The sequence below is a fragment of the Pseudomonas tumuqii genome, from assembly GCF_013184545.1.
Lineage (GTDB): Bacteria > Pseudomonadota > Gammaproteobacteria > Pseudomonadales > Pseudomonadaceae > Aquipseudomonas > Aquipseudomonas tumuqii.
In genome coordinates this window covers 513,259-565,544 of record NZ_JAAOJA010000002.1, presented here as the reverse complement: position 1 = coordinate 565,544, position 52,286 = coordinate 513,259, and the positions used below count along the sequence as shown (strand labels likewise).

At 64.1% G+C, this 52,286-nt stretch carries 47 protein-coding genes and 2 pseudogenes (1 of these 49 running past the window's edge); 14 read left to right on the top strand and 35 right to left on the bottom strand.

Annotation, left to right across the window (positions count from 1 at the left end; all coding sequences use genetic code 11):
* Positions 1-727: 727 nt before the first annotated feature.
* The 3 genes from G9C89_RS06475 to G9C89_RS06465 all read right to left on the bottom strand — a co-directional run bounded on the left by G9C89_RS06475 (position 728) and on the right by G9C89_RS06465 (position 2,762).
* Positions 728-1,684: a L,D-transpeptidase family protein gene (locus G9C89_RS06475; RefSeq protein ID WP_172146367.1), complete on the bottom strand. Its 957-nt coding sequence runs from the start codon at positions 1,682-1,684 to the stop codon at positions 728-730.
* A gap of 129 nt (positions 1,685-1,813) precedes the next feature.
* Positions 1,814-2,098, bottom strand: a complete 285-nt coding sequence (locus G9C89_RS06470; RefSeq protein WP_172146364.1) for a hypothetical protein — start codon at positions 2,096-2,098, stop codon at positions 1,814-1,816.
* A 58-nt stretch (positions 2,099-2,156) separates the two neighbouring features.
* Positions 2,157-2,762: an arylesterase gene (locus G9C89_RS06465; protein ID WP_172146361.1), complete on the bottom strand. Its 606-nt coding sequence runs from the start codon at positions 2,760-2,762 to the stop codon at positions 2,157-2,159.
* A 10-nt stretch (positions 2,763-2,772) separates the two neighbouring features.
* Here G9C89_RS06465 and G9C89_RS06460 point away from each other — a divergent pair, with 10 nt between their 5' ends.
* From G9C89_RS06460 to greB, 3 genes are read left to right on the top strand one after another with little or no spacing between them, the layout of a single operon-like run.
* Complete coding sequence (locus G9C89_RS06460) at positions 2,773-3,456, top strand: ABC transporter ATP-binding protein (protein ID WP_172146358.1); 684 nt, start codon at positions 2,773-2,775, stop codon at positions 3,454-3,456.
* Complete coding sequence (locus tag G9C89_RS06455; protein ID WP_172146355.1) at positions 3,456-5,960, top strand: ABC transporter permease; 2,505 nt, start codon at positions 3,456-3,458, stop codon at positions 5,958-5,960. The genes G9C89_RS06460 and G9C89_RS06455 overlap by 1 nt, the downstream gene beginning before the upstream one ends.
* Before the next feature lie 34 nt (positions 5,961-5,994).
* Positions 5,995-6,492: a transcription elongation factor GreB gene (greB, locus tag G9C89_RS06450; RefSeq protein ID WP_172146352.1), complete on the top strand. Its 498-nt coding sequence runs from the start codon at positions 5,995-5,997 to the stop codon at positions 6,490-6,492.
* A 25-nt stretch (positions 6,493-6,517) separates the two neighbouring features.
* Here greB and G9C89_RS06445 read toward each other — a convergent pair whose 3' ends face one another.
* The gene (locus G9C89_RS06445) at positions 6,518-6,826 is read right to left on the bottom strand and encodes a class I SAM-dependent methyltransferase (protein ID WP_172146349.1); all 309 of its coding nucleotides are present in this window, start codon (positions 6,824-6,826) and stop codon (positions 6,518-6,520) included.
* Between the two features lie 224 nt (positions 6,827-7,050).
* Between G9C89_RS06445 and thpR the strand changes: the two genes are divergently transcribed.
* Positions 7,051-7,596 carry an RNA 2',3'-cyclic phosphodiesterase gene (gene thpR, locus G9C89_RS06440; protein WP_172146346.1) on the top strand — a complete coding sequence of 182 codons (546 nt, stop codon included), beginning with the start codon at positions 7,051-7,053 and terminating at the stop codon, positions 7,594-7,596.
* A gap of 177 nt (positions 7,597-7,773) precedes the next feature.
* On the opposite strand, the gene G9C89_RS06435 is transcribed toward thpR, so the two are convergent.
* On the bottom strand, positions 7,774-8,208 hold the full coding sequence (locus tag G9C89_RS06435; RefSeq protein ID WP_172146343.1) for a DoxX family protein: 435 nt from the start codon (positions 8,206-8,208) through the stop codon (positions 7,774-7,776).
* A gap of 101 nt (positions 8,209-8,309) precedes the next feature.
* Complete coding sequence (locus G9C89_RS06430) at positions 8,310-9,725, bottom strand: MltF family protein (protein ID WP_172146340.1); 1,416 nt, start codon at positions 9,723-9,725, stop codon at positions 8,310-8,312.
* A gap of 233 nt (positions 9,726-9,958) precedes the next feature.
* On the opposite strand from G9C89_RS06430, the gene G9C89_RS06425 reads away from it, so the two are divergent.
* On the top strand, positions 9,959-10,792 hold the full coding sequence (locus G9C89_RS06425) for a TatD family hydrolase (RefSeq protein ID WP_172146337.1): 834 nt from the start codon (positions 9,959-9,961) through the stop codon (positions 10,790-10,792).
* A gap of 246 nt (positions 10,793-11,038) precedes the next feature.
* The gene (locus G9C89_RS06420; protein WP_172146334.1) at positions 11,039-12,520 is read left to right on the top strand and encodes a methyl-accepting chemotaxis protein; all 1,482 of its coding nucleotides are present in this window, start codon (positions 11,039-11,041) and stop codon (positions 12,518-12,520) included.
* A 124-nt stretch (positions 12,521-12,644) separates the two neighbouring features.
* Here the strand turns inward: G9C89_RS06420 and G9C89_RS06415 are convergent, their stop codons facing one another.
* From G9C89_RS06415 to selD, 11 genes and pseudogenes are all read right to left on the bottom strand, one after another.
* Positions 12,645-13,442 carry an acyl-CoA thioesterase gene (locus G9C89_RS06415; protein ID WP_172146331.1) on the bottom strand — a complete coding sequence of 266 codons (798 nt, stop codon included), beginning with the start codon at positions 13,440-13,442 and terminating at the stop codon, positions 12,645-12,647.
* A 122-nt stretch (positions 13,443-13,564) separates the two neighbouring features.
* Positions 13,565-14,359 carry a CHAD domain-containing protein gene (locus G9C89_RS06410; protein ID WP_172146328.1) on the bottom strand — a complete coding sequence of 265 codons (795 nt, stop codon included), beginning with the start codon at positions 14,357-14,359 and terminating at the stop codon, positions 13,565-13,567.
* Between the two features lie 126 nt (positions 14,360-14,485).
* Positions 14,486-16,462: a transglutaminase TgpA family protein gene (locus G9C89_RS06405; protein WP_172146325.1), complete on the bottom strand. Its 1,977-nt coding sequence runs from the start codon at positions 16,460-16,462 to the stop codon at positions 14,486-14,488.
* Positions 16,459-17,415 (bottom strand): DUF58 domain-containing protein, encoded by a 957-nt coding sequence (locus tag G9C89_RS06400; protein ID WP_172146322.1) that lies wholly within the window; start codon positions 17,413-17,415, stop codon positions 16,459-16,461. Before G9C89_RS06400 ends, G9C89_RS06405 begins: the two co-directional genes overlap by 4 nt.
* Positions 17,412-18,329 (bottom strand): AAA family ATPase, encoded by a 918-nt coding sequence (locus G9C89_RS06395; RefSeq protein ID WP_172146319.1) that lies wholly within the window; start codon positions 18,327-18,329, stop codon positions 17,412-17,414. Before G9C89_RS06395 ends, G9C89_RS06400 begins: the two co-directional genes overlap by 4 nt.
* A gap of 299 nt (positions 18,330-18,628) precedes the next feature.
* Positions 18,629-19,135: pseudogene (locus tag G9C89_RS25485) on the bottom strand (methyl-accepting chemotaxis protein); the annotation flags it as partial.
* A 348-nt stretch (positions 19,136-19,483) separates the two neighbouring features.
* Positions 19,484-19,654, bottom strand: a pseudogene (locus G9C89_RS25480) (HAMP domain-containing protein); the annotation flags it as partial.
* 1,092 nt (positions 19,655-20,746) lie between these two features.
* Positions 20,747-21,352, bottom strand: a complete 606-nt coding sequence (locus G9C89_RS06385; protein ID WP_172146313.1) for a flavin reductase family protein — start codon at positions 21,350-21,352, stop codon at positions 20,747-20,749.
* Positions 21,352-21,630 carry a hypothetical protein gene (locus G9C89_RS06380; RefSeq protein WP_172146310.1) on the bottom strand — a complete coding sequence of 93 codons (279 nt, stop codon included), beginning with the start codon at positions 21,628-21,630 and terminating at the stop codon, positions 21,352-21,354. Before G9C89_RS06380 ends, G9C89_RS06385 begins: the two co-directional genes overlap by 1 nt.
* 84 nt (positions 21,631-21,714) lie before the next feature.
* A complete protein-coding gene (mnmH, locus tag G9C89_RS06375; protein ID WP_172146307.1) occupies positions 21,715-22,815 on the bottom strand; it encodes a tRNA 2-selenouridine(34) synthase MnmH in 1,101 nt (366 codons plus the stop codon).
* The gene (gene selD, locus G9C89_RS06370) at positions 22,815-23,849 is read right to left on the bottom strand and encodes a selenide, water dikinase SelD (protein WP_172146304.1); all 1,035 of its coding nucleotides are present in this window, start codon (positions 23,847-23,849) and stop codon (positions 22,815-22,817) included. The genes mnmH and selD overlap by 1 nt, the downstream gene beginning before the upstream one ends.
* A gap of 109 nt (positions 23,850-23,958) precedes the next feature.
* Between selD and G9C89_RS06365 the strand changes: the two genes are divergently transcribed.
* Positions 23,959-24,990, top strand: a complete 1,032-nt coding sequence (locus G9C89_RS06365) for a patatin-like phospholipase family protein (protein ID WP_172146301.1) — start codon at positions 23,959-23,961, stop codon at positions 24,988-24,990.
* On the opposite strand, the gene G9C89_RS06360 is transcribed toward G9C89_RS06365, so the two are convergent.
* From G9C89_RS06360 to G9C89_RS06315, 10 genes are all read right to left on the bottom strand, one after another.
* On the bottom strand, positions 24,987-26,060 hold the full coding sequence (locus tag G9C89_RS06360; protein ID WP_172146298.1) for an AI-2E family transporter: 1,074 nt from the start codon (positions 26,058-26,060) through the stop codon (positions 24,987-24,989). The genes G9C89_RS06365 and G9C89_RS06360 overlap by 4 nt on opposite strands.
* Positions 26,061-26,216: 156 nt before the next feature.
* Complete coding sequence (locus G9C89_RS06355) at positions 26,217-27,020, bottom strand: DUF4892 domain-containing protein (protein ID WP_172146295.1); 804 nt, start codon at positions 27,018-27,020, stop codon at positions 26,217-26,219.
* Between the two features lie 8 nt (positions 27,021-27,028).
* Positions 27,029-27,691 carry a glutathione S-transferase family protein gene (locus tag G9C89_RS06350; RefSeq protein ID WP_172146292.1) on the bottom strand — a complete coding sequence of 221 codons (663 nt, stop codon included), beginning with the start codon at positions 27,689-27,691 and terminating at the stop codon, positions 27,029-27,031.
* A 50-nt stretch (positions 27,692-27,741) separates the two neighbouring features.
* On the bottom strand, positions 27,742-28,605 hold the full coding sequence (locus tag G9C89_RS06345) for an alpha/beta fold hydrolase (protein WP_172146290.1): 864 nt from the start codon (positions 28,603-28,605) through the stop codon (positions 27,742-27,744).
* Complete coding sequence (locus G9C89_RS06340; RefSeq protein ID WP_172146287.1) at positions 28,602-29,411, bottom strand: alpha/beta fold hydrolase; 810 nt, start codon at positions 29,409-29,411, stop codon at positions 28,602-28,604. The genes G9C89_RS06345 and G9C89_RS06340 overlap by 4 nt, the downstream gene beginning before the upstream one ends.
* 147 nt (positions 29,412-29,558) lie before the next feature.
* Positions 29,559-30,005, bottom strand: coding sequence for a hotdog fold thioesterase (locus tag G9C89_RS06335; RefSeq protein ID WP_172146284.1), 447 nt, complete (start codon positions 30,003-30,005; stop codon positions 29,559-29,561).
* 65 nt (positions 30,006-30,070) lie between these two features.
* Entirely contained in the window at positions 30,071-31,738 is a 1,668-nt protein-coding gene (locus tag G9C89_RS06330; RefSeq protein WP_172146281.1) for an AMP-binding protein, read from the bottom strand.
* A 115-nt stretch (positions 31,739-31,853) separates the two neighbouring features.
* A complete protein-coding gene (sixA, locus tag G9C89_RS06325; RefSeq protein WP_172146278.1) occupies positions 31,854-32,318 on the bottom strand; it encodes a phosphohistidine phosphatase SixA in 465 nt (154 codons plus the stop codon).
* Positions 32,319-32,328: 10 nt separating this feature from the next.
* Complete coding sequence (locus G9C89_RS06320) at positions 32,329-32,676, bottom strand: DUF4389 domain-containing protein (RefSeq protein ID WP_172146275.1); 348 nt, start codon at positions 32,674-32,676, stop codon at positions 32,329-32,331.
* 25 nt (positions 32,677-32,701) lie between these two features.
* Positions 32,702-33,724 carry an NAD(P)H-dependent glycerol-3-phosphate dehydrogenase gene (locus G9C89_RS06315; RefSeq protein ID WP_172146272.1) on the bottom strand — a complete coding sequence of 341 codons (1,023 nt, stop codon included), beginning with the start codon at positions 33,722-33,724 and terminating at the stop codon, positions 32,702-32,704.
* A gap of 164 nt (positions 33,725-33,888) precedes the next feature.
* Here G9C89_RS06315 and G9C89_RS06310 point away from each other — a divergent pair, with 164 nt between their 5' ends.
* The 5 genes from G9C89_RS06310 to fabB all read left to right on the top strand — a co-directional run bounded on the left by G9C89_RS06310 (position 33,889) and on the right by fabB (position 40,843).
* Positions 33,889-36,033: a TonB-dependent receptor plug domain-containing protein gene (locus G9C89_RS06310; RefSeq protein ID WP_172146269.1), complete on the top strand. Its 2,145-nt coding sequence runs from the start codon at positions 33,889-33,891 to the stop codon at positions 36,031-36,033.
* A gap of 1 nt (position 36,034) precedes the next feature.
* On the top strand, positions 36,035-36,961 hold the full coding sequence (locus G9C89_RS06305; protein WP_390623774.1) for an ABC transporter substrate-binding protein: 927 nt from the start codon (positions 36,035-36,037) through the stop codon (positions 36,959-36,961).
* On the top strand, positions 36,958-38,886 hold the full coding sequence (locus tag G9C89_RS06300) for a response regulator (protein WP_172146263.1): 1,929 nt from the start codon (positions 36,958-36,960) through the stop codon (positions 38,884-38,886). Before G9C89_RS06305 ends, G9C89_RS06300 begins: the two co-directional genes overlap by 4 nt.
* Positions 38,887-39,094: 208 nt before the next feature.
* On the top strand, positions 39,095-39,610 hold the full coding sequence (fabA, locus tag G9C89_RS06295) for a 3-hydroxyacyl-[acyl-carrier-protein] dehydratase FabA (RefSeq protein WP_172146260.1): 516 nt from the start codon (positions 39,095-39,097) through the stop codon (positions 39,608-39,610).
* A 12-nt stretch (positions 39,611-39,622) separates the two neighbouring features.
* Positions 39,623-40,843, top strand: a complete 1,221-nt coding sequence (gene fabB, locus G9C89_RS06290) for a beta-ketoacyl-ACP synthase I (protein WP_172146257.1) — start codon at positions 39,623-39,625, stop codon at positions 40,841-40,843.
* Between the two features lie 114 nt (positions 40,844-40,957).
* On the opposite strand, the gene mddA is transcribed toward fabB, so the two are convergent.
* The 3 genes from mddA to G9C89_RS06275 all read right to left on the bottom strand — a co-directional run bounded on the left by mddA (position 40,958) and on the right by G9C89_RS06275 (position 45,632).
* Positions 40,958-41,719, bottom strand: a complete 762-nt coding sequence (mddA, locus tag G9C89_RS06285; RefSeq protein ID WP_172146254.1) for a methanethiol S-methyltransferase — start codon at positions 41,717-41,719, stop codon at positions 40,958-40,960.
* Between the two features lie 242 nt (positions 41,720-41,961).
* Positions 41,962-44,766, bottom strand: a complete 2,805-nt coding sequence (locus G9C89_RS06280; protein ID WP_172146251.1) for a PAS domain S-box protein — start codon at positions 44,764-44,766, stop codon at positions 41,962-41,964.
* A 149-nt stretch (positions 44,767-44,915) separates the two neighbouring features.
* Entirely contained in the window at positions 44,916-45,632 is a 717-nt protein-coding gene (locus G9C89_RS06275; RefSeq protein WP_172146248.1) for a response regulator, read from the bottom strand.
* A gap of 172 nt (positions 45,633-45,804) precedes the next feature.
* Between G9C89_RS06275 and G9C89_RS06270 the strand changes: the two genes are divergently transcribed.
* On the top strand, positions 45,805-46,239 hold the full coding sequence (locus G9C89_RS06270; protein ID WP_172146245.1) for an OsmC family protein: 435 nt from the start codon (positions 45,805-45,807) through the stop codon (positions 46,237-46,239).
* A gap of 15 nt (positions 46,240-46,254) precedes the next feature.
* Here the strand turns inward: G9C89_RS06270 and G9C89_RS06265 are convergent, their stop codons facing one another.
* On the bottom strand, positions 46,255-46,719 hold the full coding sequence (locus G9C89_RS06265) for a DUF3859 domain-containing protein (protein ID WP_172146242.1): 465 nt from the start codon (positions 46,717-46,719) through the stop codon (positions 46,255-46,257).
* A gap of 62 nt (positions 46,720-46,781) precedes the next feature.
* Entirely contained in the window at positions 46,782-47,804 is a 1,023-nt protein-coding gene (locus tag G9C89_RS06260; RefSeq protein WP_172146239.1) for an amidohydrolase family protein, read from the bottom strand.
* Positions 47,805-48,027: 223 nt separating this feature from the next.
* Between G9C89_RS06260 and G9C89_RS06255 the strand changes: the two genes are divergently transcribed.
* Positions 48,028-48,906, top strand: coding sequence for a pirin family protein (locus tag G9C89_RS06255; RefSeq protein WP_172146236.1), 879 nt, complete (start codon positions 48,028-48,030; stop codon positions 48,904-48,906).
* 25 nt (positions 48,907-48,931) lie between these two features.
* On the opposite strand, the gene G9C89_RS06250 is transcribed toward G9C89_RS06255, so the two are convergent.
* The 3 genes from G9C89_RS06250 to G9C89_RS06240 form a co-directional block, all read right to left on the bottom strand.
* Positions 48,932-49,717: a dienelactone hydrolase family protein gene (locus G9C89_RS06250; RefSeq protein ID WP_172146233.1), complete on the bottom strand. Its 786-nt coding sequence runs from the start codon at positions 49,715-49,717 to the stop codon at positions 48,932-48,934.
* A gap of 120 nt (positions 49,718-49,837) precedes the next feature.
* Positions 49,838-51,757 carry a molecular chaperone HtpG gene (htpG, locus tag G9C89_RS06245; RefSeq protein WP_172146230.1) on the bottom strand — a complete coding sequence of 640 codons (1,920 nt, stop codon included), beginning with the start codon at positions 51,755-51,757 and terminating at the stop codon, positions 49,838-49,840.
* 96 nt (positions 51,758-51,853) lie between these two features.
* On the bottom strand, positions 51,854-52,286 hold the end of the coding sequence (locus tag G9C89_RS06240; protein ID WP_172146227.1) for an MFS transporter. Its footprint extends 824 nt past the window's final position; 433 of the gene's 1,257 nt are visible here — the last part of the coding sequence; its start codon lies beyond the right edge, outside the window; the stop codon is at positions 51,854-51,856.

Below are 52,286 nucleotides of genomic sequence, written 5' to 3'. Positions count from 1 at the left end.
GCTGCTTTGCAACCCCTCTTTTTAAGCTAACTTCTTGTTTTACAAGAGGTTTTCCGAGAGGCCTGCGCCGGAAGAGGTGCGCATTATAGGCCCAGCAGAATCCGCGTCAAGGCTTTATTCAGCCTTTAGCGTTATACGCGCAAAAGCCTTCCAAATTCCGGTTAAACAGCCTGGCCAACCGTCCGCCGCCCTATTCACTCTAAACCAGCACTGCAGTTACTGGATAAGACCCGAACTGCCACTCGATACTAGCAATGGAACTCACCACCCAGCGGCTGACAGAATCTAGATCTCTGCGTATTCAAGCATGAGCGGCGGACTGCTCTCATGCACCACGCTATCCGACAAGATCGACCATCGTGTCAAACGCAACAGCTCACCAACCAGACTATTGCGCAACGATGCCTTCCTCCAGTCGCATCTATTCAATAGTCCATTAAAAGCCAGTGATCCAGCAGCCTTGCAGCATTTTGCTCGAAACCTCGGGCGTCGCACCCAAGCACTCTCGCCAGCGCTCGCTTGCACATGCATACGCGCCTATTGAAAGGGCTGGACAATCGCATCTAAGTAATCAAACGCATGATCTACGGGTAACGCGTGGTCTATGGGTTCAGAACTCCGGCTATTTGTTCCTGAAAATCAAGTTCTGCCTTCCCCAGACAATTGCGATAAGTCCAAGCCCCCCGCTGGCGTTACTACTCAGCGGATCCTAGTCGACGTAATGCAATCAGATCTCAGTGATGGCTCTACTGGCAACCGCCGCATCTGGCTGAGCAATGGGTACCGGCAACCCGTCTTCGGCCGCTACCACTTCGCGCACCATATCCCAGTCCAGCCGCAAGCTGCCCAGTTCTTCACGTTTGAGCAATGCGTTGATCACGGCAGCATGTCGGTCGACAATCGAGGACTCACCCGTGTCATCAAGCGGTGCATGCGCCTCCAGATACACCTTGCCGTTGCTCAAGCCAAACTTGTATGGCTCGTTGATGATGCGCACCGGAGTGCCAACCGGCACCATATCGGCCAGTTGCAATACGTTATGGTTAAGCATGCGGAAACAGCCGTGACTGACGCGCATACCGATACCAAACTTCTTGTTCGTGCCATGGATCAGGTAGCCGGGTACCGACAAGCTCATCTTGAAAGGCCCCAGTGGGTTATTCGGCCCTGGCGGCACGTAAGCCGGCAGCGGATCGTCATTGGCAGCATGCTCCTCAAGAATCGACTTCGGAGGGGTCCAGCCCGGATTCGGCGTCTTCGCAGTGATCCGCGCATCGGCCACCGGCGAACTCCAACCCTCACGACCGATCCCCAGCGGATAGGTGTGCACCACGTTCAGCCCTTTCGGGAAGTAATACATGCGGTACTCGGCGAGGTTGATCACAATCCCCTCACGCGGCCCCGAAGGCAGAATAAAGCGCGTGGGCAGGATTATTTCCGTGCCTTCACCAGGCAGCCAGGCATCGACTCCCGGGTTGGCCGCAATCATTTCCAGATAACCCAGATCGTTGGCCACGCCAAGATCGGCAAAGGTGTCTTCGTATTTGGCTTTGACCACCTGCACCTGGCCGACAATATCTTCACCGGGCGGCGGCAAAGGCAGTTCCATGGCAACAGCTGTATTGGCGCCGAACAACGCGCAGACTGACAAGCAACGGGCGACGGCAGGAACGCGCGACAACATCCGGAAATCCTTGACGAAATGGCTGACAATTTAACTCGGCAATTGTACAACGACGCCCATAGGTTGGGAAAATATCCCACGCTGCGGCGCGCGCCCCTCAGAGCGCTCTCTATAACAACGGGAGTTTTTTCATACCTGTTCAGGCCAGAGCGGCCGCTGACCGCGGCGTTGCGCGTCGAGGGTCGTCCGGCACACCGAACACAGGCGCGTGTCGCGCAGCATGGGCTTGTCGAGCTCGCGCCAGAGCGGCTGCGCCGGCAACAATCCGCCACACAAGGTACGATCGGCATAGCCGCCCAGCTCGAACTGACGCGCGACCAGATGCACGCGCACCTCTCGGCAGGCGAACAGGTCAAGCTGCTCGTCCGGCTCGATCAGTTGATAAGCGAACAAGGACCAGGCAGTACGCGGCATCGATGGCTCCTAGGCGGGAGCGCCACATTAGCTGAAAGACCGCTCGCGGAAAAGCCTGTCAAAGCAGCGGCAGCAGGGTCGGCCAGAGGTTTTCCAAGAGTACTGGCTGAGCCGCTACGGCTGGATGAATACCATCGCGCTGCATCATTTCGGGCACACCTCCCACCCCATCAAGAAAGAAGGGGACAAAGGCCACCTGTTTCTCCTCCGCCAAGGTGGCAAACACCTGCGCAAAGGCTGTCGTGTAACGGATACCGTAATTGGGCGGCAGGCGCATCCCTAAAAGCAGTACCTTGGCCCCCGCGTCCTGCGACTGCTCAATCATCGACGCAAGATTCTGTTGCAATTGAGCCGGAGTCTGGCCGCGCAAACCATCGTTGCCGCCCAGCTCCAAAATCACCAGGTTTGGCTGATGCTCGACAAGCAGCCCAGGGAGCCGCGCGGCGCCGCCTGCGCTGGTGTCACCGCTGATCGAGGCATTCACCACCTTGTGTTCAAAACCCTGCTCGGCCAAGCGTTTTTCCAGCAAAGCGACCCAACCCTGACGGGTATCCAGGCCGAAAGCCGCGCTGATACTATCGCCAACGACCAGCACGGTGTCCGCCAGCGCGACCTGTCCCCAGCACAACAGGGTAAAAATCGCACTCATTAACCCTGCACGCATTGGATTCCCCATGAGCTCAAGCATTCTTACCGCCCGCAACCTTAGCAAAGTGGTTGCCAGCGCGGAAGGCGAGTTGACCATACTCCATGACCTGTCCCTAGGGCTGAACAAAGGCGATAGCCTGGCCATTGTCGGCAGCTCGGGCTCGGGCAAGTCGACCCTGCTCGGCCTGCTCGCCGGTCTCGATCTGCCGAGTGGCGGCACTGTCGCCTTGGCCGGGCACAACCTGGGCGCGCTGGACGAAGATCAGCGTGCGCGGGTGCGCGCCGAGCATGTCGGTTTCGTCTTCCAGTCCTTTCAGTTGCTCGACAGCCTCAATGCCCTGGAAAACGTCATGTTGCCGCTGGAGCTGGAAGGCCATGCCGACGCCCGCCAGCGTGCCCGCGCCCTGCTCGAGCGGGTCGGCCTGGGCCAGCGCCTGACCCACTACCCGCGTCAGCTCTCCGGCGGCGAGCAGCAGCGCGTGGCCATTGCCCGCGCCTTTGTGGCCGAGCCCGACGTGCTGTTCGCCGACGAACCCACCGGCAACCTCGACAGCCACACGGGCGAACGCATCAGCGACCTGCTCTTCGAGCTCAACCGGGAGCGCGGCGCGACTCTGGTGCTGGTCACCCACGACGAGCGCCTGGCCCATCGTTGCCAGCGCCTGATCCGCCTCGAAGGCGGCCACTTGGTCGACCACGCGGAACCCTGATGACTCATATGCCGTTTGCTCGACTGCTCTCACTGGCGACCCGCCAACTGCTGCGCGACGCCCGTGCCGGCGAATTGCGCGTGCTGTTTTTCGCCCTGCTGGTGGCAGTCGCCGCCAGTACAGCGATCGGCTACTTCAGCGCGCGGTTGAACGACAGCATGCTGATGCGGGCGACCGAGTTCCTCGGTGCCGACCTGCTGCTCAGCGGTAGTTCGCCCGCCGCGCCGGAACAGATCAACCGTGGCAAACAGCTGGGCCTGGACCATTCCCAAGTGGTCGAGTTCTCCAGCGTGATCGCCAGCGATGCTGGCATCCAACTGGCCAGCGTCAAAGCGGCCGACAGTGCTTACCCCCTGCGCGGCCAGCTGAAAAGCGCCGCTGCACCCTACGCAGCCGAGCAAGCCGGCCCCGGTCCGCAACCCGGTGAGGCCTGGGCCGAGGCACGCTTGTTCGCCGCACTCGAACTGAGCGTCGGCGACACCATCGAGGTCGGCTCGAAAAACCTGATCCTGAGCCGGGTCCTGACCTACGAACCGGATCGTGCCGGCGACTTCTACAGCCTGACCCCGCGCGTGCTGATGCACCTGGATGACCTGGCAGCCACCGGCGTGGTACAGCCCGGTAGCCGGGTGCGTTACCGCGAGTTGTGGCGTGGCACGCCGGAGGCCCTGAGCGCTTACCGCCAGGCAGTCAGCACCAATCTGGCGGCCAACCAGCGCCTCGAAGATGCCCGCGACGGCAATCGGCAAATCGGCAGCGCCCTGGGCCGCGCCGAACGCTACTTGAATCTCGCCAGCCTGGCGGCCGTGCTGCTCGCCGGGGTGGCGGTGGCCCTTTCGGCCGCGCGCTTCGCCGCCAGGCGCTTCGATGCCAGTGCCTTGCTGCGTTGCTTGGGGCTGTCGCGCAACCAGGCGCTGGGCCTGTTCAGCCTGCAACTGGCCCTGCTCGGGCTTGGCGCCAGCCTGATCGGCGCCCTGCTCGGCTGGCTGGCCCAGCATGGCCTGTTCTACCTGCTGCAAGACCTGCTCCCGGCGCAGATCCCGGCGGGCGGTTTATGGCCCGCCCTCGCCGGCATCGCCACCGGCCTGGTCGCCCTCGCTGGCTTCGCCCTGCCCCCCTTGGCGGCCCTCGGCCGAGTGCCGCCGCTACGCGTGCTGCGCCGCGACCTGCTACCCGTGCCCGCCAGCTCCTGGCTGGTGTATGGCGCCGCCCTGTTCGCCCTTGGTCTGATCATGTGGCGCCTGAGTCTGGACCTGCAACTGACCTTCGCCCTGCTCGGCGGTGGCCTGGTCGCCGCCCTGCTGCTCGGCGGCCTGCTCCTGCTCGGTCTGCAAAGCCTGCGCCGTCTGCTGGCCCGTTCTTCACTGCACTGGCGTCTAGGGCTCGGCCAGTTGCTCCGTCACCCCTTGGCCGCCGCCGGACAAGCCCTGGCATTCGGCCTGATCCTGCTGGCCATGGCTTTGATCGCCCTGCTGCGCGGCGAATTGCTCGATACCTGGCAGGATCAATTGCCCGAGCAGGCGCCCAATCATTTCGCCCTGAATGTATTACCGGCCGACAAGGATGCATTCGCCGCGCGCCTGGCCGAACTCTCGCCCCATCCGGCACCGCTCTACCCGGTGGTGCCCGGACGCCTGACCATGATCAATGGCGAGCCAGTACGGCAAATCGTCAGCAAGGAGTCCCAGGGCGAGCGCGCCGTGCGCCGTGACCTCAGCCTGACCTGGGCGGCCGACCTGCCCGAGGGCAATCAGCTGCTCGCCGGCACTTGGTGGGGCGCGTCCACCGCCGACGACTTGCCGGGTGTCTCGGTGGAGTCGGAGCTGGCCGAGAGCCTGCAGCTCAAGCTGGGCGACCGCTTGCGTTTCAATGTCGGAGGCCTCGACCGTGACGCCCGGGTCAACAACCTGCGCGAGGTCGACTGGAACAGCTTCCAGCCCAACTTCTACATGATCTTCGAGCCCGGCACCCTGCAGGATCTGCCGGTCACCTACCTGACCAGCTTCTACCTGCCCGCCCAGCAGGAACGACAGTTGGTCGAACTGTCACGCGCCTTCCCCGCGGTCACCCTGCTGCAAGTCGAGGCCCTGCTCGCGCAACTGCGCAGCATCCTGGCCCAGGTCACCCTGGCCATCGAATTTGTCTTGCTGTTCGTTCTCGCCGCCGGCCTGGCCGTGCTGTTCGCCGGATTGCAGGCCACCCTGGACGAGCGCATTCGCCAGGGCGCCTTGCTCCGCGCGCTGGGTGCCGAGCGCAAATTGCTGGTCAAGGCACGACAGACCGAGTTCGCCCTGCTTGGGGCAATCAGCGGCCTGCTGGCGGCCATCGGCTGCGAACTGATCAGCTTCCTGCTCTATCGCTTCGCCTTCGATCTGGCCTGGCACGCCCACCCCTGGCTATTGCTCCTGCCCGCGATCGGCGCACTGCTGGTAGGTGGCGCAGGCGTGCTCGGTACCCGCCGTGCATTGAATGTCAGCCCGCTGACGGTGCTGCGCGAGGGCTGATAGACTCGCGTTTCATTCGCCACCCAGCAGCCCTATGAGTCGCTATCGCCCACCCCGCTCCGCCGGTACGCCACTGATCACCCCCGAAGGCGAGGCACGCCTGCGCGCCGAATTGCACGAGCTCTGGCACGTACGCCGGCCCCAGGTCACCCAATCGGTCAGTGAAGCGGCGGCGCAAGGTGATCGTTCGGAGAACGCCGAATACACCTATGGCAAGAAAATGCTGCGCGAGATCGACAGTCGCGTGCGCTTTCTCACTAAACGCCTGGAAAGTCTGAAAGTGGTCAGCAGTCGCCCGAGCGATGCCGACAAGGTCTATTTCGGCGCCTGGGTCACCCTCGAAGACGAGGACGGCAACGGGTCACGCTATCGGATCGTCGGCCCGGATGAGCTGGAACTGAAACTCAACCTGATCAGCATCGACTCGCCCCTGGCCCGCGCCCTGATCGGCAAAGCCCTGGATGCCGAGGTCCGGGTGCCAACCCCGACTGGCGAGAAGACCTGGTATGTGATCGCCATCGATTATCCGTAATTGCAGGCGCCGCTCGGGAGGAGATTCAGCGCCGGGTGATCAAGCCCTGCCGGGCGACCCGCGTCAGCTCACGCACGGTGGCATGCAGATGCTCGGCACTGGGTGCTTGCAGCACGGCCATATCGAAGCTATCGCTGGCGAAACGCGCCAGCGCCTGATGGCCATCGACGAAGTGGATCAGAAAGGCACGCGACCCGCCCCAACGCTTGGGCCAGCCGTCGAGATAGCGCAGCAGGGTCGGCTGGTGACTGCCGCCGAGGAGAATTTTCGGGTTGCGCTGGCTCAGCCCGGACGTGATCGGGGCCAAACGAATCAGCGGTTGGGGACAACTCATGCTCATGTCTCCGCCTCATGAATCCCGCCGGGCAGGTGAGAGGCGACACCGAACCAGCGCTTTAGCGGTATTTCGAAGCCTCCGCAGAGTACTTCTCAGAGCCTTGCAATCTGCAAGTGACTCGGCGCCCCGCAAGTAGCTGTTTAAATCGGCGCATGGGCCAGCATCCTAGAGAAGCCTGCGCAATACTGTCAAGACAGCGCCCCGCATGGGAACCGAACAGCATGAAAAACGATGCTCTGCGCCTGTTCTTTGCCCTGGGTTGCCCGCTTGAACTGGCCGAGGCCATCAGCACCTGGCGCAGCAGCCTGCACTTGCACGGCCGCCCGGTCGCCGCGGCCAATCTGCACCTGACCCTGGCCTTTCTCGGCCAGCAGCCGCGTGCCCGCGTTGCGGAGTTGCAAGGCTTGGCGGGCGGATTGCGCGCCAAGGCCTTCGAGCTGCATCTGGATCGCCTCGGACGACATCGCAATGGCCTGTTGTACCTGGCCCCGAGCCACACGCCGGAGGCATTGCTGGAGCTGGTTGAGCGGCTGTGCAGCAACCTGAGCAGCGCCGCAATCCAGCTGGACAACCGACCTTTTCGCGCCCACCTCAGTCTGCTGCGACACTGCCCCATGCAAGCAATCGACGCTGATCCATGCTTCGACTGGCCGGTGACCCGGTTTTCCCTGTTCGCCTCCGAGCAGAGCACCCGGGGCACCCATTATCGGCAGTTGCACACCTGGCCACTGTTGCGCAACGACCTAGGCGCAAGTGGCACCACCTGATAAGCCGCCACCCGCGAGACTTGCACTGCCCTGCGCCCACCCAAATACAGCACAGGAGACCCACTGGTGCCCTGTTGTTCACTTAAGAGAAATGCCGCTTTCCCTTGGCAGGAAAGCGGCATTGTTCTGGATTTGAACCGCAACACGGACGGCGCCCGCGCTGCTTAGCGGTGGTGCTTAACTGGCAATCTGCTTGTCCAGCGACAACTTGCCCGCGCCCTCGACCAGCACCGCCAGGCTTATCGCCATCAAGGCCAAGGCGAATTCATAGCCGTTATTGCTCATGAAGAAGCCGTTGCCCAAATGCACCGTGACAATTGCCACCAGCATGGTCACCGCCAACACTGCCGCCGCCGGGCGCGCCAGCAGGCCGATGACCAGCGCCAGGCCGCCGAAGAACTCGGCACTGCCAGCCAGCGATGCCATCAGATAGCCCGGCGCCAGGCCGATGCTCTCCATCCACTGGCCGGCACCTACCAGGCCAGGGCCACCGAACCAGCCGAACAACTTCTGCGAACCATGCGCAGCGAAGGTCAGGCCAGCGATGATGCGCACTATGGCCAGGCCGTAACCTGCTTGAGTAGCGACGACAGATTTGATCAGAGTGTTCATGGGCAGCAATCCTTGTGTGGAGGGGTTGATGGAGCCAAGACTAAACCAATTATCAGATATTAAAAGCCGATTAATTCGCTAATTAATATCGTATAAACAGATCACTCCCGCGCACTAACCATTGCTTCCTGCGACTCCAGCAAATAACGCTCGCGGTCATAAGCAAGGTAGTACTTGTTCACACTATTTACATAACTGACCACGCCCATCCCGACCTGCTCCATGGCGATCCGCTCGACCTGGAAAAACCACTGATTGGGATTCAGGCCACGCCGGCGAGCCTCGGCGCGCATGCTCTGCACCCGCTGCGGCCCCATGTTGTAGCCTGCCAGGACGAAGGCCATGCGCTCGCGCTCATTGAGCTGCGGGCTGTTGAAGAAGTTGCGTCGAATCATCGCCAGGTACTTGGCACTGGCCTGCACATTGTTATCCAGCACGCCGATATTGCCGACACCGACACTGCGCGCGGCAGCCGGGGTTATCTGCATCAACCCGGTGGCACCACCAACACCTCGCGCAGCCGGATTGAGGGTGGATTCCTTGAATGCCAGCGCGGCCAGGGTCAGCCAATCGAAGCCCTGCTGCGCGGCATGCCGTTGCAGTACCGGGCGCACCTTCTCCAGACGTTGACGCTCGGTTCGCCCAAGCGGGTAATGCACCTTGTAGAGGCGCCGATAGATCCGCTGAAATGCGCCATCCAGATCGGCCGGAGCGCGATAGGCCGCCAGGAAACGGTCGACACTGGCGCCGAGCATCGACGCTTCACGACGCAGGTACCAGCGCATGTCACCGTCCTTGGCCAGCACCAGGTGCGACTCCAGGCGCAACTTGGGCATGACCTTGGCCCAGCGCTCGGCAATCGGCTGCTCCACCGCGGTGACACTGAAGATCCCGGCCTGCACCATTTCCAGTACATCCTCGACGGCCAGGCTGGGGTCGACCCACTCGATGATGATCGGCGGCCGCTTGGCCTGCAGCAGCTTCCGGTTGAGCGCCTGCACGGCAAGGCCCGCTGCGCTACCCGCCGCCAAGGCCAGGCTACGCCCGGACATCTGCTCGAGACTCTGATAGCGTCGATCGCCCTGCCGCGCCACTATGATCAAGGGGACATTGCTGCGGATCGCCGCACTGGCGCTGACACTGCTGCCACCGCGCACGTTGAGCAACTCTCCCGGCGCGACAAGATCGCCTTCGCCGCGTTGCAAGGCCGCGAGCAGTTGGTCCTTGGCCTTGGGAATGATCTTCAGCTTGAGCGCGCGGCCATCGCGGGCATTACGATTGAGATACTGCTCGAATGCACGCAGGCGGTGGTATTCCACCCCGATGCTCTGGCCTTTGATTTCACCGGAGCTATTACGGCTCTGGTTGACCAGCACACGCAGTTCACCGCTGCTACGAATACTCGCCAGATCACGCGCCTGGCTCGGCTGCCGCACTTCCGGCGGCCCAGCCACACGTGCAGCGGCCGACAACGGCAGCAACAGCAAAAGGCAGAATATAAGCAGCGGGCGCGACATCGAGTCTCCACGGCAAGGGCGGCCACCAGGCGTCATTGGCCGAGTGAGAGTACCGCAGCGCTCGCCAAGTTCCAGGAATGCGTGGGGCGCGGAGATTCGCACAGCTCGCTTCCGGATACCAGCCAGATGATCTATTCAACATTACAAAGCCACTATAAGAGGCTGTAATTTATGGATTTATTTAAAACAAAAAAGCTCTGTTATGCTGCCAACCCCAGCCCATAGGTCGCACCATGCAACTCATCGACATAGGCGTCAACCTGACTCATCCAAGCCTCGCCGAACAGCGTGAAGCCCTGCTCGCCCGTGCCTACGCCGCCGGTGTCTGCCAGATGCTGCTGACCGGTAGCAGCCTCGAACAAAGCGAACAGGCCCTGGAACTGTGCCGTCAGCTGGATGAAAACGGCCAGCGCCTGTTCAGCACCGCCGGCATCCATCCGCACGACGCCAGCAGCTGGAACAGCGACAGCGCCAGCCAGCTGCAGGCCTTGCTGCGTGAGCCGCAGGTGCGCGCCGTGGGTGAGTGCGGGCTCGACTTCAATCGTGATTTTTCGCCGCGCCCACAACAGGAAAAAGTACTCGAAGAACACCTGGCCCTGGCCGTCGACCTGCGAATGCCGGTTTTCCTCCATGAACGTGACGCCGACCAGCGCCTGCTGGAGATCCTTCGCGACTACCGTGACCGCTTGCCGGCGGCGGTGGTGCACTGCTTCACCGGAGAAAAGCGTGCCCTGTTCAACTACCTCGACCTCGACCTGCACATCGGCATCACTGGCTGGATTTGCGACGAGCGCCGCGGCACCCACCTGCACCCGCTGGTGCGGGAAATTCCGGTCGGCCGGCTGATGCTGGAAACCGATTCACCGTTTCTGCTGCCGCGCAGCCTGCGCCCGAAACCGAAAAACGGCCGCAACGAACCGGCCTTCCTGGTCGAAGTGCTCCGAGAGGTGGCGCTGCACCGCAACGAAAGCCTGGAGACCCTGGCGGCGCACAGCAGCGCCTGCGCCCGGCAGTTCTTCAGCCTGCCTGTGGTTGCCGAGACAGCCGTCGAGAGCGACTACGACTGAAGGACTCTCGGGCTTGCCAGGTGCAGCGCTGCGCCGTCAACGTCAAGCAACCTCCTGCGAGCAACGGCTGGAGTCCGCGCAACATTTAGCTAGCCGCAACAGTGCTTTTTCTAAAGTCCGCACCAGAGCGGTCGTTAACATGGACGAAGCGTCCTGTTGATGAAGATCAACAGGCACATTGCAGTTTCGCGAGACAGTAGTGGCACTTTGCCAATTGCGTTCACCGTTATCGGAAGAAGACATCCTATGGGCTCTTGGGTTCGCGACCTTTCACTCAAATACAAGTTCTGGGCCGTCAACGCCGTGGCCTTCGTCACCACCTTGCTGCTGGTGCTGTACGCCCTGCAACTGGAACAGCAGGTCCGCGTCGACGCGGCCAAAAGCGCTGCGCAAGCGCAGGCCAAACTCCTCAGTGCCTGGCCGGCAGGTCAGCCGCTGCCTGGCGGCGCGCAGCTGCTGGCGTTTGCCGATGGCCAGACACCGCCGCTGGCCAACAACCAGGGCGCCAGCCTGAGCCGCGCGCGCGGCTGGGTAGCCCTGGAGCATGACCCGCTGTCGACCCAGGATGGCTTGATCGGCGCCGAGGTCATCGACCTCGGCCAGGGCCAGCGCCTCGCCGTACTGGCCCACGCGCCCAGCCTGATGCAGGTGATCGCCGAGCGCGCACTGAGCTATGCGCTGGTTGTCGCCCTGTTGATGCTGGTCCTGCTGGCGGCCTCGCAACTGCTGATCCACTTCCTGCTGAGCCACCTCAACACCCTCAAGGATGTGATGCTGCAGGTAGAAAAAAGCGGCGACCTGGCGGCACGCGTGCCGCTCGACTGCCGTGATGAAGTTGGCCAGATGGCCACGGCCTTCAATGCCATGCAAGCCGGCTACCAACGCGTGGTCGGCATCGTTGCGCAGACCGCCGCCCGTCTGGACGAAGGCGCCGAGCGCATGGCCCTGAGCATGCGAGACGTGCGCCAGGGCATGCTCGACCAGCAAAGCGAGACCGAACAGGCCGCCACCGCGATCAACGAGATGTCCACCACGGTCCACCATATCGCCCAGCACACGGCAGATACCCGCGACCAGTCAAAAAACGCCGAGCAACTGGCCGGTTCCGGTCAGAAAGTGGTCGACCGTGTCGGCCAGTCGATCGCAGGATTGTCCAGCGGCGTGCAACAGACCGCGCAAATGATCCAGCAACTGGCCGTCGACAGTCAGAAAATCAGCACCGTCGTCAGTGAGATTCACGGCATTGCCGAACAGACCAACCTGCTCGCCCTCAACGCCGCCATCGAAGCCGCCCGCGCCGGCGAAATGGGCCGCGGCTTTGCGGTAGTGGCCGACGAGGTGCGCAATCTGGCCAAACGCGTGCAGGTCTCAACCGATGAAATCACCCTGATGATTTCCTCCCTGCAAAGCGGCACCCGTGATGCCGTCGAGTTCATGCAGGAAAGCTCACTCAAGGCCGATGACTGCGTGCAACAGGCCCACGAAGCAGGCCAGGCACTGGTCGCCATCACCGGCTCGGTGGCACAGATGCGCGAGAGCAACACCCAGATTGCAGTGGCCGCCGAGCAGCAGAGCCAGGTGGCCGAAGAAATGAACCGCTCCATCGTGAGCATTCGCGACGTCACCGAACAGACGGTGCAGCAAACCACAGGCTCCGCCACCACCAGCTCCGAGCTGGCGGCCTTGGCCGGCGAGCTGAACAGGGCCATCCGCCAGCTCAAGCTGTAACAGCAGGAACAGGGTGGAAACGCGACAAGACTGCGTAGCCGGATAAACCGCGCCACGCGCTGCAATCCGGGAATCGGCTCTAGATTGCGCTGGCGCTCGGGCAGGCTAGGGTGCTTGTTGCTGGTTAACCGAACACCGTGACCGTCTGCCGGCTGATCGCCAGCAACTCCCCGCGCGGACTCCACAAGGCGGCGGCGATATGCCCGTAGCCGTCACGGGCATGCTCGATCTGCGCGCGGTAGAGGCACCAGTCGAGGGTATTCAGCTCGGTAACCGGCTGGACAAACTCGATGGTCCAGGTCAACGAGCTGCCCGGAGCCGGGGCTCGCAGGTGCGGCAGTACCGCCGGCGGCCAGGCATCGACCAGGGCCAGCAGGTGCGCCTCGCTAACCTGCTGCACCTCGCCCCCCTCGCGCAAGCGCACCCAGCCGCCCATTTCCCGCGAGGGGTTGTTGCTGAAGGGCATGCCGCCGATGCCCCAGCGCATGGCCAGGAAGCGAGTGAACTCCGGGGTCACATTGCGTACATAGGCAAGTTCCTCGCAGTCCTCGACTGGCTTGATCTGCGGTGCTGGCTCAGCCACAACCGTGATCGCCGACTCGCGCGCCGCGCCGAAACTGCCCTGCACCAGGGTCACCACCTGGCCGTCCTGCACCGCGCGGCCCAGCACCTGGCTGACCGCCTTGCCTTCACGCAGCACCTCGACCTGGAAACTCACCGGCACATCAGGCGCGGCCGGGCCGACGAAGGTGATCGCCAGCGAACGCGGCGGCCGCCCCGCAGGAACGTGGGCGCGCATGGCTTCATACACCAGCGCCGCCATCAGACCACCGAAACTGGCCCGTCCCTGCGCCCAGGCAGACGGGATCACCACGGCCTGCGGATTGGCGCGAACGGCCTGGAGCAACTCGGAAAAATCCATAACCACCTCAAGACATCAATAGCAGGTGATCTTAGGGGAAATCCACGGCGGGGCGAAACGGCGTTTCGGCCAATTGACGCGGGCAAACGGCGTGTCGAGTGCAGAGCGCCGCCCTTCCCTCGCTACGGACGGCCAAGTCCGACCGCCTGCTGGGTCGAGACAAAGTCCTCCTGCAGCGCCAGCAAGGCCTGGTCGGCCCTCTCCTCGGCTGTCTGCAATGCCGTGCGCCAGGTGTCGACGCAAGCGGCAAGATCCGCTTCCTGCTCGGCCCGCTGCAGCCACTGCAACAGATCATGCCAATCGCCCAGCGCCGACTGCGCCGCCTTCAGGCGCGCCAGGGGCTGGGCCGATAATCCGCTCAGCTGCGGGTAGGCCTCGGCGCCGTAGCGCACGCGCTTGATCAACAAGCGCAGGCGATGGCGATCATGCGCCGGGTCGGCCAGGGCTTCGCCCAGGCGTCGTTGCTGCTTGGCCAGGCGACGCTTGACCTGCTTGCGCAAGCCGCGCAGCTCAGCGTCGGTCGCAGCGTGGCGCCACAATTGCGGCCACTGGTCCAGCGCCGCAAACAGCGCCGGCAGCGCGTCGTCAGCCAACAGTGCCGCATACCCTTCCAGCAAACGCGACTGACGCAGATCGACCGCATCGCGCATGCCCAGCCCCTGCAAATGGGCGAGCAGCACTTCGAGATCACGCAGCGGTCCGCTGATACGCCCAAGCTCGGCCGCCTGTTGCTGCAGCGCGTCACACGCGGGCACGCCACGCAACGGCCGCAGCAGGCTGCGCAGCTTGCGCAGGGCAATGCGCAGATCGTGCAGGGCTTCTGGATCGGTCGCCGCCAGCAAACGCTCGCGACAGGCATACAGGGTGATCTGCAGGCGCAGAACCTGCTGCAACTCACCCTCGATAAAACGCCCCATGGGATCTTCCTTCCCGCCTGCTAGAACTGCCAGCTTAGCAGCGCAGGATGGCCCGAGCGGTTTTCCGTTCGCAGCGTAGGCTTCGGTCGGCTATCCGTTCGCAGCGCAACGACAGCTCGCAGATCGTCAACGCCAGGGCAATGCCCGGCGCAATTCCCTCAGATGTGCGCGCAGCAATGCCGGAGCGGGCTCGTCTCCGGCATAGCGCTGCGCCTCGAAGGCTGCCGCGAAGGTAACAATGGCCTGCGCCTGGGCTGGCAGGGCCAGCGCCGCGCGCTCGGCATAGGCGCGCGCACCTTCGCCCGGCTGGCGCGGCCCGGCATACCGCGCCAGCAAGCGCTCGAAACGCTGGAACAGGCGCGGCAGGGGGTCACGCGCGCGCTGCCAGGGCTTGAATAGCCAGAGCGCCAGCAGCCCCAGCAGCAGGCCACCACCGCCCACCAGGCCGAATGCCAGGACTCGGGCATCGATACGCCCGAACCAGCGTTGCAGCAACTCCAGCTGCTGCGCGCCCTGATAGCCGAGCACCAGGCGCTGCCAGCCATGGTTGAGGTTGTCCCAGCCCAGGCGCAGCTGGTTCAGCCAAGTCAGCTGGCGGTAACGCAACGGCGAGAAGGGCGAGCCTTCGAGAAAGCTCTGCTCGTCGACCAGCGCCTCCTCCAGGCCCAGCTCGATACGTTCCGGGGCCACCTGGAAGGTCGGATCGACACTCACCCAGCCCTGGCCTGCCTGCCAGTATTCGACCCAGGCGTGGGCATCGAACTGACGCACCTGGACGTAGTCGCCGCCGGGGTTGTACTCGCCACCCTGGTAGCCGGCCACCACCCGCGCCGGGATACCGGCCGCGCGCAGGACGAAGGTCATGGCGCCGGCGTAATGGGCGCAGAAACCGTTGCGGCTGTCGAAGAGGAACTCATCGATGCTGTTCACCCCCAACCGTGGCGGGCGCAAGGTATAGCCGAAGGGCTCGCGGTTGAAATGGCCGAGCAGGGCCTGCACCAACTGCTCGGGCTGCGGATATTGCCGCTTGAGTTCGGCGCCCCAGGCGCGGCTGCGTGGATCGCCGTCCTCCGGCAGTTGCAGGGCGCGGCGCAGGCTGTCGCTGGAAGCCGCCGGCTCACGCACTGCCGCCGGCCAGGAGGTCACCTGGTAGAGCAAGGTGCGTTCGACCGGCCGCCCGCGCTGCAGGCGGTAATCGCTCATCTGCCGGGTGTTTTCGAGGCTGGTTTCGGCGACGTCCAGGGCGAACAGCCAGGACTGCGAACTGGGTTGCATGACGATGCTGTAGCGCAGCGGCTCACCCCGTTTCTCCCAGGCCGGTGCCAGCGGCAACTGGGCGAAGGCGGACTGCGACCAGCGCCGGCCGTCGAAGTGCTCGAAGGTCAACGCCCGCCAGTAGAGTTGCTCGCGAGGCGGCACCGCGCCGGTGAAACTGGCGCGAAAGGCCAACCCGCCCGAGCGGCTCAACTCGGCGATATCCGCCGGCGCCATGCTCTCGGCCAAGCCGCTGACCGCGCGCTCACTCGGCAGCGGCAGTGACCACAGCGGCCCCAGGCGCGGGAAGAAAACGAACAGCAACAGCATCAGGGGCACGGCCTGCAGCAGCAAGCCGGCAGCCAGCCGTGCGGTGGCCCAGGGCTGCGCGGCGACGCCGCCCTGCTGCAGGCCGATCAGGGCCGCCAGCAGGGCGGTGACCGGCAACAGGCTGAACAGCGCGGCGAGCAGGCTGTCGTCGAACAGATAGGCGCTGACCACCACGAAGAAACCGAGAAAGATCACCACCAGGGCATCGCGGCGCGTGCGCATTTCCAGCAGCTTGAGGATGAAGGCGGCGACCAGCAACACGACCCCGGCATCCAGGCCGATCAGGCTGCCGCGGGAAAGCAACACGCCGGCGGCCGTGCCGAGCAGCAAGCCGGCCTTGACCCAGGCATTCGGATAACCGGCGCGCATGCGCAGGATCTGGATGCGCCAGGCCGCGCAACCCAGCCACAAGCCGACAATCCACAGCGGCAGATGGCTCAGGTGCGGCACGATCACCAGCGCCTGGGCGACCAGCAACCAGGTCAGGCTGATCCGCGGAATCTCCGCCCGCCTGCTCACGCCGGCGTTCCGAACAGTGCCAGGGCGCGCAGGCAGGCATCGCGATGCTGCTCGCCGCTGGCGGGCGCCAGCACCTGGCCCGGCAAGCGCAAGGCAAAGGGCTGCTGGCGCTCGGACAGTTGCAGCACCCAATAACAGAGCAGCGACAGGCGCAGCTCGACATCGCCCGCCAGCGCCGCGAAATCCAGCCACGGCTCGCGTCCGCTGAGCGCGGCGAAGTCCTTGACCAACAGGCCCTGGCCGCGGGAATAGGCCTTCCAGTGCAGACGTCGTTTGGAGTCGCCGGGCTGGTAACGCTTCAGCCCCTGGAAATCCTCGCTGCCCGGACCGTAGGCGCGCGTGCCCGGCTCGTCCAGCTCGTCGTCAGCGCCTGCGGCCAGCGGCAACTCGCCCGCAAGCGGCTGCGGATAGACCAGCAGCGTCTGATCGAGGTCGACCCAGCTCCAGGCCACCAGGATTCCCAGCGGGAAACGACTCTCGACCCGCAAGCGCCCCGGCCGCAGCCAGCCGCGGCGCAATGCCTGCAGGCTCAGCTCGCACTCGCTGACGCCCTGCGCCGGCACATCCAGAGTCTGGTACGCCGTGTTCGGCCAGCCTAGGGCGATCGCCTGGTGCGCCCGCGCGCTGCTTTCCAGACGCAGGCGAAACTGCCCCTGTTCGCCGACGAACACCGACCTTGCCCCAGCGGCCTTGAGCACCAGACCCGCCAGGTTACGGTAGGTGTGCAGGATGGCGACGATAAACAGCGACGCCAGCAGAAACGTCAGGGCATAGGCCAGGCTGTTCTGGTAATTGATCGCGGTCAGCAGCATCAGCAGCAGCGCCAGGGCAAATGCCACCCCGACCCGGGTTGGCACGATGAAGATCCGCCGCTGGGTCAGGCGCACGCTGGCGGCGGGGGGAATCCGCCGGGCCAGCCAGCGTTGCCAGCGCTGTTTGAGCAGTTGCCTCAAAGCGCCGGCACCTCGCGCAGCAACCACTGCACCAGCGCGCCGCCGCCATGCCCGGTCGGATCGCTGCGCTCGCGCAGGCGATGACCGACCACCGCCGGCAACACCGCCTGCACATCCTCGGGAATCACGTAATCGCGGCCGGCGAGAAAGGCCCAGGCGCGGGCGGCGGCGAGCAAGGCCAGGCTCGCCCGCGGCGACAGGCCCCAGGCGAACTGCGGCTGGCTGCGGGTGGCATCGACCAGGCGCAGCACATAGTCGATCAGCGCATCGCTGGCACGCACCCTGGGCACTTCGGCCTGGATCAGCGCCAGCTCGGCATGGTCGAGAATGGCCTCCAGGCGCGGCAGCAACGAGCGCCGCGAATCGCCGAGGAGCAGGGCCTTTTCAGCGGCCTTGGCCGGGTAACCGAGCGACAGGCGCATGAGGAAGCGATCGAGCTGCGACTCGGGCAAGGCGAAGGTGCCGCCCTGGCTCACCGGGTTCTGCGTGGCGATGACGAAGAACGGATCCGGCAGCGGCCGGGTCGCGCCCTCGATGGTCACCTGGCCCTCCTCCATGGCTTCGAGCAGCGCACTCTGGCTTTTCGGCGTGGCCCGATTGATCTCGTCGGCCAGCACCAGCTCGGCGAAGATCGGCCCGGGGTGGAAGAGGAACTGCCCGCTTTCCCGCTCGAACACCGAGGTGCCGAGGATATCGCCGGGCAGCAGGTCGGAGGTGAACTGGATGCGCTGAAAGCTCAGGCCCAGGACCCTAGCCAGCGCGTGGCTGAGGGTGGTCTTGCCCATGCCCGGCAAGTCTTCGATCAGCAGATGGCCGCGGGCCAACAGGCAGGCCAGGGCCAGGCGCACCTGCGGCTCCTTGCCCAGCAGCACCTGATTCACCGCGTCCAGGCAGGCATTCAGTCTTGTGCGCATCGTTCGCTCCGAGGTTGTGAACATATCGAGCGCCGTCGCGAGGCCGCCTCCAGGCGTTCGCGGCAAGGCGCGCCACGTGAAAAGTGGGGGAGTTTAGTGAGCTAAATGACCTCACTTTTCACGTGGCGCAACGCCGCAGCGGGCGTTTGGAGGCGGCCGCAGTAGGCGAGAGTTTTTTCACAGCCTCTGCGGCACCTTATCCAAGTGCGTCGATGCTACTGGCCGGCATCCGGTGGGCAAAGTGCCCTGTAACCTTTGCTGACGAAACTGCGGGCGCGGTTCGCACTTTGCGGCGAACGCTACAAGCGGAAATGCCCGGCCATGCCCTGCAGTTCGCGGCCCAGCTGGGCCAGGCGAATGCTCGAATCCGCCGTTTCGTCCATGGCCAGCGAGGACTGATCGGCGATATCGCGAATCGAGGTCACGCTGCGACTGATCTCTTCGGCCACCGCCGTCTGCTGTTCGGCCGCCGCGGCAATCTGCTGGTTCATCTCGAAGATCAGGGTCACCGCCTCGGCGATCCCGGCCAGGGCACCTTCGGTCTGGTTGGCATCCTCAACCACATGGGCGACCAGGGCACCGCTCTGCTGCATGTCGGCCACCGAGCGACGTGCGCCCTCACGCAACGTGGCGATCAGGCCTTCGATTTCCGCGGTGGACTGCTGGGTGCGCTTGGCCAAAGCGCGCACCTCATCGGCCACCACGGCAAAGCCGCGGCCCTGGTCGCCGGCACGGGCGGCCTCGATGGCGGCGTTGAGGGCCAGCAGGTTGGTCTGTTCGGCCACGCTCTTGATCACATCCAGCACCGAATCGATGCGCTGGGTGTCCTGACTGAGGCGCTCGATGCTCTGGGTGGTGGTGGCCATCGCCGCCGCCAGCTGGTCGATCCGTACCAGGGTCTGGCGCACCACCTCGGCGCCGCGACTGACCCGGTTGTCGGCGTCCTCGGTGGACGCGGCGGCGGCCTCGGCGTTACGCGCCACCTCATGCACGGTGGCGGTCATCTCGCTCATGGCGGTCGCCACCTGATCGGTTTCCACCCGCTGGCCATTGACGCCCAGGCGGGTCTGCTCGGTGATCGCCGACAACGACTGCGCCGAAGCGGAAATCTGGCTCACCCCACCCTGCAACTGGCCGACCATCTCGCGCAGGTTGTTCGACATGCCCTGCATGGCGGCCTGCAACTGCCCCACTTCGTCGCTGCGCTGCACTTCTATGCGCACACTGAGGTCGCCCTCGGCGATCTGCCGGGCCTGCTCGATCACCTGCTTGAGCGGACGCACGATCAGCAGGGTGATCGCCAGGGTCGCCAGCAGACCGATCATCAGGGCCAGCGCCGCGGCCAGCAGAATCAGCCAGCCACTGGCTTGCAGTTGCGCCTGCATGGCGCTCTTCTGGCGGGAGTAGGCCTGTTCCACCAACTCGACGATGCGTTCGGCCTGCGCCACCAACAGGGCATATTCCTGCTTCTGCTGGCGCAAGTGGCCGTTGTATTCCTTGAGCCGTTCATTGAACGAGTCGACGTTGCCGATGACTTCCGCCAGCACCGAGGCATAGCCCGGGCTATTCACGGCATCGCGCAGCTCGCCGGCCAGGGCCTGCGCATCGAGGGCCTGCTGGATTTCGCCCTGGGCGACTTCAGCCGTAGTGCGGCTCTGCTGCAGGCGCACGCGGGCCTGGTCGAGCGCCTGCAGCAGCAACTGATGCACCTTGCCGATCTGTCCGGCCTGCAGCACCGACTCGGCGCCTTGGGTACCCTGGCTGCTCGCAAGCAGATCGACGCCATCCTCGGCCAGGCCATCCTCGAGCAGTTCAAGGCTGTTGGCGGCGCTCACCACCAGCCAATTGGCCGCCTCCAGGGACAGGCTCATGTTATCGGTCAGCTCGACAAAACGATCGAAGGCCGCGCGGTACTGGTCGATGGCAGCGTCGACCTCACCCAACAGCTTTCCCTCGGCAGCCGGCAGTTCGGCCTGCAGGGCTGCGCTGCTCGCCAGCAACGTCTGTGCCTGCTCATGCAGGCGCGCGACATGCGTGGTGTCGCTAGTCAGGGCGAAATCCTGCTCGCTGCGGCGGATCTGCAGGACCTGGCTGTTGATCGCGCTCATGCGCTCGAGCAATGCCGAGCGCACACCGACCTCGCGCAGCGCCGAATAGCCAGTAGCGGCAACCACCGCGGTCAACGCCAGCACCACGCCAAAACCCAGGGCCAGTTTCTTCGCCGTACTCAAGCTGGCGACGTGCCGCTGCAGATCAGTCCACATATATCCCACTCCACCCCGGCCACTGACGAACCCGGCTCGCCAGCTGAACAGGCAAGATAGAAGCGCGAGGCTGCTGGCGACAAGCCAGCAGCCGGGGCAATTGTGCTTTTAGCTATGTGCAGGTCGTTTTCAGAGCGGATTGGCCTGCCAGCTTCAGGGGCGCTGCATCTCGAAAAGATCGCGGGTACGGGTGTAGGCCATGCCGCCCAGGCGGCCGATCAGATCGAGCTTGTGCGGATCGATCCGGCCCTGGTCGTTGAGTACTGCATCGTCGACATGGGCGAGCAGCACTTCGGCGAAGATCAGGTGACAGTTCGGCGCATCCGGCGGATACGCCAGCACTTGCGCCACACGGCACTCGAAGGCCACTGCCGCCCCGGCCACGCGCGGCACGCCAACCCGCTCACAGGCCAGGCTGGGGATGCCATAGCGCTCGAACTCGCTGACCCCATGGGGCAAATGGGCGGCGCTGGCATTCATCGCCTCGGCCTGGGCGAAAGACACCAACTGGATCACCAGCTCGCCGCTGGCCTGTACGTTGCGCAGGGTGTCCTTGGGGCTGCCGTCGTCACGCAGGTTGACGTTGACCATCAGCGTCGGCGGCGCATCGCTGATCACCTGGAAAAAGCTGAACGGCGCCAGGTTGCTGATGCCATCGCGGGAAACACTGGAGACCCAGGCAATCGGCCGCGGCGTTACCGTGGACGCCAACCAGCGGTAGGCATCCAAAGGCGTCAGGCTGGCGAAATCGAGTTGCATCAGCGCCCGGCTCGCGACTCGCGGATGTAGAAGCGCGCCCGTTCGGACTTGCTGGTGCAGCCCTCGTAGCTTTCGAATTGCTGCTGGGTTTTCGCCGCGGTCAGCAGCGACAGGGCCTTGGAATAACTCACGGTACCGGCAAAGCCTTCGGCCTTGGCCAGATCCAGCTCGGTCCAGGCCGCATTCAGTTGATTGGCGCAGCTATCGCGGTAGGCGGTTTTGCCGGCGCAACCGGCCAGCAGCAGGGCGATCATCGGTAGCAAGATCCAGGCTTTCATGTTGTGCACTCCTTGATACAGGGAAATAACCAGACAGTAATGATGCGATATGACGGCCGCAGGACGAAAAAGTGCCCGCACTCCTCAAGAATGGGCACGCTGGCGGAGAAACGCCACTACGTCCGCCTGCTCGCCTACGAACTCGATCCGGCCGGCCTTGTTCTCGCGCTGGAAGGCATACATGGGGTCGTAATACTCCACCAGCAGCGCCTCGATCCAACCACGGTGCAGATCCACCCCGCCCTGGCGCTGCTGCTCGAGCAGGGCTTGATCCATGATCGCTGCCAGACGTTGGTAACGTTCCCCGCCCAGACGCTTGAGGATGTTCGCCAGGCTCTGCTGCAGGCGCTCGGCGAAGGCCTTGAAGCCCTCCTGCGCACCGTACAGGGCAACGAATTCGTCACACAGGTCGATCACGTAATCCTTGAGAATGCGCTCGACCCGGCCCGCCAGGCTGTCTTCCAGCCAGACCAGGGGGAACTCCTGCATGCCCTGGTAGAGCTCCAGCGGCAAGGCACTCTTGCCGATGATGCGGCCCTCATCCTCGAGCACGAACTGCTGGATGCCCGCCGCACGTTTTTTCAGGATGTCGATGGCCAGGGCGTTCTCGAAATCGATCTGCGCCGGCTGGATCGTGGCGCGCTTGCCGAAGCTGGAGCCGCGGTGATTGGCATGCCCTTCCAGATCCAGGCTGTTGTCGAGTTGCGCGATGACCTCGGTCTTGCCGGTGCCGGTCATGCCGCCGACCAGGATGAAGTCGCACTGCGCCGTCGCCTGCTGGGTGGTTTCCAGGAGGAAGCTGCGCATCGCCTTGTAGCCGCCGATCACCCGCGGGTAGTCGATGCCCGCCTCGCTTTTCAGCCACTGCTGGACGATTTGCGAGCGCAGGCCGCCGCGAAAGCAATACAGGTAGCCCTGCGGATTGGCTCTGGCGAAGGCCGCCCAGGCCTCGATGCGCTCGGCCTTGAGCGCACCGCTGACCAGCTGCTGACCCAGTTCGATGGCCGCCTGCTGGCCGCGCTGCTTGTAGCAGGTGCCCACCCTCTGCCGCTCGCTGTCGTCCATCAGCGGCAGGTTGATCACCCCGGGGAAGGCGCCCTTGGCGAACTCCACCGGAGCGCGGGCATCCATCATCGGCACGTCGTCGAGAAACAGCTGGCGGTAGTCCTGGGTGTCGTCACGCATCACAGCACCTCGACCGCGTAAGTCTGTCGCTCGAGCAACTGGCCGATCGGTTGCAATGCCAGGCCCAGTTCGGCGGCGACCGCGAGAAACTCCGCTTCGCCCTCGGTGGTCACCGCGATCAGCAGACCGCCGCTGGTCTGCGGGTCGCACAGCAGGAGTCTGTGCAGCTCGGCCAGCGGCGCGATCTTCTCGCCGTAACTGTCGAAGTTGCGCTGGGTGCCGCCAGGCACACAGCCCTGCTCCAGGTAATACTCGGCACTGGCCAGGCGCGGCACCTTGGCGAACTCGATGCGCGCGGTCAAGCCGCTGCCGTCGGCCATCTCGACCAGGTGGCCAAGCAGGCCGAAGCCGGTGACGTCGGTCATCGCGGTCACCCCGGCGAGCTTGCCGAAGCGGCTGCCCGGCTTGTTCAGGGTGCACATCCAGTCGCGCGCCAGGCCGATGTCCTCGGCGCGCAGCTTGGCCTGCTTCTCCGCGGTGGTGAGGATGCCGATGCCCAGGGGCTTGCTCAGGTACAGCTGGCAGCCCGCCGTGGCAGTGTCGTTGCGCTTCATGTGGCGTTTTTCCACCAGGCCGGTAACGGCCAGGCCGAAGATCGGCTCGGGCGCATCGATAGAGTGCCCGCCGGCCAGCGGAATACCCGCCTGGTCACACACCGAGCGGGCACCGCGAATCACCTCACGGGCCACTTCAGGGGCCAGCAGATTGACCGGCCAGCCGAGAATGGCGATGGCCATCAGCGGGTCGGCACCCATGGCGTAGATGTCGCTGATCGCATTGGTCGCGGCGATCCGGCCGAAATCGAAGGGATCATCGACGATCGGCATGAAGAAGTCGGTGGTCGACACCACCCCGCGTTCTTCGTCGATGGCGTAGACCGCCGCATCGTCACGCGAGGCATTGCCGACCCACAGATTCGGGTCGAGATTCTGCGCGCCACTGCCGGCCAGGATCACTTCCAGCACCTTGGGGGAAATCTTGCAGCCGCAGCCAGCGCCGTGGCTGTACTGGGTCAAACGGATCGGCTCGCTCATGAAATCTCACTCATATCGTCGACAGGCGGCGGCATTCTAGCAAATGTCGCCTTGGCGCCAGTGATCGGCGCGCGTATGTTGATAAAACAATGCCTTACGGAGGTTGAAGATGACTCAGCGAGTAGCCTTGGTCCTGGGCTCCGGCGGTGCACGGGGCTATGCGCATATCGGCGTGATCGAAGAACTGGAAGCGCGCGGCTATGACATTGCCTGCATCGCCGGTTGCTCCATGGGCGCGGTGGTCGGCGGCATCTACGCCGCCGGCAAGCTCAAGGAATACCGCGACTGGACCCAGAGTCTGGATTACCTGGACGTGCTGCGCCTGCTCGATGTGAGCTTCCGCCTGGGCGCCATTCGCGGCGAGAAGGTGTTCGGCAAGATCCGCGAGATCGTCGGTGAGATCAATATCGAGGATCTGTCGATTCCCTTCACCGCGGTCGCCACCGACCTGACCAACCAGCAGGAAATCTGGTTCCAGGAAGGCTGCCTGCACCAGGCCATGCGCGCCTCGGCGGCGATTCCCAGCCTGTTCACCCCGGTGATCCAGGGCAAGCGCATGCTGGTCGACGGCGGCCTGATCAATCCGCTACCGATAGTGCCGGTGGTGTCCAGCCACTGCGACCTGATCATCGCGGTCAACCTCAACTCGACCAATCAGCAGCATTACCAGTTACCAGTGATCGACCGGCCGCCGGCACTGAAAAGCCGTTTCGACCTGCTGATGAACTCGCTCGGCTCGCGGCTGCCCTCGTTCCGCCGCAAACAGGGCGAGGACGACGAGCTGTTGCTGCAGGAGGTGGAACCTGCGCAGGCGCCGCTGAACCCCTGGCTGCAACAAGCTGCCCCGCCCAAATCCGAGAGCACCGATGGACACAGCGCAGGCGCCACCAAGTCCGCCAGTGGTTCGCGGGTCGCCGACCTGAGCGGGCCGGCCTCCCTGCTGGAGTTGATCAACCAGAGCTTCGAGGTCATGCAGACTTCACTGGCGCAGTACAAGATCGCCGGCTACCCGCCGGACATCCTGATCAACGTACCCAGGCGTGCCTGTCGCTTCTTCGAGTTCTACAAGGCCCCGGAACTGATCATGCTCGGCCGGCAGATCGCCCGCGACACCCTGGACAGATACGAAAAGGAGAATTAGTCCGGTGGCGACTTAGCCGATGGTTCCTCGGTTGCCGGCGCCTTGTCCGCCACCCAGTCGCTGAGCAGGCTGTAGGCCAGGGCGAGCAGGGTCGGACCGAGGAACAGGCCCATGAAGCCGAAGGCCAGGATGCCGCCGAACACGCCGAGCAGCACCACCACCAGCGGCAGGTTGCCGCCGCGGCTGATCAGGTAGGGCTTGAGGATGTTGTCTACGCCGCTGATGACGAACATGCCCCAGATCCCGAGGAAAATGGCAAAACCATAGTCGCCTTGGGTGAACAGCCAGAGAGTCGCGGGAATCCAGACCAGAGGCGGTCCCATGGGGATCAGGCTGAGTACGAAGGTGAGGATGCCGAGGATCAGCGCACCCGGTACGCCAGCGATATAGAAGCCGATCAGCGCCAACAGCGCCTGCGCCGCCGCCGTACCGATGACGCCGTTGACCACCCGCTGCACGGTGCCGGCAACCAGTTCCAGGTAGTGCTCGGCGCGCTCGCCGATCAGGCGTTCGAGCAGGCTGTGGGCGAACTCGGCCAGACGCGGCCCATCACGGTAGAAAAAGAACACCAGCACCAGGCTCAGGGCCAACTCCAGTACGCCGCCGCCAATTTGCGCACTACGCGCCAGCAACCAATTGCCGACCTGACCGAGATAGGGCTTGAGGCTGGCGAAGAACGCCGCGCCCTGTTGGTCAATGGTCTGCCAGAACCCCAGCAGGCTCTCGCCCACCAGCGGAATATCACCCAGCCAGTCCGGCGCTGGCGGCAGGCCGGTGACCCGGTAACCCTTGAATAGCGCCGTGGCATCGCCGATGTGTTCGGCCAGGTTGAACCCCAGCATCACCAGGGGCACCGCCACCAGGCCAATCCAGCCCAGGGTCAGCAGCCCGGCCGCAGCGGTTTGCCGGCCATTGAGCAAACGGGTCAGCCCGCGCATCAGCGGCCAGCTGGCAAAGGACAGCACTGCCGCCCAGAACAGCGCCGAACCGAATGGCGCGAGCACCCATAGGCTCGCGCCGAGTAGCCCGAGGAGCAAAATCTGCACCAGCAAGCGGTCGTTATTGAGCATTCTTGCAACTCCGCATCAGTGGCAACTCCGCAATAGTAAGAAACGACGCTGGGCCCGGCACCTCAGGTGCAGAGCCCATTCAGCAGGCCATTACAGGATGGCCGCGGCACGGGAAACGCGCGCCTTCGCGGCGGGCTTGGCGGGCTTGGCAGGCGCTCAGCGCAGCACGTTGATGCGCAGACCTTCAACGGCGGCATCGCCCAACTCCAGCCGCGCGGCCCTGACCCGCTGCTCGACCAGCGCCTGGCGCCAGGCTTCGGCCTGGGTGCCGGACAGGCTGACACGCAAGGTGCTGTCGAGGTTGAGGCTGCGCGCCAGCACTGTCACCCAGGCTTCGCTGGGCTCGGTCTGCTTCGGCAGACGCAGCTCGCCGCCGTCCCGCAACTGGCGCAACAAGGTGGCAGGCGTTGGCAGCACCTCGGCCAGTGGCGCATTGGCGGCCAGCAGCTCGACATGCAGATAGGCACGCTTATTACCCCGGGTGATGCTGTAGAGCGCCAGCAAACTGTCCTGGCGCGGCGCGGCCAAGCGCATCAGCACATAGGCCTGCTGGTCATCGGAGCCATACAGAATGCGATTGTCGAATACCGCATTGGCCCACAGGCTGCTCGAACCGCACTCTCGACCCTGACACCAGTAGAGCAGCTCGGCGTCCTGCGCCTGCAGCGCTTCGCGGGCCGCGGTGAATACGTCATCGGCGGCATGGGTGCGCGGCAACTCGTACGTCAGCGAGGTCAGCTGCCCCTGCACCGCCACTTCGCGCTCGTAGCGCAGACGGCCACTGATACGCCGAATCGCCCCTTGCGGGTAGATCCGCTCCCGCTCGGCGGCTTCGCTGAAACTGACGATCTGGCTACCGGGAAAACGCGGCAGCACCTCGAGATCGCGACTGCCGGCGACATCCGCGGCCGACACCGCAGCGCTTGCCACTACCCCTGCCAACAGACTGAACCAACGCATGTGAGCCCTCATTGGATCAGCATCGACTGGGCGGTTTTAACCGCCGTGTCGTCAAGCACTTCGCGGCGCGGCAAGACGATGCCGCGCTGCACCGCCGGGCGGCTCTCGAGTGCCTCGATCCAACGTTGCAAGTGCTCCAGGCCTTCGATCGAGACGCCCGACCAGTCATGAATGCGCACCCAGGGGTAGGTGGCGATATCGGCGATGCTGTAGGCGCCGCCCAGGTATTCGGCTTCGCCCAGGCGTCGGTCCAGTACCTCGTAGAGGCGCCGGGTTTCGTGCTGGTAACGGTCGATCGGGCCTTGCAGCTTCTCCGGAAAATAACGGAAGAACACATTGGCCTGGCCCTGCATCGGACCGATACCGCCCATTTGGAACATCAGCCACTGCAACACCAACGAACGGCCCTTGAGGTCCTGCGGCAGCAGTTGCCCGGTCAACTCGGCGAGGTAGATCAGAATGGCGCCGGACTCGAACACGGCGAAGTCGCCGTTATCACGGTCGACAATGGCCGGAATCCGGCCATTGGGGTTGATCTTGAGAAATTCAGGGGTCTTCTGCTCTTTGCGCTCGAAACTCAGCGCATGCAGACTGTAGGGCAACTGCAACTCCTCGAGCGCGATGGACACCTTGTGGCCATTGGGGGTCGCCGCGGTATACAGGTCGATCATGCGATTCTCCATTGCAATCGGCCACACCTTCCCCAGTTGCCTTGGGCAAGTCAAGACGAGCGTAGGAAAGGATTGAAACAGTCTGCTACCAGTTGCGCGCCCGCCTCGTCATCCAGATGCAGATGATGCCCGCCGGGCAGATGGGTCAGGTCGATCGGCAAACCGCTCAACAGCTCGGCCAAATGCGGCTGCGCCACGAGCATGCCTTGCTCGGCCAGCAGCAGGCTCACCGGGCATTGCAGGCGCCGGACGAAAGCCATGGCATGGGCCTGGGTCAGGCGCAACGGCGATGGCAGGGTCAGGCGACTGTCGGTGCGCCAGGTGTACCCCCCCGGTACCGGCATCAGCCCGCGCTGGGCCAGCAACTCGGCGGCGTCGCGGCTGACTGCGGCGGTTCCGCGCATGCGCGCCTGGACCGCACGCTCGAACTCGGCGTATACCGGCTTGCGCTTGCCGGCCAGGGCCATCTGCGCCTTGAGTGCCTCGGCCAGCTTCTGCGGCGCCGTGTCGGCCTCGCCGGTGTAGGGAATCAAGCCGTCGATCAGTGCCAGGCGTTCGACCCGTTCGGGCAGTGCACCGGCCAGCAACACCGAGACGATGGCGCCCATGGAATGACCGAGCAGGGAGAAGCGCTGCCAGCCGAACTGTTCGGCCACCTGCAGGACATCGTGCACGTAGTCCCAGATCGCATAGCTGGCGCCCGGGGGACGGTGATCGGAATGGCCATGACCGGCGAAATCCAGGGCGACGATGCGCAGCCCCGGCAACTTGGGCGCCAGCCGGGCGAAACTCGCGGCATTGTCCAGCCAACCGTGCAGGGCGATCACCGGCTGGCCATCCGCCGGGCCATACAGATGGGCCGCCAGCTCGATATGCGGCAGGCTCAGGCGTACTTCCTCGAACGGCAGGTTCATGCGGATACCTCGGCAGGGGCTTGACCAGACCAGCGTCTGAACAGCGAGCGCAACAGCTCGGCCGTGTCCTGCGGCCGCTCCAGGGGGAACATGTGGCCGCCCGGCAGGGTCAGGTATTCGCCCTTGGCCATCCGTCGAATCAAGCGTGCGTGATGTGGCAGCACCACCCGGCTGTGACGCCCGCGAATCATGGCCAGCGGCACTTGCAGCTGCTGCGGACGACCCGGTGTGGTGTGCGGCACGCTGCGATAGATGCTGATCTCGGTGGCCGGATCGAAACGCAGACGCAGGTTCTGTCCATTGTCGTGCAGGCCATGCTGCAGATAGGCATCCAGACATTCCGGATCGAACCGGCGAAACAGGCTCTTGGCGCCGAAGTAGCTGCGCGCCTCGATCAGGTCGGCGAACTCTTCGCGCCGCCCCAGGGTGCGCCCGGCCGGGGTGATGCGGTCGATAAAGCCGAAGCGCTTGGCCGCACGGATGACGATGCGGTCGGCCAGGGTCAGCACCGGCGAATCGAGCATCACCACTCCACGGTACAGCTCGGGCCTGAGCAAGGCCGCGTGGTAATGCAGCACCCCGCCAAGCGAGTGGCCGACGCCCCATACCGGCTCGCCGCGCTGCTCGAGATGGTGCAGCAGTTCGTCGACCAGGTTGCTCCAGTTGTCATTCACCGGAAAGCGCGGGTCGTGGCCGTGTTGCGGCAGATGCAGCACCTGGTAATCCGGGGCCAGGGCGGCGAACAGCTTGCCGTAGGTGGCCGAGGGAAACCCATTGGCATGGGCGAAGAACACGGGCTGAGTCATGGCGGCGGGCTTAGGCGAAATGGTCCGGGGATTGTCCGGCAGCCACGCCGACACGGCAATGACGAAACGGCCAATGAATGACGGCACTATGGCCAAACCCAAGGGGAGGCACGCCAGCATGCCCACGCGGGCCTGCTGGCGGAGGACTCAACGCTGCGCCGGGCCGTTCTCGCCCAACGGCACTATGGCCATGGTCAGCCGCGAGATGCAGCTGATTTTGCCATCCTCGCCGCTCAGGCGAATGTCCCAGACATGGGTGGTGCGCCCCAGGTGCACGGCGCGCGCCACCGCGCAGACCCGCCCGCTGCGCAGGCCACGCAGGTGGTTGGCATTGACTTCCAGACCGACGCAGTAGAACCGGCTGCTGTCGAGACACAGGTGGCTCGCCATGGAACCGAGGGTTTCCGCCAGCACCACCGAGGCACCGCCGTGCAGCAGGCCGTAGGGCTGATGGGTTCGCGCATCGACCACCATGCTGGCACTGAGGGAGTCGTCGTCGAAGGATTCGAAGCGAATGTCCAACTGCTCGCCGATGGTGTTGTGCAAGGTCGCGTTGAGCTGTTCGATATCCGGAGTTTGCCGCCACAGGCCCATGGGAAATCCTTTTTTTGCGGTTTATGCAAAGCGCTTCGGTCCGGGGGCTTCCCGGGCCGAACCCGTCACTCGTGCCACAGCACCGTTTCGCGGCGCTCGACCCAGTCGGCGAAGTGCGGCCCGTAAGTGCCTTCGACCACCGTGCGCTTGATCTTCAGGGTCGGCGTGAGGAAGCCGTTGTCCACCGCCCAGACGTCCTTGACCAGCACCAGGCCCTGCAGGCGCTCGTGCTTGTCGAGCGCCAGATTGACCTGTTCGAGCAGGCTCTTGAGACTGTTTTCCAGGTCGTCACGGTTGCCATTGGCGATCTCCTGGCGGCCGGCTTCGGAGAGCACGCAGAGCGCCATCGGCTGGGCCATGCCATCGCCGACCACGCACACCTGCTCGATGCGTGCGTGCACGGCCAGGCGGTTTTCGATCGGCGCCGGGGCGACATATTTGCCCTTGCTGGTCTTGAAGATTTCCTTGATCCGCCCGGTCAGGCGCAGGTTGCCTTCGGCATCCTGTTCGCCCTTGTCGCCGGTGCGCAGGAAGCCGTCGGCGGTAATGGTTTCCGCGGTTTTCTGTGGATCCTTGTAATAACCCTGCATGGTCGCGCCACTGCGCACCTGCACCTCGCCATCCTCGGCGATGCGCACCTCGACACCGGGGCTGTTCTGGCCGATCCAGCCCTGCTTGAACTTGCCCGGCCGGCCGACATGGGAATAGCCGCAGTTCTCGGTCATGCCATAGACCTCGAGTACTTCCAGCCCCAGGCGCTTGTACCAGTTGAGCAAGGTCTCAGGCACGGGCGCGGCGCCAGACAGGGCATAACGCACCGCGTCCAGGCCAAGACCGGCGAGCACCCTGTTGCCGACCAGGCGCCCAATCAGCGGCAGCTTGAGCAGGAAGTCGAGCCTGGCAGCCGACATCTTGCTGTACACCCCCATCTGGAACTTGGTCCAGATCCGCGGCACGCCGAAGATCACCGTTGGCCGGGCGCGCTTGAGATCGTCGAGGAAGGTCTCCAGGCTCTCGGCGAAGAAGACCGTCTGCCCCGAATAGATCGATGCCAACTCGACGAACATGCGCTCGGCCACATGACACAGCGGCAGGTAGGACAGGACCCGATCGTCTTCACCGACGCCGAACAACTCGGTGGCATGGCTGGCGGCAAAGCCCAGGTTGCTGAAGTTGTGCATCACCCCTTTCGGCATGCCGGTGGTGCCGGAGGTATAAATGATGGTGGCCAGTTGATTGGCCGCCGGCGTGGGGTCGTCCTGAATCGGCGCGCAGGCTTGCAGCTCGTCCCACAGGTAGCTGAACGGCCCCGGCGGGCGCAGTGGCAAGCCGATGGTCGGCAGCTCGGCAGGCACCCCCGCCGCCATGCCCGGCCAGTCGTCCAGCTTGCCGATGAACGCCAGCGCCGCCTCGGAATGCTGCAGAACCTGGCGCACCGAGTCGGCGGTCAGGTTCGGGTACAGCGGCACCGAGACATGCCCGGCCATCCAGATCGCCAGGTCGGCGATGATCCAGTGCGCGCAGTTCTTGGAAATGATCGCGATACGGCTGCCTTGCGGCAGTTCCCGGCTGCGCAGCCAGTTGGCGCTGCGACGGGCCTGCTCGCCGACATCGGCCCAGCTCAATTCCTGCAGCTGACCACCCGGCAACGGCTGAACCATATAACGCTTGTTCGGGTGTCGGGCTTCACGCTGGTAAAACATCTGCAAGGGCAAACGAATAGCATCGGCCACAGGGCGTCCTCCTTTGTTGTTTTTGTGGAGCCAACCAAGCAATTGCTTGGTCGGACTATATCCACGCACAAAGGCGAGCCGCAAGTGAAGAAATGTTTCGCTGTGTAGCCCGCTTTCAGCCGTGCTGCGGATGCACCAGGGCAAGCAAATCCATCAGCCCGGCGGCCAGCACATCGCCTTCCAGTTCGGCCAGGCTGGCGGTGTGCATCGGCACCGCCTGCTGGCGGTGACCATGGATCAACAAGCCGGCCAGGGCGCCGACCAGCGGCTGGTGGGTCACCAGCAGCAACTCGCCATCGCCGTAGCGATCGAGCTGGCGGAGGACTTCGCGCGGGTCGCTGTCCGGGGTCAACCAGGGCACGCTATGGACACCGCCGGTGAAACCCAGGGCTTCGCGGACCAGCGCGGCAGTTTGTTGCGCACGCACATAGGGACTGGCCAGAATCGCGCCGAGCGCACGCCCCTCCAGCTGCACCGCCACCTGGCGCACCTCCTCGCAACCACGCGCCGTCAAGCGGCGCTCGGCATCGCTGCGCGCCTGTACTTCAGCCTCGCCATGGCGCAGTAACCACAGCCTCATTGGCTGGTACTCACAGCTTCGGCTCTTCGTCACGCACCGGGTGCGGCGCGGGCGGCACGCTATGCGGCGCCTGACCTTGCGGGGCTTGCGGCGTCGGCCAGTCGGCGAATGGCCAGGGCTTTTCTTCGGTGTTGAAGGTGCCGAAGCGGCCAATCTGTGCCAGGTACTGGCTCAGGCTGTCACCAAATCCGAGCAGGCTGGCACTTGGCGCAGCATAAAACAGCCGGTAGCCCAACTGCAGCAAGACCACGCCACCGAGCACCAGCTCGGCCAGCTGCCAGACGATGACGAACACCACCATCCAGAGAATCCGCAGCAGAATGGACTCGCGTTCCAGCTCTTTAGGCGCTTCGCTCATGAAAATCTCCTTGTGAAGTAGCGGGTCAGAAACCCGTGGTGGGAATGAAATCGACGTCGGTCTTGGGCTCGGCCAGCATCAGCGCTTCGATCACCTGGTTCAGCGTGCGGCCCTCGAACAGAATGGCATGCAAACCCGCAACCAGCGGCATATAGATCTGCAATTCCTCGGCCTTGGCCTTGAGTACCTTGATGGTGTTGACCCCTTCCGCCACCTCACCCAGACGCTCCACCGCGTCCTCGAGGCTCAAACCCTCGCCCAGGGCGAAGCCGACCTGATAGTTACGACTTTTTGCTGACGAACAGGTGACGATCAGATCGCCGACCCCGGCCAAGCCGAGGAAGGTCATCGGGTTGGCCCCCAGTTGCACGGCAAAGCGGGTCATCTCCGCCAATGCCCGGGTGATCAGCATGCTCCGGGTGTTCTCGCCCATGCCCATGGCCGAGGCCATCCCGGCGATGATCGCGTAGACATTCTTCAGCGCGCCGCCCAACTCCACACCGAAGCGGTCGCCGCTGGCATAGACGCGGAAGGTGCGGCCATGCAGCACCGCCTGAACCCGCAGGCACAGCTCTTCATCCTCGCTGGCGATCACCGAGGCAGTCAGCGCGTGTTCGGCGACTTCCCTGGCCAGGTTCGGCCCGGACAGTACGCCGATACGTGCCTGCGGGGCGATCTCTTCGAGCACCTGACTCATCAGCTTGAAACCATGCGCCTCGATACCCTTGGTGGTGCTGACCAGCAACTTGCCGGCGAGCTGCTCGGCCACCGGCTGCAGCGCCTGGCGCAGGGCGCTGGAAGGCAAGGCGACAAATACCAGCTGGCAGGCACTCAGGGTCGCGGGCAGATCGGTGAGCGGCTCGACACCGGGGTGAATCTTCACCCCTTTGAGATAACGCGGATTCTCGCGAGTCGCGAGAATCGCCTCGACCTGATCCGGGTCGCGCATCCAATGCAATACATGCTGACCGTTCTCCGCCAGCAGGTTTGCAATTGCGGTGCCGAAGCTACCGCCGCCAAGCACGGCTATGGGTTGCTGTTCAGTCATAAAGGTATCCGTTTTGGGCCATGCGCAATGGCAATCTGGATTGCATTATACGGGCCAAGGGGACAGCGACCAGCTTTTAGCTGGATCCCAAGCCTGGCGCGGTCTGGCAGAAATGCTCTCAAGCGTGCGCGCGCCGACTGAAAAAGCCACGCGGCTCGGTTAACATGCCGCACTTTCAACGCGAACAAGGCCGTTGCGTGGCGATCAATCCCCGAGCCTCACTCCCCCTGTCGTTACTGGCACTGTTGGCCACTGGCGAAGTGCTGGGCGATGACCTGTTCGACAACGCTCAAGCCATGCCGGAAGTACTGACCGCTACGCGCTTGAAGCAGTCGCCGGCGGCAGTTCCCGGCAGCGTCACGGTACTCGACAGCGCCTTGATCAAGGCCAGCGGCGCCCGTGATATCCCGGAACTGCTGCGCCTGGTGCCTGGCATGATGGTCGGCTACCGCCATGGCAACCAGGCCACCGCCAACTACCACGGCAGCAACGTCACCGAGGCCCGGCGCCTGCAGGTGCTGATCGATGGCCGTTCGGTCTATCGCCCCGGCCTGGCCAGCGTGGACTGGACGGATATTCCCGTGGCGATCGAAGACATCGAGCGGATCGAAGTGTTTCGTGGGCCGAACACCGTCAGTTACGGGGCCAACGCCTTGATGGGGGTAATCAATATCCTCACCCGCCATCCCCTCGACAGCCGCGGCACCCGCCTGAAAACCACCCAGGGTCAGCGCGGCATCCATGACTGGTACGCCAGCCACGGCAATGCCTGGCAGGACAGCGCACTGCGCCTGTCACTGTCGGGCCTGCAGGACAGCGGCTTCGATCACGACCAGTTCGGCCGCGATTACCGCGACAGCCGCCGGCTCAACCGTTTCAACCTGGCCGCCAGCCAGCAACTCGACAGCCGTCACAGCCTCGACTGGCAACTGGCGGCCAAGGAAGGCAGCAACCAGCGCCCCTATGGCTACACCCCGGTGTTCGGCGATATCGCGCCGGGCGACAAGGGCTCGGACGTCACGGCCCGCGACTATGCCGGCTCGCTGCGCTGGACCCTCGACTTCAACCCCGAGCACAGCCTCTATCTGCAAAGTTCGGCCCAGCACTGGGAACGCAAACAGGTCTGGCGCGCCTGCGAGGCGGAAGTCGCCTTCAGCCCGGCCCTCGGCGAGTTGTGGGATCTCAACCCGTTCTATGTGGTCAAGTTCGGCGAGAACCCGCTCGGCGCGGTGCCGCCCGGTACGGCCCAGGAACAGGCACTGGCCACTGCCGTGCGCGCGCAATTGCTCGGCGGTGCCGCGGCCCCGGTCTGCGGCGACGTCAACCAGAGCATGCGCGAGACCCGCTACGATTTCGAACTGCAAGACACCCTGAGCCTGTCCGACGACCTGCGCCTGCTCAGCGGCCTGGGCTATCGCTACGATCATGCGGACTCCGAGACCTATTTCAACGGCGCACTGAGCAACCACATCTGGCGCCTGTTCGGCCATCTGGAGTGGCAACTCGGCGCCCACTGGCTGGTGCAGGGCGGCGCCATGCTGGAAGACGACCGGCTTTCCGGCAGCTCGCTGACCCCGCGCATCGCCGTCAACTACCTGATCACTCCGCGCCACGGCCTGCGCGCGGTGTACTCCGAAGCCGTGCGTTCGCCGGACATGTACGAGAACAACGTCGACTGGCGCTACCGTGTGCGCAATCTGCAGCCACAGGCCTTCGGCCAGAGCAGCGCGACCTACTTCGCCCGTTCCCGCGGCCCCGGCGACCTCGACCAGGAAATCATGCGTTCGCGTGAACTGGGCTACAACGGCTCGTTCGCCGATGCGGACATCACCCTGGATATCAAGCTGTTCTACGACGAAATCCACAGCATGATCAGCGAGCCGCTGCGCAACGACAGGTTTTTCCCGAGCAACGCCAACAGCATGCGCTTCAGCGGCGCCGAGACCCAGATCGACTGGCAACTCAGCCGTGCCGACCGTCTGCGCCTGAGCTACGCCTACGTCGACTTCAGTGCCAGCAGCCGCCTCGATCGGCGCCTCACCGCGCGCCACAGCGGGTCCGCCGGCTGGCTGCGCGACTGGGGTCAGGGCTGGTCGAGCGCGCTGTTCTATTACGGCGCCGACCAACTCAATCAATACCGTTTCGAACGATTGGATCTGCGTGTGGCCAAACGCATTGCCATTGGCAGCGCGGCCCTGGAACTGGCCGGGGTCATGCAACAGCGCCTCGACGATGAGCCGCTGACCTGGCAAGAAAACAACCACGACCAACGACACCTGCTGTATTTCAGCGCGGAGCTAGAATTCTAGGATGGATTACCCCCCCTCACGGATGAGCCCTATGCGATTTTCATGGATGCCTCACTGGCTTCTGTGCTGTTGCCTGCTGTGCAGCTCCCCGTTGCCCGCTGCCGAGATCCTCCTCAGCGGCGCCGAAGACAACCCGGCCATACGGTCATTCAGCGCCGCGCTGGCCGAGTTGCGGCCGCAGGATCGGGTGCGCTTCCAGCCGCTGGCGCAACTGCCGAGCCCCGAGCGCATCCCTGCCGATACCCGCCTGATCCTCCTCGATCTGCACGCCCTCGACTGGCGCCTGAACACCTCCGCAGGCCCACCGACCCTGATGCTGCGGATCAGCCAGGTGCACGCCCGGGAGCGCCTCGGCAATCGCCGCCCGGCCCAGCTCAGCCTGCTCTGGAGCGATCCGGCGCCGGCCCGCCAGTTGCGCCTGATACGCCTGCTAATGCCCCAGGCGCAACGGATCGGCGTGCTCTACGACGAGCACAGCCAGTTCCTGCTCGATGAACTGCGCCACGCCGCCACGCCCCTGGGCCTGGAGATCGTCGGCCAAGCCTGGCCGGACAACCGTGACAATCGCCCCCTGCTGACGCTGCTGCAACGCAGTGACCTGTTGCTCGGGCTCAACGATGACGATCTGTTCAATCAACGCACCGCGAAAAACCTGCTGCTGACCAGCTACGCCCAACAACGTGCCATGATCGGCCCCAGCGCCAGCTTCGTGCGCGCCGGCAGCCTGGCGAGCGTCTACAGCGACCAGCAAGACTGGCTGCACAGCCTCGACCAACTGCTCGACCAGCCACCGCAGAGCTGGCCGCGCAGCGCTTACCCCGCCTATTTCAAAGTACTCGGCAACCGTCAGGTGGCACGCGCACTGGCCATAGAATTGGCCGATGACGCCCGCCTGGCGCAGCAAGTGGCTGAAGGAGAAAACCTATGAAGCTGGGCCGTGACTGGGACATCCATACCCGCACGCAGCTGATCAGTGTCGGTCCGGCGCTGTTGATGACCCTGCTGCTGACTGGTTTCTTCACCTTCGTGCGCCTACAGGATCTGCGCCAAGAGCTTGACCACACCGGCCAGTTGATTGCCAGCCAGCTGGCCCCGGCGACCGAATACGGGGTTATCTCCGGCAACCTGGAGGTGCTCGACGCCCTGTTGCAGGCCACCCTGAAAACCCCGCACGTGCGCTTTCTCGAAGTGCGTGACCACGCCGACAACATCCTGGTGTATGTCGAACAGCCCAACAGCGACGGCCACGGCAACGCGCAGGTGGAAATCTTCCATGCGCCCATTCGCCTGCAGCGGATCGCCCTGGACAGTGACTTTCTGCAAACACCCACCGCCGATCTCGGGCAAGCTGCCGAGCACGACCTGGGTCGTGTCGTGGTCGGCATGTCGAATGACGCCTTCAGCACCCGCCAACAGGAAATCCTCCTCAAAGCCGCGGTCCTGGCGCTGCTCGCCCTGATCCTGACCTTTATCCTCGCCCGCCGCCTGGCCAGCCGCCTGTCGCAACCCCTGAGCGCCATGGGCGACGCGGTCACGGCAATCCAGGCCGGTGACTACCGCACCGCCCTGCCCGAACCCGAGGATGGCGAGCTGGGCGCCCTGGCCCGGCACATCAATAACCTGGCCAATGGCCTGAAGCGCGCCAGCCTCGAGCAGGAGCAAGCCATGGCGCTGCTGATCAAGGCACGCGAAGAGTCGGAGCAGGCCAACAGCGCCAAATCCGACTTCCTGGCCATGATGAGCCACGAACTGCGCACCCCGATGAATGGCGTCCTGGGCATGCTGCAACTGCTGGAAACCACCGAGATGACCCAGGAACAGACCGAATATGCGGCGCTGGCGGTCGAGTCCACCGAACACCTGCTGAAAGTCATCAACGACATTCTCGACTTCTCGCGTATCGAGCGCGGCGCACTGGAACTGGAATGCATCCCCTTCAACCTGCTGGAACTGGTGCAGGCCTGCGTGCAGGTGTTCCAGCACAGTGCCCAGCAACGCGGCCTGGCGCTGCAACTGGACAGCCAGGGCGGCCTGGAGTCACTTGAAGTTCAAGGCGACCCGACGCGCATCCGGCAGATCCTGGTCAACCTGATCGGCAATGCGCTGAAGTTCACCGAAGCCGGCAGCATCCGCGTGCAAACCCGCTGGCAAGCGCTGGATGATCAGGTGCTCTGGCTCACCTGTGCGGTGCACGACAGTGGCATAGGCATCTCGGCCGAACGCCTGGAACACATGTTCGACGCCTTCCAGCAGGCCGACACCTCGATCTCCCGGCGCTACGGCGGTACCGGCCTGGGCCTGCCAATCGCCCGCACCCTGGCCGAACGCATGGGCGGCACCCTGCGCGGCGAAAGCCAGGAGCAATGCGGCTCGGTATTCACCCTGGAAATACCCCTGCCCTTCTCCCGCCAGCTCCGCCAGATCGCCGCGAATGCCCCGGCACAAGAGCAGCAGGGACAAGATCAGGAGGTGCTTCTGGTCGAGGACAACCCGGTCAACCAGACCGTGATCGAGGCCATGTTGCGCAGCCTCGGCTACCAGGTCTGCCTGGTCGGCGATGGGGCCCAGGCGGTGCAGAGCGTCGAGCGCCAGCACTTTGCCGCCATCCTGATGGATTGCCGTCTGCCGATCATGGATGGCTATGAAGCCACCCGCCAGATTCGCCGCCTCGCTAGCCAGGCCGATATACCGATCATCGCCCTCACCGCCAATGCCTTGCAGGGCGATCGCGAGACCTGCCTGGATGCAGGCATGAATGATTACCTGGCCAAACCCTTCAAGCGCGCCGATCTGCAACGGATATTGCTACGCTGGTTGCCACCCCGACCTTCGACCAGTGTTCAAGACAACTAAAGTGTTGCAGGCTTGACCTGCACAGGCTTACCAAGGTGCCCCTCTGTGGCAAGATGTCGGGGACGGAGCAGCGCTGTACTCAGCGCGCTGTGACTTTCACCACAACGCAACAGTCTATGACTAGGCTACCGGTAGACGCACAATAGCGGCGTGACCGGCCAGGACGATTCACCCAGCCTTGGCGCATGGGAAATATTGAGGAGCTCGCATGACCAAACAAAACGCCTTCACCCGGGAAGACCTGTTGCGCTGCAGCCGCGGCGAACTGTTCGGCCCAGGTAATGCGCAATTGCCCGCCCCGAACATGCTGATGATCGACCGCATCACCCACATCAGCGACACCGGCGGCAAGTATGGCAAGGGCGAGATCGTTGCAGAACTCGATATCAACCCGGACCTGTGGTTCTTCGGTTGTCATTTCGAAGGCGACCCGGTGATGCCAGGCTGCCTTGGCCTCGACGCCATGTGGCAGTTGGTCGGTTTCTTCCTCGGCTGGCAAGGCAACCCGGGCCGCGGCCGTGCGCTGGGCTCGGGCGAAGTAAAGTTCTTCGGTCAGATACTACCGACGGCCAAGACAGTGACCTATAACATACAGATCAAACGCACCATTACCCGCTCGCTGATCCTGGCCATCGCCGATGGCACTGTCAGCGTCGATGGCCGCGAGATCTACAGTGCCGAAGGCTTGCGCGTCGGCCTGTTCACTTCTACCGACAGTTTCTAAAGGATTCCCCCCATGCGTCGCGTCGTGATTACCGGTCTGGGCATCGTTTCCTGCCTGGGCAATGATAAAGAAACCGTCTCCGCCAACCTTCGCGCTGGCCGGGCAGGTATCCGTTTCAATCCGGAATACGCCGAGATGGGCCTGCGCAGCCAGGTGTCCGGCTCTATTGACCTGAAACTGGAAGAACTGATCGACCGCAAGGTCTATCGCTTCATGGGCGATGCGGCAGCCTTCGCCTACCTGTCCATGGAACAGGCGATCAAGGACGCCGGTCTCAGCGCCGAAGACGTTTCCAGCCCGCGCGTCGGCTTGATCGCCGGCTCCGGCGGTGCTTCGACCTTCAACCAGATGGAAGCCCTGGACATCATGCGCGAGAAGGGCGTCAAACGGGTCGGCCCCTACCGTGTGCCGCGCACCATGGGCAGCACCGTATCGGCCTGCCTGGCGACTCCGTTCAAGATCAAGGGTGTCAACTACTCCATCTCCTCCGCCTGCGCCACCAGTGCTCATTGCATCGGCAGCGCCATGGAGCAGATCCAGATGGGCAAGCAGGACATGGTGTTCGCCGGCGGCGGCGAAGAAGAGCACTGGACCCAGAGCTTCCTGTTCGATGCCATGGGCGCCCTCTCCACCCAGTACAACGACACCCCGGAAAAAGCCTCGCGGGCCTACGATGCCAAGCGTGACGGTTTCGTCATCGCCGGTGGCGGCGGCATGGTGGTAGTCGAGGAACTGGAGCATGCCCTCAAGCGCGGCGCCAAGATCTACGCGGAAATCGTCGGTTACGGTGCCACTTCCGACGGCTACGACATGGTCGCGCCGAGCGGCGAAGGGGCGGTGCGCTGCATGCAGCAAGCCCTGGCCACGGTAAAAGACCCGATCGACTACCTGAACACCCACGGCACCTCGACTCCGGTCGGCGACGTCGCGGAAAGCCGCGCAGTGCGTGAAGTGTTCGGCGCCAAGGCCCCGGCCATCAGTTCGACCAAGAGCCTGACCGGCCACTCCCTGGGCGCCGCCGGCGTGCAGGAAGCGATCTATTGCATGCTGATGATGGAAGGCAACTTCATTGCCGGCTCGATCAATATCGAGGAAATCGATCCTGAAATCGCCGATCTGCCGATCCAGCGCAGCACCGTCGAAAACGCCAAGATCGACACGGTAATGAGCAACAGCTTCGGCTTCGGTGGCACCAACGCCACCCTGGTACTCAAGCGCTGGACCGGCAAATAGGCCGGATCGAACGCAGAGGCCCGCGGGCAAGGTGCATGGAAGCACCTGATGCAACCGAGTAACAGCAAACGACAAAGGGCGCCCAATTGGGCGCCCTTTGTTTTTGTCTGGCCTTCAGGCCGCTTCCTCAACCTCTTCAACTTGCTTGGCCTTCCTGACGCTCGGCAGCAGCATAGGCACGCGCTGGCGGTAGGCCTCATATTCCGGGTGAGCCTTCAGCAGGTCGCGCTCCTCCAGGAAGATGCCGATCAGGATATAGACGCTGGTCAGCACGGCGAACAGCAGGTGCGCCACCGTCATCTGCGGAGTGCACCAGAAGACGAAGAGCCAGCCCAGGTAGAGCGGATGACGCACCAGCTTGTAGGCCGCCGGGGTCTTGAACGGCAGCGCCGTGTAAGGCTTGCCCAGCAGCTGCAGCCAGACCTGACGCAAGCCGAACAGGTCGAAGTGGTTGATCAGGAAGGTGCTGTACAGCACCAGCGCCCAACCGAAGCCGAAGCCCGCCAACAACGGCAACTGGCCACTGCGATTCTCCACCTGCCAGATGACGCCGCCCATGGGTTGCCAGAAATGGAACAACGCGATCAGCGCCAGGCTGGAAAGCAGCACATAGGTGCTGCGTTCAGCCGCCTGGGGAATGATCCGGGTCCACCAGGCCTTGAAGGCCGGCCGGGCCATCACGCTATGCTGAATGGCGAACACCGCCAACAGCAGTGTGTTGATCACCAAGGCATTGCCGAAAGCCATTTCGGGGACCCCGTCAATGGTCCGCGGCACTAGCGGAAGATTGCCAATGAAGGCAATGGCGTAAAGGAAAGTGGCGAAAAACACGGCATAACTGCCGACGCCGTAGAGAAAGATCGCAAAGCGTTTCATGGTTATGGTCCTGCCTCGATTGGGGGTAGCTGCAAGACTGTTTGCAGTCGAGGTCAGGTTGCGCGGCGCCTGTATCAGGACCATGGCGGGCAGCACACAGTTTGTATGCACTTGGTTTCAGAGGTTGTGAAAATACCGAGCGCCGTCGCGAGGCCGTCTCCAGGCGTTCGCGGCAAGGCGCGCTACGTGAACAGCGGGCGTCTGCAGGCGGTCGCAGTAGGCGGGAGTTTTTTCACAGCCGCTCAGTCGGGTTCACTGCGCAGACTGGCGCACAACAGGCCATGCAGGCGGGCCTGATCCAGCGGCTTGGTCAGCAGCGCCTTGAGCCCTTGCTCCAGCACTTCAGCCTCGGCCAGGGCATCGCTGAAACCGGTGTAGAGCACGATCGGCAGATCCGCCCGCGCCGCCAGCAGGCGACGGGCCAGCTGCAGCCCGCTGAGCCGGGGCATGCTCTGGTCGAGGATGACGAAATCCCAGGCATAGGGATCGGCCAGCAGCAGTTCGCTGGCCTGCTCGGCATCGCAGAATAGCCGCGCCGACAAGCCCCAGCCCTCGAGCAGCTCGCCCATGAACTCGGCCACCAGTACATCGTCGTCGACCACCGCGACCCGCCCCTGCAGCGCACTCCACTGCAGCGCCTGGGGCCTGATGGCGGCGCCCTGAAAAGCAGGATCCAACACCTGGCTGAGCACCGGGATCAGGATGCGGAAGGTTGCCCCCGCACCCGGTGCGCTCTGCAACAGAATATGCCCGCCATATTCATGCACGATACCGTGCACCATCGACAGCCCCATGCCACTGCCCTGCCCGCTGACCTTGGTGGAAAAGAACGGCTCGAACATCCGTGCGCGCACCAGCGGGTCGATGCCCGGTCCGTTATCGCTCACGGTGAGCGCCACGAAGCGGCCCTGGACGCTCTGCTGACAGGAGGCGCAGACCGCCGTCTCGTGCACCTCCAGCCCGAGGCTGACGGACAGCTGGCCGACGCTGCCCATGGCATCGCGCGCATTGATGCAGAGGTTCATCAGCACCTGCTCCAGCTGCACCGGATCCACCAGCACCGGGGGCAGATCCTGGGCCAGCTGGGTGTCGAGTTCGACGGTGGCGGGCAGCGTCGAGTCCACCAGCTTGATGAAGTCGCTCAGCACCACGTCCAGCGCCACCGTCTGCGGCTTGCCTCGACTGCCGCGGCTGAAGGTGAGCATTTGCTGAATCAGATCGCGAGCCTTCTCCGCGGAATGCTGGACCCGCGCCAGGTACTTGCCGAGTCGCTCATGCTGCAGCTGTTCGGCCTGCTCCTGGGCCATCACCGTGTAGCCGAGCATGCTGGTCAGCAGGTTATTGAAGTCGTGGGCGATACCTCCGGTCAGGTGGCCGATGGCTTCCATGCGCTGGGCCTGGCGTAACTGCTGCTCCAGGCGCACCCGCTCCGCCTCGGCCTGCTGGCGTTCGGTGATGTCGCGCAGGTAGCAGATGAACCGCGGCCCTTCATCGCCCTGCACCACCGCCAGCGCCAGTTCGGCGGGAAACTCCTGGCCATTGGCCCGCTGGGCGACCACCTCCATGCGCTTGCCGAGGAAGGTGCCGCTGCCGGTCTTCAGGTAGTGTTCGAAACCCCGCTCATAGGCCTCGCGGAACCGCTCTGGAATGATCAGGCCGAGTAGCGAACGACCCAGCACCTGGTCGCGGCGCATGCCGAAACACTGCTCGGCCGCCGGGTTGAAGACCAGCACCCGGCCCCGCTCGTCCATGCCGATGAAGCAGTCCAGCGCGGTATCGGCGATGGCCCGGTGTTGCATCTCGCTGGCGCGCAGGGCCTGTTCGGCCTCCTTGCGCTGGGTGATCTCGCGGGTAAAGGCGAGAATCCGGTCGACCCCGCCGATGGTCGCGCGTTTGAGCAGCACCTCATCCCAGTGCAGGCTGCCGTCGCGGTTGCGCCGGTGCCATTCGAAGCGCTGCGGTTCGCCGGCCCGGGCGCGGGCCAGGTAAACGGCCGCCTCCTGACCGGTGTAGGGCGCATAGCCGGCGCTGAAGTCATCGATCTCCAGCTTGAGCATCGCCTCGTAGCTGTAGCCGTAGGCCTGACAAGCCTTGGGATTGACGTCGACCAGTGCACCGCTGTGCAGGTCGTAAACGAAGATGGCGTCTTCCGAGCTGTCGAAGATCGCCCGATAACTGGCCTCGGCCTCCAACCGCTCGATCTCGGCGGCGGCGCGCACCGAGAAGATCCGCAGCACCGACTCGACCCGATTGCGGTTGTCCATCGGCCCGCAGCGCCCGGCGGCGATCAGGCCCAGCGGCCGACCATCGCTGGAGAACAGCGGATAACCGGCGTAGCTGTCGACACCGAACGCCAGCAGGCTGTCATCGCTCGGGAAGCGTTGCGCCAAGCCGCTGGGAATGAACTGGAAGGCCTTGCCGAACACCTCCTGGCACGGTGTACCCGGCAGTGGGTAGCTGGTATTGCGGTGCAACCGGCCAGCGTAGTACAGGGCCAGGGTCGTCAGGCTCTGGCCATCGGCATTGATCCGGCTGACGAAGGCGAAATCGGCCTCCAGCGAGCGCGTCATATAACGCGCGATCGCCTCGAACACCTCGCCGCTGCTGGCGGCGGACACCCCCAGGGCAACGTGGCCGAGGGCTTCCTCGAGACTCTTGCGGGCGCTGATGTCGGTAGAGATGCCGCACACCGCGGTCACCTGCCCCACGGCGTCGAACAGCGGGAACTTGGTCGACAGGTAGGTGTGCGCTTCCCCGCTCACCTGCACCTGCTCCTCGAACTCCATCGCCGCGCCGCACAGAGCCACCCGCTGGTCATTGGCCCGCAGCACATCGGCCAACGGCGCCGGCAGGAGTTCATGGTCGGTGCGCCCGAGTACCTCTTCAGCCTGCAGTTGGAACAGCTGTTCGAAGGCACGGTTGACCAGCTGCAAGCGACCGTGCAGGTCTTTCACATAGATCACCGCGCTGCTGTTGTCGACGATCTGGCGCAGTTGATGCTCCACCGCACTGCTGCTGGCGGCAGGGATCGGGATTGGCTGGCTCACGCGGGCATCCTCCGGGAACGGCAGTCAACCCTGAGTATAGAGACCGCCCCATGGCCTTAGCGCGCCGACAACACGGGTGAAACAATTGAAACAAACCCACGGATCGGCGTGCGTGAACCCGCGGTAAGCGACGGCAGGCGGCCGCAAGCTCAATCGCCCGGCACGAACATATAGCCGACACCGCGCAGCGTGCGGATGATCTGCGGTTTGTCCGGGTCCGGTTCGAGCTTGCGCCGCAAGCGGGCGATGCGGATATCGATGGAACGATCGAAGGGATTCCAGTCACGGTTCTGGGTCAGATTGAGCAGTTGATCGCGCGACAGCGGCCGGTTCGGCCGCTGGGCGAAGGCCTGCAGGAGGTCGAACTCCATCGCCGTCAGGGGAATCTCGGCGCCCTCGCCATCACATAGCTGACGGCGCTCGAGGTCCAGGCGGCAGCGCCCCAGTTGCAGGTAGCGGTGCGCGTCCTCGGCTGCCGCTGCCGGTGGAGGGACTCGCCGGTAGCGGCGCAACACGGTTTTCACCCGTGCCAGCAGCTCGCGCGGATCGAAGGGTTTGGCCAGGTAGTCGTCGGCGCCCACCTCCAGGCCGATGATCCGGTCGAGCGCACTGCCGGCCCCGGAAATCATGATTACCGGCAGGTCGTGGTGTTCACGCAGAAAGCGCGCCAGGCTCAGGCCGTCCTCACCGGGCAGGCCGACATCCAGCAGCACCAGGTCGGGCAGCCCGGTTTGCAGGACCTGACGCATGGCCGCACTATCGGCACAGGTGTGCACCTGATAACCCTGCCCGCCGAGGTAGTCCTCGAGCAACTGACGCACCTCGCCATCATCGTCCACCACCAGGATCTGTTTGCCCTCCTGCATGCCCACCACCCTCGCCGACCCGCTGCTCCTCACAGCATAGTCAGCCAGACGCGCGACGCATCAGGCGAATGACCGAACGGGCATGGCGCCTTGTTTGACCAGGATCAACGCCTCGGCCGCGGGCCGTCCTATGCTGCTGGCAACGCCAACCGCAGCACGAGAGGGATCAGGCATGACGATCAAAACCATCAGCGCCCACGGGCAAATGCAGGCCGGCATGAGCATCGAGGTGCAATGCGGTGATTATCGCGTGGTCATGGACCAGCCCGCGCATGCCGGCGGCCAGGGTCTGGGGCCCACCCCGCTGGATATCGTCCTGGCGGCGGTCGCCGGCTGCTTCGGCACCCTGGGCCGCTACATCGCCCATCAGCAGAAGATCGAGCTGCGCGGCATGCGTTTCGAGATCGAGGCCGACTACGACCCCGACGGCCTGCTCGGCCGGCGCGATGACGTGCGCCCCGGGTTCCAGGCGCTGAGGGTCCAGGTGGAGATCGACGCCGACCTCGACCGTGAACAAAAGCAGGCGCTCCTCGACGAAATCGAACGGCGTTGCCCGCTGGTCGACAACCTGCTCAACGGCACCCAACTGCACAGCCGCCTGGTCTGACTTGCCGGGCAACCATCAGCGCACCTGAAAGCGCTGTTCGGCCAGCTTGCGGTCATCCTGGAACACCAGGAAATGCCACTCGCCTGCAACGACTTCATGGGGTTCGCTGAATTCGAAGGCCATCACGTCCTGGGGTGCATCCGGCACCAGCTGCTGTACCACCACGAACTTGTCGTGACGCTTGCCGTCGGGGGTTGTGATGCCAGGCGTGAGATAGAGCAGGGTCAGCGGCGCATCGCCGGCGGTTTTGCCCGTCAGGCTGTAGCGCATGCCGAATTTGCTGCCGAGCTTGGCCGGGATCACCTCAGTGCGCTCGATCGGCTGCTTGCTGCGGGTCAACACCCGTTCGCCCGGCTTGAAGTCCTGGTACTGGCTGGCAAAGATGCCGTACTCCACGGGCCCCTCGACCCGCACCTCGGCCTGCACCAGCCCGGCCGTCAGCATGAGTGCGGCCAGCGCACTGAAACGGGTGTATTGCATGTCGCGCTCCTTGTTTGGGATGGCGCGAGCCTATGACGCCCGTGTGACAGGCGAATGACAAGCTACTGCTCGAGTTCGCCGCGCACCTTGCGCGGCAGTATGGCGAGGAAGTTGTCCCGCGCGACCTGGTGCGCCACTTCGGCGGGCAAGGCATCGAGGAACGGCTCGAACCCGTGCATGTACTCGCCCATGCTGTCGAAACGACCCACCACGTCGGAACCGAGCATGAACCGCTCCGGATAGCGCCTGACCAGTTTCAGCCAGTCCGGGTCGGGCTTGCCCTGCTCATCCAGCAGATAGGGCCTGAGCATGCTCCAGGACAGGTCGATATACAGGTTCGGGTAGGCTTCGAGCATCCGATCGAGGGTCGACAGGAGGAAATCCAGCTTCTCCTGGTGCCGATGTATTTCCAGGCTGGTGCCGGCATGCGCCCAGATGAAGCGCACATGCGGATGATTGCGCAGCGGCGCTTCCATTTCCGGCAAATACAGTGGGTTACGCTCGCGCTTGGAGGTGATGTTGGAATGCAGCATCACCGGCAAATCATATTCGGCGGCCAGATGGTAGACCCGCGCCAGCGCCTCGTTGTCGGCCCGCGGTGCATCGCCGTGGATCAGCGCAGTGAGGTCGTCGTGGCGGGTGAATATTTCGCCGATGCCCTCCCACAGGCCGGGATCCATTTCCAGCATGCGGCGGATATGCGCATCGGCGTTCTTGTCGTTGGGGTTGATGCCGGACAAAAAGGGGTGAAAACGTCTGCGCTGCTCGCTCGGCAGCTGCTTGTAGGCATGCGCAATCAGCACATCGGTGGCGCTGTACCAATAGGCATTGGCGTCATCGCCGGCATAGTAGCGCGGGCGCTTGGGTTCGTTCTCGTCCCATTTCTTCGCCACCGGGATACCCGAGAGCATCACATGCTCGACATTGGCCTCGGCCATGCGCTCGATCAGCTTGTCCATGCCGTCGCTTTCCTGGAAAAAATCGACGTAATGCAGGTGTGCATCGCTGTAGCGATAATCGCGGGAATACGCACCGCTCGCGGCCAGCACGAGGAACAGAATCAAGCTCGAACGTAGAAGATGCACAGCGGTGTCCTCCTGACAGCATGGTCTGGGTAGACCCGGCAGCTACCCGGCAAGTTCAGCGAGCGCGCTGGCGTGGCCCACGACGCCAGCTGAATAGTCCGGGGCTAGCGCGGCGCGGCCAGCGATAATTTCCGCACCGGCGTTACGTGCTGACGGCGCTGGCCGGCAAGCGCAGCGATGGGCTAGGCTGGCAGCTTAGCCATATTCCGTCCCCGGAGTTGCCATGAGCGCTAACCGCAACGCAACCGGCCTGCTGCTGATCCGACCGCGCCAGGAGGATATCGGCGGCCAGCCGATCCTGCGCCCGCTGCCGTCGGCCAAGTGCCGCAATGTCGGCCCCTTCGTATTCTTCGACCATATCCTCGAGCAGGACTATCCGCCCAGCCGCGGCCTGAACATCGACCAACACCCGCATATCGGCATGTCCACCCTCACCTACCTGTTCGAGGGTCAACTGCAGCACAAGGACAGCCTCGGCTCGGATCAACTGGTCAAGCCCGGCGAAGTCAGCTGGATGACCGCCGGCCGCGCCGTGGCACATGTCGAGCGTACGCCGGCGGCGCTGCGCCAGCGCGGTTCACGCCTGCATGGCCTGCAAGTGTGGCTGGCCCTACCCGAGACGGAGGAACAGGGTGAGCCGAGCTACAGCCACTATATTGCCGACAGCCTGCCGCATAGCGAGGCCATGGGCGTGCAGATCCGCCTGATTGCCGGCAAGGGTTTCTGCCTCCAGTCACCGGTGCCGGTGCGCTCGCCAACCCTGTATGCCGAACTCAGACTGGCCGCCGGCGCCAGCCTGGCGATTGCCGCCGAGCACCCGCAGCGGGCGCTGTACCTGATCGATGGCGACGCGCTGCTGGACGATCAAGCACTGCCGCTGCGTGGCCTGGCGGTACTGCCCGAGGGCGAAACCTTCACCCTCAGCGCCTGCGGCGAAAGCCACCTGGTGCTGATCGGCGGCCAATCCCTCGGGCCGCGACGGATAGACTGGAACTTCGTCGCCAGCGACCCGGCACTGATCGAGCAAGCCCGTGAACGCTGGAAAAATCACGATTGGCCCAAGGTACCGGGGGAAACCGCGCGCATCGAACTGCCGCGCTGATCCCCCGCCGTCGTTAGCGCGCCTGTCACTGCGCCGCGAACACCTCATCGAACAGGTCGTTCATCGCCCGGTAGGACCGCGCCGCCACCTGCGGATGGTACTGGTTGCGACCCGGGGTATTGGCCTGCGGATTGGTGAAGGAATGCACCGCGCCGCCGTAGCTGACCAGTTGCCAATCGGTGTTCGCCGCTTTCATCTCGGCGATAAAGCCCTCGACCTGCTCCGGCGGCACCGATGGATCGTCGGCGCCATGCAGCACCAGCAGCGGCGCCTGGATGTTCTGCGCATCGGCCGGGTTCGGCGTATCCAGATTGCCATGGAAGGACACGAAACCTTGCAGATCGGCGCCCGAACGGGCCAGCTCGAGCACCGCGCCGCCGCCGAAACAGAAACCGATGGCGCCCAGCTTGCCGCTATTCAGGGCCACCTGCGCGGTCTGCGCCTTGAGCACCTCGACCGCGGCCTGGGCGCGCTTGCGCATCAAGGCCCGGTCGCCGCGCACCGCACCGGCGGCCGCCCCCGCCTCCTGCACATTGCTCGGGCGCACCGCCTTGCCGTACATGTCGGCCATGAACACCACGTACTTGTCGCCCGCGACGAGTTCGGCCTGCGTCGCCGAGCTCTCGGTCACCCCCAGCCAGTCCGGCACCATCAGCAAGCCGGGCCGCGGACTGGTCACCGCATCGTCATAGATCAGCATGCCCTCGAAGGCTTCACCGTCGATCTCGTAAGGCACCGGCTTGACCACCACCGCGGCCTCGGCGACACCGACCAGGCCGACCAGCGCCAAGGGTATGAGTGATTTGTGCATCGACCTGCTCCTGTTCAGTGGGTACCCCTCAAACAGTAGCGCCTGTGCGCGCACCACGATGAAAAAAGCCCGCATAAGCGGGCTTTTTTCATTACTACAGGTATCAAACCACTGCAGGTATCAGGCCGAGAGCTCGACCAGCAGCTTGTTCAGACGCTGCACGTAGGCCGCCGGATCTTTCAGGCTGTCACCGGCCGCCAACGCGGCCTGGTCGAAGAGGATGTGGCTGAGGTCGGCGAAACGCTCTTCGTCCTGCTCGGCATCCAGCTTCTCGATCAGCGGATGGTTGGGATTGAACTCGAAGATCGGCTTGGATTCCGGCACCTTCTGCCCGCTGGCCTCGAGAATCTGGCGCATCTGCAAGCCCAGGTCCTGCTCGCCGATGGCGAGGATCGCCGGCGAATCGGTCAGGCGATGGGACACCCGTACCTGCGCCACCTGCTCGCCCAGCGCGGTTTTCAGGCGCTCGGCCAGGCCTTCCTTGGCCTTGGCCACTTCTTCCTGAGCCTGCTTGTCCTCTTCCGAATCCAGCTTGCCCAGGTCCAGGTCGCCACGGGCGACGTCGACGAAGTGCTTGCCGTCGAACTCGGTGAGGTAGCTCATCAACCACTCGTCGATGCGGTCAGTGAGCAGCAGTACCTCGATGCCTTTCTTGCGGAATACTTCCAGGTGCGGGCTGTTCTTCACCTGGGCGTAGGATTCGCCGGAGAGGTAGTAGATCTTGTCCTGACCTTCCTTCATCCGCCCGATGTAATCGGCCAGGGCCACGCTCTGCTCGCCCGCGTCGCTGCTGGTGGAGGCGAAACGCAGTAAACCGGCGATCTTCTCCTTGTTGGCGAAATCTTCCGCCGGACCTTCCTTGAGGACCTGGCCGAAGTTCTTCCAGAACGCCTTGTACTGCTCGGGGTCGTTCTTCGCCAGTTTTTCCAGCATGTCCAGTACGCGCTTGGTCAGTGCCGACTTCATCGAGTCGATCACCGGATCCTTCTGCAGGATCTCGCGGGAAATGTTCAGCGACAGGTCGTTGGAGTCGACCACACCCTTGATGAAGCGCAGGTACAACGGCAGGAACTCGTCGGCCTGATCCATGATGAACACGCGCTGCACATACAGTTTGAGGCCCTTGGAGGCATCGCGCTGGTACAGGTCGAACGGCGCCCGGCCCGGTACATAGAGCAGCGAGGTGTACTCCAGCTTGCCCTCGACCTTGTTGTGGCTCCAGGCCAGCGGGTTGTCGAAGTCATGGGCAACGTGCTTGTAGAACTCCTGGTATTCCTCGTCCTTGATCTCGTTGCGCGGGCGGGTCCACAACGCGCTGGCGCGGTTGACGGTTTCCCACTCGACTTCGGCCGGCTTGTCAGCCTCTGCATCGCTCTCCAGAGAAGAAACAGACTCTTTCGGCAATTCGATCGGCAGGGCGATATGGTCGGAGTATTTCTTGATGATGTTGCGCAGACGCCAACCATCGGCGAACTCTTCCTCACCCTTCTTCAGGTGCAGGACGATACGGGTGCCGCGCTCGGCCTTGTCGACGGTGGCGACCTCGAACTCGCCCTCGCCCTTCGACGCCCAATGCACGCCTTCACTGGCCGCCAGACCGGCGCGACGGCTGAACACGTCGACCTTGTCGGCGACGATAAAGGCCGAATAGAAGCCCACGCCGAACTGACCGATCAGGTGCGAATCCTTCTTCTGGTCGCCGGACAGATGATGCAGGAAGTCGGCGGTGCCCGACTTGGCAATGGTGCCGAGGTGAGTGATCGCGTCCTCACGGCTCATGCCGATGCCGTTGTCCTCGAGGGTGACGGTCTTGGCTTCCTTGTCGAAGCTGATGCGAATCTTCAGCGCGGCGCCACCTTCCAGCAGCTCGGGCTTGGCCAGCGCCTCGAAACGCAGCTTGTCGGTGGCATCCGAGGCGTTGGAGATCAATTCGCGAAGGAAAATTTCCTTGTTGGAATACAGCGAATGGATCATCAGGTTCAGCAGTTGCTTCACCTCGGTCTGGAAGCCCAGGGTTTCTTTTTGAGTTTCCACACTCATGGTCGTCTAACTCCACATTGGTGACTAAGCCGGAATCCGGCGGATGTCATGCAGATGGGGGCAAGCTTTTGGATTTCAAGTAGTTGGCCAAGCCACTCAGGGTTCCAGCAGCTCGATCCTACTGATTTCCTCGGGCCGCAAGGCATAGCTGGCTGTACCCGAACCGCTCAGACGCTGGCGGATGACAATGCGACCTTGCTGGTCGACCCCCTGGAAACGCCCCTCCGCCATACTGCCGCGCGTGGTCGACGCGCGCATGGTCAGGTTCTCATAACGGCTTGGGCTGCGCAGCAGACCGTCCAGGCTGAAACGCAGGCGCCGATCCAGCGGACGGCTGATCCGCTCGCCGCTCACCGCCGCGACTGGTGCGGCCGCCACCTGAGGGGTAGGCGCCACAACCGCCGGTTCAGGCAATGCGGCAAAGCGATCGGCCTCGACCGCCCAGCCGCGCGATGCGCTCTTGTTCAGGCGAATGGGCAGACGTTGCGCTTGCCCGTCGATCTGCGCCTCGATGGTCAGTTCGAGGCTG

What these genes read in the sequence shown, in the direction of transcription:
- G9C89_RS06475 (WP_172146367.1), bottom strand. Translation starts at nt 1,684, where the DNA reads ATGTTGTCGCGCGTTCCTGCCGTCGCCCGTTGCTTGTCAGTCTGCGCG.
- G9C89_RS06470 (WP_172146364.1), bottom strand. Translation starts at nt 2,098, where the DNA reads ATGCCGCGTACTGCCTGGTCCTTGTTCGCTTATCAACTGATCGAGCCG.
- G9C89_RS06465 (WP_172146361.1), bottom strand. Translation starts at nt 2,762, where the DNA reads ATGCGTGCAGGGTTAATGAGTGCGATTTTTACCCTGTTGTGCTGGGGA.
- G9C89_RS06460 (WP_172146358.1), top strand. Translation starts at nt 2,773, where the DNA reads ATGAGCTCAAGCATTCTTACCGCCCGCAACCTTAGCAAAGTGGTTGCC.
- G9C89_RS06455 (WP_172146355.1), top strand. Translation starts at nt 3,456, where the DNA reads ATGACTCATATGCCGTTTGCTCGACTGCTCTCACTGGCGACCCGCCAA.
- greB (WP_172146352.1), top strand. Translation starts at nt 5,995, where the DNA reads ATGAGTCGCTATCGCCCACCCCGCTCCGCCGGTACGCCACTGATCACC.
- G9C89_RS06445 (WP_172146349.1), bottom strand. Translation starts at nt 6,826, where the DNA reads ATGAGTTGTCCCCAACCGCTGATTCGTTTGGCCCCGATCACGTCCGGG.
- thpR (WP_172146346.1), top strand. Translation starts at nt 7,051, where the DNA reads ATGAAAAACGATGCTCTGCGCCTGTTCTTTGCCCTGGGTTGCCCGCTT.
- G9C89_RS06435 (WP_172146343.1), bottom strand. Translation starts at nt 8,208, where the DNA reads ATGAACACTCTGATCAAATCTGTCGTCGCTACTCAAGCAGGTTACGGC.
- G9C89_RS06430 (WP_172146340.1), bottom strand. Translation starts at nt 9,725, where the DNA reads ATGTCGCGCCCGCTGCTTATATTCTGCCTTTTGCTGTTGCTGCCGTTG.
- G9C89_RS06425 (WP_172146337.1), top strand. Translation starts at nt 9,959, where the DNA reads ATGCAACTCATCGACATAGGCGTCAACCTGACTCATCCAAGCCTCGCC.
- G9C89_RS06420 (WP_172146334.1), top strand. Translation starts at nt 11,039, where the DNA reads ATGGGCTCTTGGGTTCGCGACCTTTCACTCAAATACAAGTTCTGGGCC.
- G9C89_RS06415 (WP_172146331.1), bottom strand. Translation starts at nt 13,442, where the DNA reads ATGGATTTTTCCGAGTTGCTCCAGGCCGTTCGCGCCAATCCGCAGGCC.
- G9C89_RS06410 (WP_172146328.1), bottom strand. Translation starts at nt 14,359, where the DNA reads ATGGGGCGTTTTATCGAGGGTGAGTTGCAGCAGGTTCTGCGCCTGCAG.
- G9C89_RS06395 (WP_172146319.1), bottom strand. Translation starts at nt 18,329, where the DNA reads ATGCGCACAAGACTGAATGCCTGCCTGGACGCGGTGAATCAGGTGCTG.
- G9C89_RS06385 (WP_172146313.1), bottom strand. Translation starts at nt 21,352, where the DNA reads ATGCAACTCGATTTCGCCAGCCTGACGCCTTTGGATGCCTACCGCTGG.
- G9C89_RS06380 (WP_172146310.1), bottom strand. Translation starts at nt 21,630, where the DNA reads ATGAAAGCCTGGATCTTGCTACCGATGATCGCCCTGCTGCTGGCCGGT.
- mnmH (WP_172146307.1), bottom strand. Translation starts at nt 22,815, where the DNA reads ATGCGTGACGACACCCAGGACTACCGCCAGCTGTTTCTCGACGACGTG.
- selD (WP_172146304.1), bottom strand. Translation starts at nt 23,849, where the DNA reads ATGAGCGAGCCGATCCGTTTGACCCAGTACAGCCACGGCGCTGGCTGC.
- G9C89_RS06365 (WP_172146301.1), top strand. Translation starts at nt 23,959, where the DNA reads ATGACTCAGCGAGTAGCCTTGGTCCTGGGCTCCGGCGGTGCACGGGGC.
- G9C89_RS06360 (WP_172146298.1), bottom strand. Translation starts at nt 26,060, where the DNA reads ATGCTCAATAACGACCGCTTGCTGGTGCAGATTTTGCTCCTCGGGCTA.
- G9C89_RS06355 (WP_172146295.1), bottom strand. Translation starts at nt 27,020, where the DNA reads ATGCGTTGGTTCAGTCTGTTGGCAGGGGTAGTGGCAAGCGCTGCGGTG.
- G9C89_RS06350 (WP_172146292.1), bottom strand. Translation starts at nt 27,691, where the DNA reads ATGATCGACCTGTATACCGCGGCGACCCCCAATGGCCACAAGGTGTCC.
- G9C89_RS06345 (WP_172146290.1), bottom strand. Translation starts at nt 28,605, where the DNA reads ATGAACCTGCCGTTCGAGGAAGTACGCCTGAGCCTGCCGCATATCGAG.
- G9C89_RS06340 (WP_172146287.1), bottom strand. Translation starts at nt 29,411, where the DNA reads ATGACTCAGCCCGTGTTCTTCGCCCATGCCAATGGGTTTCCCTCGGCC.
- G9C89_RS06335 (WP_172146284.1), bottom strand. Translation starts at nt 30,005, where the DNA reads ATGGGCCTGTGGCGGCAAACTCCGGATATCGAACAGCTCAACGCGACC.
- sixA (WP_172146278.1), bottom strand. Translation starts at nt 32,318, where the DNA reads ATGAGGCTGTGGTTACTGCGCCATGGCGAGGCTGAAGTACAGGCGCGC.
- G9C89_RS06320 (WP_172146275.1), bottom strand. Translation starts at nt 32,676, where the DNA reads ATGAGCGAAGCGCCTAAAGAGCTGGAACGCGAGTCCATTCTGCTGCGG.
- G9C89_RS06315 (WP_172146272.1), bottom strand. Translation starts at nt 33,724, where the DNA reads ATGACTGAACAGCAACCCATAGCCGTGCTTGGCGGCGGTAGCTTCGGC.
- G9C89_RS06310 (WP_172146269.1), top strand. Translation starts at nt 33,889, where the DNA reads ATGCCGCACTTTCAACGCGAACAAGGCCGTTGCGTGGCGATCAATCCC.
- G9C89_RS06305 (WP_390623774.1), top strand. Translation starts at nt 36,035, where the DNA reads ATGGATTACCCCCCCTCACGGATGAGCCCTATGCGATTTTCATGGATG.
- G9C89_RS06300 (WP_172146263.1), top strand. Translation starts at nt 36,958, where the DNA reads ATGAAGCTGGGCCGTGACTGGGACATCCATACCCGCACGCAGCTGATC.
- fabA (WP_172146260.1), top strand. Translation starts at nt 39,095, where the DNA reads ATGACCAAACAAAACGCCTTCACCCGGGAAGACCTGTTGCGCTGCAGC.
- fabB (WP_172146257.1), top strand. Translation starts at nt 39,623, where the DNA reads ATGCGTCGCGTCGTGATTACCGGTCTGGGCATCGTTTCCTGCCTGGGC.
- mddA (WP_172146254.1), bottom strand. Translation starts at nt 41,719, where the DNA reads ATGAAACGCTTTGCGATCTTTCTCTACGGCGTCGGCAGTTATGCCGTG.
- G9C89_RS06275 (WP_172146248.1), bottom strand. Translation starts at nt 45,632, where the DNA reads ATGCAGGAGGGCAAACAGATCCTGGTGGTGGACGATGATGGCGAGGTG.
- G9C89_RS06270 (WP_172146245.1), top strand. Translation starts at nt 45,805, where the DNA reads ATGACGATCAAAACCATCAGCGCCCACGGGCAAATGCAGGCCGGCATG.
- G9C89_RS06265 (WP_172146242.1), bottom strand. Translation starts at nt 46,719, where the DNA reads ATGCAATACACCCGTTTCAGTGCGCTGGCCGCACTCATGCTGACGGCC.
- G9C89_RS06255 (WP_172146236.1), top strand. Translation starts at nt 48,028, where the DNA reads ATGAGCGCTAACCGCAACGCAACCGGCCTGCTGCTGATCCGACCGCGC.
- G9C89_RS06250 (WP_172146233.1), bottom strand. Translation starts at nt 49,717, where the DNA reads ATGCACAAATCACTCATACCCTTGGCGCTGGTCGGCCTGGTCGGTGTC.
- htpG (WP_172146230.1), bottom strand. Translation starts at nt 51,757, where the DNA reads ATGAGTGTGGAAACTCAAAAAGAAACCCTGGGCTTCCAGACCGAGGTG.